Origin of the sequence: Bacillus proteolyticus (assembly GCF_001884065.1) — a bacterium.
GTDB lineage: Bacteria > Bacillota > Bacilli > Bacillales > Bacillaceae_G > Bacillus_A > Bacillus_A proteolyticus.
This window is the reverse complement of the sequence record NZ_MACH01000003.1, coordinates 1-57,671: the sequence shown is the minus strand read 5'-3', so window position 1 is coordinate 57,671 and position 57,671 is coordinate 1. Positions and strand designations below refer to the sequence as shown.

General features: G+C 33.2%; 49 protein-coding genes and 4 pseudogenes (1 of these 53 running past the window's edge). 1 reads left to right on the top strand and 52 read right to left on the bottom strand.

Translation table 11 applies throughout. The features are described 5' to 3' along the window. From tagU to BAQ49_RS01055, 47 genes and pseudogenes are all read right to left on the bottom strand, one after another. On the bottom strand, window positions 1–392 hold the 5' end (the start) of the coding sequence (tagU, locus tag BAQ49_RS01280) for a polyisoprenyl-teichoic acid--peptidoglycan teichoic acid transferase TagU (protein WP_071743894.1). 514 nt of this gene lie to the left of the window's left edge; 392 of the gene's 906 nt are visible here — the first part of the coding sequence; it begins with the start codon at window positions 390–392; its stop codon lies off the left edge, out of view. A 171-nt stretch (window positions 393–563) separates the two neighbouring features. After that, complete coding sequence (locus BAQ49_RS01275; protein WP_071743893.1) at window positions 564–1,589, bottom strand: GDP-mannose 4,6-dehydratase; 1,026 nt, start codon at window positions 1,587–1,589, stop codon at window positions 564–566. Next, window positions 1,567–2,940, bottom strand: coding sequence for a UDP-glucose dehydrogenase family protein (locus BAQ49_RS01270; protein WP_071743892.1), 1,374 nt, complete (start codon window positions 2,938–2,940; stop codon window positions 1,567–1,569). Before BAQ49_RS01270 ends, BAQ49_RS01275 begins: the two co-directional genes overlap by 23 nt. A 213-nt stretch (window positions 2,941–3,153) precedes the next feature. Next, window positions 3,154–4,611, bottom strand: a complete 1,458-nt coding sequence (locus BAQ49_RS01265) for a lipopolysaccharide biosynthesis protein (protein ID WP_071743891.1) — start codon at window positions 4,609–4,611, stop codon at window positions 3,154–3,156. Window positions 4,612–4,708: 97 nt separating this feature from the next. Continuing rightward, entirely contained in the window at window positions 4,709–5,617 is a 909-nt protein-coding gene (locus BAQ49_RS01260; protein ID WP_002191228.1) for an ATP-grasp fold amidoligase family protein, read from the bottom strand. 39 nt (window positions 5,618–5,656) lie between these two features. Beyond that, on the bottom strand, window positions 5,657–7,087 hold the full coding sequence (locus tag BAQ49_RS01255; RefSeq protein WP_071743890.1) for a hypothetical protein: 1,431 nt from the start codon (window positions 7,085–7,087) through the stop codon (window positions 5,657–5,659). 32 nt (window positions 7,088–7,119) lie between these two features. Further along, on the bottom strand, window positions 7,120–8,301 hold the full coding sequence (locus BAQ49_RS01250) for a glycosyltransferase family 4 protein (RefSeq protein WP_071743889.1): 1,182 nt from the start codon (window positions 8,299–8,301) through the stop codon (window positions 7,120–7,122). A 13-nt stretch (window positions 8,302–8,314) separates the two neighbouring features. After that, window positions 8,315–9,109 carry an ATP-grasp fold amidoligase family protein gene (locus tag BAQ49_RS01245; protein ID WP_244159059.1) on the bottom strand — a complete coding sequence of 265 codons (795 nt, stop codon included), beginning with the start codon at window positions 9,107–9,109 and terminating at the stop codon, window positions 8,315–8,317. 114 nt (window positions 9,110–9,223) lie between these two features. Continuing rightward, complete coding sequence (locus BAQ49_RS01240; RefSeq protein WP_071743888.1) at window positions 9,224–10,315, bottom strand: glycosyltransferase family 4 protein; 1,092 nt, start codon at window positions 10,313–10,315, stop codon at window positions 9,224–9,226. After that, a pseudogene (locus tag BAQ49_RS01235) lies at window positions 10,287–10,906 on the bottom strand (acetyltransferase). Before BAQ49_RS01235 ends, BAQ49_RS01240 begins: the two are co-directional and overlap by 29 nt. Window positions 10,907–10,921: 15 nt before the next feature. Then, a complete protein-coding gene (locus BAQ49_RS01230; protein ID WP_071743887.1) occupies window positions 10,922–11,566 on the bottom strand; it encodes a sugar transferase in 645 nt (214 codons plus the stop codon). Continuing rightward, a complete protein-coding gene (locus tag BAQ49_RS01225) occupies window positions 11,566–12,681 on the bottom strand; it encodes a DegT/DnrJ/EryC1/StrS family aminotransferase (protein WP_071743886.1) in 1,116 nt (371 codons plus the stop codon). Before BAQ49_RS01225 ends, BAQ49_RS01230 begins: the two co-directional genes overlap by 1 nt. A 23-nt stretch (window positions 12,682–12,704) precedes the next feature. Beyond that, complete coding sequence (locus BAQ49_RS01220) at window positions 12,705–14,516, bottom strand: polysaccharide biosynthesis protein (RefSeq protein ID WP_071743885.1); 1,812 nt, start codon at window positions 14,514–14,516, stop codon at window positions 12,705–12,707. A 60-nt stretch (window positions 14,517–14,576) separates the two neighbouring features. After that, window positions 14,577–15,458 (bottom strand): UTP--glucose-1-phosphate uridylyltransferase GalU, encoded by an 882-nt coding sequence (gene galU / locus BAQ49_RS01215; RefSeq protein ID WP_071743884.1) that lies wholly within the window; start codon window positions 15,456–15,458, stop codon window positions 14,577–14,579. 243 nt (window positions 15,459–15,701) lie between these two features. Further along, window positions 15,702–16,469 carry a tyrosine-protein phosphatase gene (locus BAQ49_RS01210; protein ID WP_071743883.1) on the bottom strand — a complete coding sequence of 256 codons (768 nt, stop codon included), beginning with the start codon at window positions 16,467–16,469 and terminating at the stop codon, window positions 15,702–15,704. Between the two features lie 83 nt (window positions 16,470–16,552). Next, window positions 16,553–17,242 carry a CpsD/CapB family tyrosine-protein kinase gene (locus BAQ49_RS01205; RefSeq protein WP_071743882.1) on the bottom strand — a complete coding sequence of 230 codons (690 nt, stop codon included), beginning with the start codon at window positions 17,240–17,242 and terminating at the stop codon, window positions 16,553–16,555. Continuing rightward, a complete protein-coding gene (locus BAQ49_RS01200) occupies window positions 17,232–17,969 on the bottom strand; it encodes a YveK family protein (RefSeq protein ID WP_071743881.1) in 738 nt (245 codons plus the stop codon). The genes BAQ49_RS01205 and BAQ49_RS01200 overlap by 11 nt, the downstream gene beginning before the upstream one ends. Window positions 17,970–18,568: 599 nt before the next feature. Then, the gene (fabZ, locus tag BAQ49_RS01195; protein WP_002184592.1) at window positions 18,569–19,003 is read right to left on the bottom strand and encodes a 3-hydroxyacyl-ACP dehydratase FabZ; all 435 of its coding nucleotides are present in this window, start codon (window positions 19,001–19,003) and stop codon (window positions 18,569–18,571) included. A gap of 1,195 nt (window positions 19,004–20,198) precedes the next feature. Then, on the bottom strand, window positions 20,199–22,001 hold the full coding sequence (locus BAQ49_RS01190; RefSeq protein WP_071743880.1) for an ABC transporter ATP-binding protein: 1,803 nt from the start codon (window positions 21,999–22,001) through the stop codon (window positions 20,199–20,201). 2 nt (window positions 22,002–22,003) lie between these two features. Then, complete coding sequence (locus tag BAQ49_RS01185; RefSeq protein WP_071743879.1) at window positions 22,004–23,191, bottom strand: nucleotidyltransferase domain-containing protein; 1,188 nt, start codon at window positions 23,189–23,191, stop codon at window positions 22,004–22,006. Between the two features lie 22 nt (window positions 23,192–23,213). Then, on the bottom strand, window positions 23,214–23,666 hold the full coding sequence (locus tag BAQ49_RS01180) for a lasso peptide biosynthesis B2 protein (RefSeq protein WP_071743878.1): 453 nt from the start codon (window positions 23,664–23,666) through the stop codon (window positions 23,214–23,216). Between the two features lie 45 nt (window positions 23,667–23,711). After that, window positions 23,712–24,011, bottom strand: coding sequence for a lasso peptide biosynthesis PqqD family chaperone (locus BAQ49_RS01175; RefSeq protein WP_002191248.1), 300 nt, complete (start codon window positions 24,009–24,011; stop codon window positions 23,712–23,714). Beyond that, window positions 24,011–24,940 carry an aldolase gene (locus BAQ49_RS01170; RefSeq protein ID WP_071743877.1) on the bottom strand — a complete coding sequence of 310 codons (930 nt, stop codon included), beginning with the start codon at window positions 24,938–24,940 and terminating at the stop codon, window positions 24,011–24,013. The genes BAQ49_RS01175 and BAQ49_RS01170 overlap by 1 nt, the downstream gene beginning before the upstream one ends. A gap of 107 nt (window positions 24,941–25,047) precedes the next feature. Then, window positions 25,048–25,179, bottom strand: a complete 132-nt coding sequence (locus BAQ49_RS31980; RefSeq protein ID WP_026591919.1) for a paeninodin family lasso peptide — start codon at window positions 25,177–25,179, stop codon at window positions 25,048–25,050. Between the two features lie 14 nt (window positions 25,180–25,193). Next, entirely contained in the window at window positions 25,194–27,131 is a 1,938-nt protein-coding gene (locus tag BAQ49_RS01165; protein WP_071743876.1) for an asparagine synthase-related protein, read from the bottom strand. Between the two features lie 1,031 nt (window positions 27,132–28,162). Next, window positions 28,163–29,332, bottom strand: coding sequence for a DegT/DnrJ/EryC1/StrS family aminotransferase (locus BAQ49_RS01160; protein ID WP_071743875.1), 1,170 nt, complete (start codon window positions 29,330–29,332; stop codon window positions 28,163–28,165). A 13-nt stretch (window positions 29,333–29,345) separates the two neighbouring features. Next, entirely contained in the window at window positions 29,346–29,978 is a 633-nt protein-coding gene (locus tag BAQ49_RS01155) for an acetyltransferase (RefSeq protein WP_016130935.1), read from the bottom strand. Window positions 29,979–29,991: 13 nt separating this feature from the next. Next, the gene (locus BAQ49_RS01150) at window positions 29,992–30,588 is read right to left on the bottom strand and encodes a sugar transferase (RefSeq protein ID WP_070146104.1); all 597 of its coding nucleotides are present in this window, start codon (window positions 30,586–30,588) and stop codon (window positions 29,992–29,994) included. Window positions 30,589–30,934: 346 nt separating this feature from the next. Continuing rightward, window positions 30,935–32,482 (bottom strand): lipopolysaccharide biosynthesis protein, encoded by a 1,548-nt coding sequence (locus tag BAQ49_RS01145; protein ID WP_001264123.1) that lies wholly within the window; start codon window positions 32,480–32,482, stop codon window positions 30,935–30,937. A gap of 48 nt (window positions 32,483–32,530) precedes the next feature. Beyond that, entirely contained in the window at window positions 32,531–33,538 is a 1,008-nt protein-coding gene (locus tag BAQ49_RS01140) for a glycosyltransferase (RefSeq protein WP_071743874.1), read from the bottom strand. Between the two features lie 43 nt (window positions 33,539–33,581). Then, complete coding sequence (locus BAQ49_RS01135) at window positions 33,582–34,508, bottom strand: SP_1767 family glycosyltransferase (RefSeq protein ID WP_071743873.1); 927 nt, start codon at window positions 34,506–34,508, stop codon at window positions 33,582–33,584. A gap of 128 nt (window positions 34,509–34,636) precedes the next feature. After that, window positions 34,637–35,803 carry an acyltransferase family protein gene (locus BAQ49_RS01130; RefSeq protein ID WP_071743872.1) on the bottom strand — a complete coding sequence of 389 codons (1,167 nt, stop codon included), beginning with the start codon at window positions 35,801–35,803 and terminating at the stop codon, window positions 34,637–34,639. A 72-nt stretch (window positions 35,804–35,875) separates the two neighbouring features. Then, a complete protein-coding gene (locus tag BAQ49_RS01125) occupies window positions 35,876–37,057 on the bottom strand; it encodes a glycoside hydrolase family 88 protein (protein ID WP_071743871.1) in 1,182 nt (393 codons plus the stop codon). A gap of 20 nt (window positions 37,058–37,077) precedes the next feature. Continuing rightward, a pseudogene (locus BAQ49_RS01120) lies at window positions 37,078–38,233 on the bottom strand (glycosyltransferase). A 12-nt stretch (window positions 38,234–38,245) separates the two neighbouring features. Then, window positions 38,246–39,436: a glycosyltransferase gene (locus BAQ49_RS01115; protein WP_016130943.1), complete on the bottom strand. Its 1,191-nt coding sequence runs from the start codon at window positions 39,434–39,436 to the stop codon at window positions 38,246–38,248. Window positions 39,437–39,449: 13 nt separating this feature from the next. Continuing rightward, window positions 39,450–40,610 carry a polysaccharide pyruvyl transferase family protein gene (locus BAQ49_RS01110; RefSeq protein WP_000671003.1) on the bottom strand — a complete coding sequence of 387 codons (1,161 nt, stop codon included), beginning with the start codon at window positions 40,608–40,610 and terminating at the stop codon, window positions 39,450–39,452. Between the two features lie 17 nt (window positions 40,611–40,627). Then, window positions 40,628–41,659, bottom strand: coding sequence for a glycosyltransferase (locus BAQ49_RS01105; RefSeq protein WP_001081477.1), 1,032 nt, complete (start codon window positions 41,657–41,659; stop codon window positions 40,628–40,630). 84 nt (window positions 41,660–41,743) lie between these two features. After that, window positions 41,744–42,940 (bottom strand): glycosyltransferase, encoded by a 1,197-nt coding sequence (locus BAQ49_RS01100; RefSeq protein ID WP_000651828.1) that lies wholly within the window; start codon window positions 42,938–42,940, stop codon window positions 41,744–41,746. 9 nt (window positions 42,941–42,949) lie between these two features. Further along, window positions 42,950–43,690: a glycosyltransferase family 32 protein gene (locus tag BAQ49_RS01095; protein WP_071743870.1), complete on the bottom strand. Its 741-nt coding sequence runs from the start codon at window positions 43,688–43,690 to the stop codon at window positions 42,950–42,952. A gap of 103 nt (window positions 43,691–43,793) precedes the next feature. After that, entirely contained in the window at window positions 43,794–44,867 is a 1,074-nt protein-coding gene (locus tag BAQ49_RS01090) for an EpsG family protein (RefSeq protein WP_000469601.1), read from the bottom strand. A 150-nt stretch (window positions 44,868–45,017) separates the two neighbouring features. Further along, complete coding sequence (locus tag BAQ49_RS01085) at window positions 45,018–45,920, bottom strand: glycosyltransferase family A protein (RefSeq protein ID WP_070145562.1); 903 nt, start codon at window positions 45,918–45,920, stop codon at window positions 45,018–45,020. 30 nt (window positions 45,921–45,950) lie between these two features. Further along, on the bottom strand, window positions 45,951–47,042 hold the full coding sequence (locus BAQ49_RS01080; RefSeq protein WP_070145563.1) for a hypothetical protein: 1,092 nt from the start codon (window positions 47,040–47,042) through the stop codon (window positions 45,951–45,953). Window positions 47,043–47,099: 57 nt separating this feature from the next. Continuing rightward, complete coding sequence (locus BAQ49_RS01075; RefSeq protein ID WP_084667300.1) at window positions 47,100–48,200, bottom strand: glycosyltransferase family 1 protein; 1,101 nt, start codon at window positions 48,198–48,200, stop codon at window positions 47,100–47,102. Next, window positions 48,185–49,339, bottom strand: coding sequence for a glycosyltransferase family 4 protein (locus tag BAQ49_RS01070; protein WP_071743869.1), 1,155 nt, complete (start codon window positions 49,337–49,339; stop codon window positions 48,185–48,187). Before BAQ49_RS01070 ends, BAQ49_RS01075 begins: the two co-directional genes overlap by 16 nt. A gap of 115 nt (window positions 49,340–49,454) precedes the next feature. Then, window positions 49,455–51,269, bottom strand: a complete 1,815-nt coding sequence (locus BAQ49_RS01065; RefSeq protein WP_071743868.1) for a polysaccharide biosynthesis protein — start codon at window positions 51,267–51,269, stop codon at window positions 49,455–49,457. Window positions 51,270–51,710: 441 nt separating this feature from the next. Then, complete coding sequence (locus BAQ49_RS01060; protein ID WP_071743867.1) at window positions 51,711–52,370, bottom strand: CpsD/CapB family tyrosine-protein kinase; 660 nt, start codon at window positions 52,368–52,370, stop codon at window positions 51,711–51,713. After that, window positions 52,360–53,058 (bottom strand): YveK family protein, encoded by a 699-nt coding sequence (locus BAQ49_RS01055; protein ID WP_000409967.1) that lies wholly within the window; start codon window positions 53,056–53,058, stop codon window positions 52,360–52,362. The genes BAQ49_RS01060 and BAQ49_RS01055 overlap by 11 nt, the downstream gene beginning before the upstream one ends. 370 nt (window positions 53,059–53,428) lie before the next feature. Here BAQ49_RS01055 and BAQ49_RS31975 point away from each other — a divergent pair. Next, window positions 53,429–53,544, top strand: a pseudogene (locus BAQ49_RS31975) (transposase); the annotation flags it as partial. A gap of 192 nt (window positions 53,545–53,736) precedes the next feature. Here the strand turns inward: BAQ49_RS31975 and galU (BAQ49_RS01050) are convergent. The 5 genes and pseudogenes from galU (BAQ49_RS01050) to spoIIID all read right to left on the bottom strand — a co-directional run bounded on the left by galU (BAQ49_RS01050) (window position 53,737) and on the right by spoIIID (window position 57,421). After that, a complete protein-coding gene (gene galU / locus BAQ49_RS01050; protein WP_000757802.1) occupies window positions 53,737–54,618 on the bottom strand; it encodes a UTP--glucose-1-phosphate uridylyltransferase GalU in 882 nt (293 codons plus the stop codon). Between the two features lie 236 nt (window positions 54,619–54,854). Further along, window positions 54,855–55,136 (bottom strand): annotated as a pseudogene (locus BAQ49_RS31970) (glycosyltransferase); the annotation flags it as partial. A gap of 144 nt (window positions 55,137–55,280) precedes the next feature. Then, the gene (locus BAQ49_RS31965) at window positions 55,281–55,526 is read right to left on the bottom strand and encodes a glycosyltransferase family protein (protein ID WP_002094341.1); all 246 of its coding nucleotides are present in this window, start codon (window positions 55,524–55,526) and stop codon (window positions 55,281–55,283) included. 459 nt (window positions 55,527–55,985) lie between these two features. Continuing rightward, window positions 55,986–56,987 carry a rod shape-determining protein gene (gene mreB, locus BAQ49_RS01035; RefSeq protein ID WP_000457994.1) on the bottom strand — a complete coding sequence of 334 codons (1,002 nt, stop codon included), beginning with the start codon at window positions 56,985–56,987 and terminating at the stop codon, window positions 55,986–55,988. Window positions 56,988–57,148: 161 nt separating this feature from the next. Then, window positions 57,149–57,421 (bottom strand): sporulation transcriptional regulator SpoIIID, encoded by a 273-nt coding sequence (gene spoIIID, locus BAQ49_RS01030; protein ID WP_000544010.1) that lies wholly within the window; start codon window positions 57,419–57,421, stop codon window positions 57,149–57,151. Window positions 57,422–57,671 lie beyond the last annotated feature (250 nt).

The following is a 57,671-nucleotide window of genomic DNA, read 5'->3' as shown; positions in this document are numbered from 1 at the left end:
TCGACCGTTGCGACAGACATATCTACTCCACCAAACGCATAAGCGTGGTTAATTTTATCACTTTTTCCTTTACCGACAATTTCCGTATACGTATCACGAGGGATACTTAACGTCTTCATAGAATTGTTCTTCGGGTTTAAAGTAATAACCATTAAAGAGTCAGAACGTCCTTTATCTTCACCGCGTTCATCTGCACCTAGTAATAGGATTGAAACAGGTTCAGATTTATTGATTTTTTCTTCTTGTTTATTATTTTGATCACGCTTTAAAGGTTTATGAACTTCATCTAATGTTTTTGAAACAGAAGAATATATATTATAAGCGTAGACTCCTCCACCTATAATTAATACTCCTATGATTCCTAATATCCATAGTAGGATTTTCTTTTTCATTATTATAGACCTCTTCTTTCCATCATTCTGAATAAATATCCAGATAATAAAAGTATCCATTTAGTCTCTTATACTAAGAATGACATTCTATAGCCAGTATATCAAAGTATATTCTATCTTAAGTAACCTAAACCGTTGATGGATTTTTCTTTCCCAAAAGCATAATCAATATTATTTCACTTTATAATACTCTACATACCAATTGGCGAACTCCTGTAAGCCTTTTTCTATAGAAGTTTCAGGTTTAAAATCTACAGCCTTCTGTAATAAATCAGTTGATGCGTAAGTAGCTGGTACATCTCCTGGTTTGATAGGCTCAAATACCTTTTCAAATGCAACTTCTCTTCCTAAAGCTTTACCTAGTGCTTTCTCTAATGTTTCGATAAACACCATTAGTTTTTCAGGATTATTATTTCCAATATTGAATACTTTATGTTCAACATCACCTTTAGGTGGATTACTCAAAAGACGTTGGATTCCTTCAATGATATCATCTATATAAGTAAAATCACGATATAGGTCATTTTCAAAATCACCGTTATTAAATATTTTGATTGAATCACCAGCAAAATACTTATCAGTAAAACCAAAGTAAGCCATATCTGGACGTCCCATTGGACCATACACCGTAAAGAAGCGAAGCCCAGTAGCAGGAATCTTATACAAATGACTATACGTATGGGCCATTAGTTCATTTGATTTCTTAGTAGATGCGTAAAGTGATACTGGGTTATCTACAAAATCTGTTTCCTCAAAAGGAACCTTTTTATTTGCTCCATACACAGAACTAGATGATGCATATACAAGATGATCAACTAGGTAATGTCTACATGCTTCGAGAACATTATAAAAACCAATAATATTACTTTGAATATATACATCTGGATTTTCAATTGAATATCTCACACCAGCTTGTGCAGCTAAATTCACTACAATATTTGGCTTGTACTCTTCAAAGATCTTAGTAATCATATCCTTATCAGAAATATCCCCTTTAATGAAGGTAAATTTCTCATATGGCTTAAGTTGCTCCAAACGAGCATATTTAAGATTCACATCATAATAATCATTTATATTATCAACACCTATTACTTTGCAATCTTGCTCTAGTAATTTTTTAGATAAGAAGTATCCTACAAAACCAGCGGCTCCAGTAATAAGGTATATTTTATTTTTATCTAGAGGCTTGTAAATCACTGTTATTCAACTCCTTCATGCGATCTCTACTTGTTGATTTTCTACCAATAGAATGATATTCTATGCCTGCTTCCTGCATTGCTTGCACATCATAAATGTTTCTACCATCATAAATTAGAGGTGTTCGCATTAATGTTTTATAAATTTCTGGAGTTAATGCCTTCACTTCTTCCCATTCTGTGAAAATAAAGCAGACGTTTGCACCTTCTAAAGCTTGTTCAATATCCGTAGCGTATGTGATATTACCGTTCTTATTTTTCCCCTCTGGATACACTTTAGCAAAGTTATTCGCACCTACTGGATCAAATGCATAAATATCTGCGCCTTGCTCTAACAGTAGAGGAATATTTTCAAGAGATGCAGCTTCTCTTAAGTCATCTGTACCTGGTTTAAATGTCAACCCTAACACCGCTACTTTAAGACCGTTAAAAGTAATTAACCTTTGGCTCGCCTTTTTGTATAATAAAGTCTTTTGATCATTATTTACATCGATAGCGGCTTTTACCGTTTTTAATTCGTAACCATTTTGTCTCGCTAAATACTCTAATGCTTTAGTATCTTTAGGGAAGCATGATCCGCCAAATCCAATACCTGCATTTAAGAACTTACTTCCAATACGCTCATCAAAGCTCATACCTTTTGCAACATCTTGAATATCTGCCCCGACCAACTCACAAAGATTTGCAATATCATTCATGTAAGAAATTTTAAGAGCAAGAAAATCATTAGAGGCATACTTAATCATTTCAGCTGATCTTCTATTCACTGAAACGATGGGTAAGTGAAACGGCTTATAAATATTCATTAATACTTCCTCAGCCCATTTACTTTCTGTACCAATAATTATTCTCTCTGCATATAACGTATCGTGAACAGCCGAACCTTGAGCTAAAAACTCTGGGTTGGATGCTACTTCTACTTTTACATCATTAACTAAAAAGTCCTGAATAAACTGTTCAACTTTATCATTTGTCCCAATTGGAACAGTTGATTTTACAACAACAAGACAATCTTTTTCTACACTTTCAGCAATTTGTTTTGCAACAGTTGCAATATATGAAAGGTTTGCAGAACCATCTGCTTGTTCTGGAGTCCCTACCCCAATAAAAATTGCATCAGCATCTTTGTACGCTGACTGGTAATCTGTTGTATAATTAATTCTCCCAGCTGCATAATTTTTCTGCATTAGCTCCTCTAAATCAGCTTCATAAATTGGTGAAACTCCAGATTTCATTAATTCTACTTTTTTTTCATCGATATCAACGCAAGTTACTTGATGTCCGACTTCTGCAAAACATACACCTGCTACTAGACCAACATATCCTGTTCCTGCTACCGCTATTTTAAACATACTCGATACTCCTTCTACTTTTTTTAATGCTCGAATCGTAAAATATAACTTTTTATATCATATACACATAAAAACAAATAGTTTATATACCCAGAACCAATTAACATGATTTTCATTTTCAGCATATTCTCAACTTCTAAGTCCCTAAAGTTTCTATTAAACAACATTCTATTCTAAAAATCGCAAAGTATATTTTATAAAAACTACGTCCTTCTATGATTTAAGCTTAAACATCTTTAATATATACATCATATCTTTTTTCATGTTCGGAAGTATATAAAGCAGGCCAAAATAGAACACTATACAAATAAAAATCGTTATAACATCCCATGTTATACCATCGTTTAATAGTTGAAGTACATACCCTAGCAGACCCATGATTATCGCTGAGGTTAAAGTAGGTAAGACATTATTTATCATTCTCATTACCGGAAAACCTACAAAAAACTTCAGCACTAAGAAATGTACTGCAATTGCCTCTATTCTAATTAATGATCTAGCATACACAAATGCCCAAAATCCATATTTTCCACTTATAATACATACTGGAACGAGTACTATTAAATGAAAAATTTGAGCTAAAAATGATAATTTAGGCCTTCCTTTCGCTCTATATATTTCACTGCAATAATGTCCAAGCACTATTTGTATTGCACTTGTTAATGCCCAAATAGCAATTATTTTACTAGCATCAATCCATTGATTTCCTAAAAGGATTTTTACTGCTAAATCACTAAATAGATATACACCTATCCCTAAAGGAAAAACTAAAATTGAAATCGCTCGCTGCATCTTAAAAAATGTTCGATTAAATCTATCGTTATCATCCTGTAAGCGCGATAAAGTAGAAAAAAGTATAGGAGTAGTAGCAGATGTAATTACAGCCAGAAAAGCACTAACCATCGTTGTAGACGTTTTATATAGACCAAGTAAATATTCATTAAATAAACTTCCTACTATAAATGCATCTATCCAGATTGTAAGCCAAATTGAAATAGCTTCTATTAACGACCAAATACTAAAAGACAGCATGACTTTTAATACTTTAATGTCGTAAAAAAGCTGCGGCCTCCATTTTGATTTAATATTCAATATAAGCGCATTTACAATTTGACCACAAATTGTTCCAATAATTAGTGACCAGTAACTCATTCCAATTAAAGCAAGTGGGATAGTAACAACAAAAGGAACACTAACTGACATCAAACGTACATAAAATAAGGTCTTAAAATCAAATTCACGTCTAAATAAAGCCATCTGTATACTAGAAAATGAAGATATCGGCAACTGAACGCATGCAATAGCTATTACCAGTCCTAATCCAGGGTTTCCAACTAAAATTGCAATTTGATCTGAAGAAATTCCAATTATGCCCCAAAGAATAAGCGATATTCCAAAATTTGTCCAAAATGCCACGTTAGCACTTTTGTATTTTTCCTTATCGTTCTTGAATTCATATTGGACTAGATATTTTTGAAAACCCGCATCAGTAAACATATCTGCAAAACTTATAATCATAGTGATAGTTGCTATAACACCAAAAGCTTCTGGAGAAAGAATTCTAGCCAAAATTAAATTAGTAACAGGAATAACTATTTTAGCAGCTATTTCAGTAATAGATGCCCATCGAGTCGCTTTTAAAACCTTACCTCTTAGATTCTCTTGCTCCATCTTATGACTCCTTTTTATCTCAAAAAAATTACTTTGAACGAACTAATATCATTATGTTCTATGGAATTTTATATATTTATTGTTTTTTAACCATTCTTTATTTATCAGTCGGCAATTGCAACCAACTGCCCATCTTATAACCAAATTCCTCGGGTTCAAACTTTTCGTATCCACTACCATGATAGAAAGTCATTTCGCCAAAATATATCTTATCTTTAATAGAATAAAAATCCACTCTAACATGATAGTATTCTTTTGATAACATTCTAGCTAATTGAAGCATTTCTTCTAATTTCTCTGGTTTTTCAATTAACCTTGCAGGATCTGTTGGATGTTTAATAGATGATGATACGTAATTCCAATCAACATCATATAAATTTCTTTTATGACCCTCGAAGCGATTATAATCTACCTGTATTATTTTGGGTTCTCCTAAAAAACAAAATATTTTATAGTCCTTTAATTCGATTCCCGATTCATCTACCATAAACTTTTCACAAATAATGCGAGGCTTTACATTCTTATACGGCCATTCTCTACCATGATAATAAAAGTTTCTTTTTAAGCTTCTGTTAATTTTCTTTTTGGCCCTTTTTAAGTTTAAAGCACCCTTATCTTCACACACAATTAACCCACCCGAATCATGCGTACACTTTAGTACAAATTGATCAGGTAACAGATTAAAATCAATGTCCTCAAACTTATCCCACTCTCCTAATAATGGAATAAGGTACTCCTTTCCTATAGTTTTCTCTATATATTTTCTGACTTCCAACTTATCCACAAGTTGTGTATATTCTGGATTCCTATCATAAAGTTTTAACCATTGCAATTTTTCATTAAATGTCATTGGTTTTTTTAAATCTAATTTTTTTCCCGTTCTTAGCCAAAATTTAGTCTCCAAAAATTTATCATCCGGGTAATTATTGAACATTTTTAAGTTCATTAAACGGGAAATAATCATTTGGGGATTTTTCGCTATTTTACATATCTTTTTAAATGCCATTACCATTCATTCCTTACATTAGATTCTCTTCTTTTTAAATTATTTGTGGTATCCTTTAGAATTATATTTCTTTATACTTGCATACGCTATATATACCACTGGCATGTATATAGCTAACCTAAAGGACAACATATTTAATATGATTGTTGAATTTAAGATCATACCTTGTGCCAAATAAAATGAAACAATTGAAGCTATGAAAACTATTTCTATCTTCTTACTTTTAGAATATAATGAATCAAAAAATATGCCTAACCTGACTGTCATTACTGATATAATAGGGGCTAAAATCAAGCCGAATAACATATATCCTTCTCCAATCATTGGCAAAATTTGATCTCCTCTCCATCCATTTAAGCCCATAGACATTCTTGTATCAAACAAATCAGCAACTGTAGAAAAATCAATGTTCTTTACAACAGCTCCAATTCCAAATAGCGGTCTGAGGAATCCAAATAAGTATGTCTTTATATCCAGTGCACTAGGAAAATAATTTACTGCTTCAATTGCAATTGCAACATTATATTGACCAAGAAAATATGTCTGTAAAAAATCCAAATCAAAATATTCGACAAAAAAGCCATTTACCGAATCATGTAACCCACGAGATACAGTTGTAATGACAACAAGCATAACTCCAATAGAAGTAATAGCAAAAATAGTAGTTCTTTTATATTTAGGGAATAAATTCCACAAGAATAACAAAATAGCAAAAGTATCAGCGAGCAATTTTTTCCTATTAGTTCCTATTCTAATACTAATAACAACCATAGATATTACTAAAATAAACAGATAAGAAAACAGGCTATTTTTTGAAAAGCCACCTTTGAATTTCCTTTGTAAAAATATAACAAATGCAAAAAGGATAAAATATTTCGCATTAATCAAGCATTCTCTAATTCCTAAAATAATTGGTGAGCCGATCTCATCATTTAATGCTCTATTAATCTCTCCAAAGAAACTTAGCCCCTGTCGAGCTTGTGGAAATAAAACAATTAATATAACCGATACTAAGGCAAAGATTAAATAAATTAATGGATTAGCCTGTGATTCAAGAACTTTTTTCTGTTTCTTATAATTATCCGGTATTGTTTTTTTGGACCAATAGAAAATTAATATTGAGGTTATTAATAGCTCCCAACACATCAGTATACCTGCCAAATTCAGACTTTCTGAAGATGGCGGTACTTTTGATAGTCCCCAATATGTTCCATTTAAAATTGTTACTATGGACAAAACGACATACCTTATAAATGCAACACCTGAAAATAACACTATAAAAGGTGTTCTTTTTTTTATAAGCGGTTCCCATAAAAACAAATAAAAACATAACAGGAAAACTAATGGTAATAGGACGGTAATCCGATATCCATCTTCTAATGAATCAAAATTGATAAACGGGATAAAAATCAGATACACTGTCACACTAATTATTGCACAGATATACTTTATAATTTTATTTCGATTCAAATATCAATTCCCTCACATTCTTTCTCATTTTCCTAAAAACGATATGAGCCATCTTTAAATTCTTTAAAAAACTTACCTCTTCTTTCTTCTATATTTTTCTTATCATATTTTTTGGACTCAATATAATTACGCATTGCTTGTTTTCTCATTATTTTTTTATCAAATTTTTTCAAAATCATACAAATTTCTTGGATGTTCTTTCTCGAGTTACAAAAAATAAAATCTGATTCTATCAGCTCAGGTATCCCAGCTGTTTTAGCTCCAAAAGCAGGTAATCCTCTGCTCATTGCCTCAATTAATGCCCTTGGTAGCCCTTCTTGTCTACTGGGTTGTACATATATATCAATAGCCTTTAGCCATTTAAAAACTCTATCGTGTGGCATAGGACCTAGAAATCTCACCTGATCGATGACATCGTATTTTTGAGCCATAGTTTTTAGGTAACTCTGGTCCCCTCCACCTACCAGTTGATATTCAAAATTACTTATACCCTGCTTTTTCAATTTACCTAGGGCTTCAATTACATACTGTTGTCCTTTATATCTAACATCAACAGCTGCAGTAGTACCCAAAATTATTTTATCTTCGTTGTTAATTTTTTCAATTTTATCCAATCTCTCTTTAAGGATTTCATCATCAAATTCCTTAAGAGCCACATTAGAGCAATTTGCACTTTTCCCCTTAGTTGGATACCTCTTTTGTAAAAATTCATTAGTTACATAAATTGCATGACTAGCAGATTTAACGCGCTTTTTTGTAGCATAATACATAAATGGCGCTACTAGTTTCCCTTTTAAACTATGATTCCAGAAAGCATCCCACGGACATGCAACCACTTCAATCAAATATGGTTTTTGAAGTTTTCTTGCAATATCAACAGCAATAGACCCAATAATGCTAGGCAGACGAACAACTACATAATCTGACTTTATAATCTCTCCCTCTATAATTTTCTCAGCCATTTTTTTGCCCGATAACATTCCTTTTGAACTAGATAAATTAGGACATTCCACAACCTCAAAAGGTGATACTGTAATTTTCGATAGATTTTTCTCCGCTTCGCTTTTAGGTGTTTCATTTACTCTAATTACTACAGCAAGCTCATCAGCTATTGTGTAGTAACGCCTAAAAGTTTCATCATTATGTGCTACTCCATAATAGTTATTATATTCATCTATTCTTAATGGTCCATCATGACAAAAAAGTACTCTCATAATTGTAATTACCTCATCTCATTTTTCGTGGTTCGGGCAAAATGAATTCCTCACCTAATTTTAAATCAAATTTGTCAGGAGTAAATTGAACATACCCAGTCCAAGGATAAAATGTTAATTCACCAAAATACACCTTGTTATTAACCCAATACAAATCTACCCGAACAAACGGAAAATCCGCTGCAAGAATATTAGCAACCCTTAGCATTTCTTCAAGTCCATCTGGCTTAGAAACATTATCACCAAAATTTGGATAGTCCGTACTAACATCAATAAAACTCCAATTTTCATCGTAAATATTCCTCTTATGGTCTACATGCCTGTCGACATCCAATATAATGTACCGTACTCTTCCATTAAAACAAATAAACTTATAGTCATTAATTCCATCAAATGAATTTGTATCATCTTCTAAGTATTGCTCTACTATTATTTTTGGCACAATATCTTTATACGACCACTCGCGACCGACCGAATAGTTATCCCTTTTCATCCAGTCCTGTAAAGATGTTTTGATTTCATCCAATTTTAATTGTGACTTATCCTTACATAAAATATTTGTACCACTACCATTTGTTGTCTTCATAACAAACTTCTTCGGTAACAAGTCTAAATTTAGTTGATCCACATTATCATAAACCGCGTGTAATTTATTTAATATATGTCCTAGATTTTTGGACTTAATATACTCATGCACCTCATATTTATCTGCACATTGGGTCATAATAGGCGTTCTATAGTACATCTTGTACCACTGTAACTTTTCTGTCCAACGTTGCGGATTTTTCAAGTTTAACTTCCTACCCATTTTTATTCTATACTGTAACTTAAGCATCCATGAATCTGGAATAAATTTCATAAAATGCAATATTTTAAAACGCATTTCTTTATTTTTAATAAATTTTCTATAATCCACTCTTTGTCACCCCAAAATCTTCCCTATTTCTTCTATATAAGAATTTACTACTATCTCCCTATCAAATTCATTCGCAGCCCTATTCCTTCCTATTATCCCCATTTTTCTTTTAGATTCATAATCAAGCCTTAAGAATCTCTCAATTTTCTCTATCAAATCTTGACTATTCCGTTGCTCCACAATATAACCATTTTCTCCGTGATCAACTATCTCTCTACACCCACTTCTATTAGTTGTAATTATCGGTCTACCGCAAGCAGCGCTTTCTAATAAAACATTTGACATCCCTTCAGGATAATAAGTGGGGTGAATTGTACAATGTGAAATCTTATGGAATTCCTTAACCTCGCTTTGCATACCATGATATTCAATAACACCATTTTCCTGCATTTCTTTAAGAGTGCTTTCATAAGCCTCTTCACAAAAACCTAAAATATGAAATTTTGTATTCGAATATTTTTCTCTAATAAATTTTGCCGCATCTAAATATTGATCAATACCTTTTTCTTTCATTACACGAGCAATAAACAAAAAATTTACTGTTGTATCGGCTGGATAATCTAACAAGCGATATTGCTCAAGATTAACACCAGATCCTGGTATTAACCTATGGTCATTGCTAACAATTTTTTTCTTCACAAAGAATTCTCTATTCTCTTCATTTTGAAAGAATACACAACTCGCTTCTTTTAATGCTAACTTGTATAGAAATACAGTAATTTTTTGTAATAAACCACCATTTTCAACTGCGCTTCCTAAACCAGTTATATTTGATATATATGGGACACCACTCACCTTACACGCCAGACCACCATAAATATTTGGCTTTATCGTGTATGTTAATACTAAATCCGGTTTAACTTCTCCAATAATCTTCTTGTAATTTATCAATAATTTTAAATCTGTTATTGGATTGGTACCCCTTCTACTAATTGGTGTCTCAATAAAATTACATCCTAATTCTTTTAGATAAGGTATAAATTCACCATTAGGAAGTGATATATAAACTTTATAATCTCTTACCAATTCTTGTATTAATTCTTTTCTAAATTTATATAACCCTACATCATTATTTGCTAATATTAAAACCTTTTTCATCCTGCAATCTCCTAGCTGGAACCCCAACGTACGTCCCTAATTCCGTTATATCCTTAATAACAACCACATCCGCACCAATTTTACAATTACCAGCAATATTAACATTATTACTTATTACGCTACCAATACCTAACCAAGTACTTCGTCCAACTTTAACTGTTCCTACTAAATTTGCACCCGGTGATATATGAACATAATCCTCAATTATATTGTCATGATCTATTGTAGAAGCAGTATTAATAATGCACCCTTTACCAATTTTAGTACAACAATTAATGACTGTTCCTGCCATAACTACAGTTCCCGCTTTTAGATAAACCTCTTCTCCAATAATTGCACTTGGATAAATTAAGACTGGCATACTTGCGCCTTGCTCCTCAAGTTGGTCCTGGACTTTTTCACGTATAACATTATTACCAATACCAACAAAAAGATCATAATCCTTGATGTACTTTGAAACACTTGTTGATTTATCAATTATTTCTATTCCCATTGAAGTTTTTACATCACCATCAAAAAAGTAATATATTCCTATTTATTCATTTTTAATGCAATATCCACTATCATCTTTCCGTGTCCACCAGCACCTATTACGAGAAGTTTTTTTCATAACTCCATGTTTCCTTTTCTGCTTCCTTTAAATGGATCCATAGTAGCGGCAGTTTCTGAATTAATCCCTTCTCTAATAAAGACTTTCTTAATCGTTAAAAGAATGATTTTCCAATCTGTAATAAAACTTACATTCTCAACATACTCTACATCATAATTAAACTTTTCTTCCCAACTAATAGCATTCCTACCATTAACTTGTGCTAAACCCGATAATCCTGGTCTAACTTCATGACGTCGTTTTTGGTGTTCATTATATAATGGTAAATACTGAACTAATAAAGGTCTAGGCCCTATAATTGACATATCCCCTTTAAAAATATTAAACAGACCTGGCAACTCATCAAGTGATGTTGAGCGTAAAAATTTACCGAACTTAGTAAGCCTTACACTATCAGGTAACAGCTCACCATTTTTATTTTTTTCATCTGTCATGGTTCTAAATTTATACATTTTAAAAATAGTTCCATTTAATCCTGGTCGCTCTTGTTTAAATAATACTGGACTACCTAATTTTGTTTTTACAAGAAAAGCAACTATAAGGAATACTGGACTAAGCACTATAATAGCAATTAAAGACAGGATAAAATCCATTGGTCTTTTCATAAACCTTCTATAGATGCCATCTTTAGAACTCCTCATTATGCTAACCACAACCCTTTAATAATTTTCACGACTCTATCTAAATCTTCATCTGTCATTTTCGTATCACTTGGTAAGCAAACACCATTCTCAAATAGCTTCTCTGATACATCTGTCCCAACAAAATCATATTTTTCAAAGAATGGCTGTAAATGCATTGGCTTCCACACTGGTCTAGATTCAATATTTTCTTTTTCAAGAGCTTCCATCACATCAATCGGTCGAATCTTGCCGTTCAAAGTCATAGAACTTAACCAATAGTTTGGTTCATTCCATTCATTGCTAGGCATAAACTCAATACCTTCAAGATTTCCTAATTCTCTCTTATAAAACTCGAATATGTATCTTTTCTTCTGAACTCTTTGATCTAATACTTTAAGCTGTCCTCTACCGATTCCGGCAACTACATTACTCATACGATAGTTAAAACCTAATTCACTATGTTGATAATGTCTTGCTTGATCTCTACTTTGAGTAGCCCAAAATCTTGCTTTTGAAATTCTTTCCTCATCATTAGAAACGAGCATTCCACCACCAGAAGTAGTGATAATCTTATTTCCATTAAAAGAGAAAATACCATAATCGCCAAAGCTTCCCGTATGTTTACCTTTATAGTATGTTCCTAAAGACTCCGCAGCATCTTCAATTAAAGTAACGCCATACTTTTTACAAAGTTCAACAATCTTATCCATATCTGCGGAAAGCCCATAAAGGTGAACTACTATAACTGCCTTTACATTTGGATATTTTTTAAAAGCCTCTTCTAATGCTTTAGGGCACATATTCCAAGTTTCATAATCGCTATCTATAAAAACAGGAATAGCATTTTGATAAATAATAGGATTTGCAGTAGCTGAGAATGTAAGTGTTTGACAAAAAACAACATCCCCCTCCCCTACTCCCGCTGCTTTTAATGCCATATGAATTGCAGCTGTTCCAGAAGATAGCGCTGCCGCTGCCTTAGATCCCACTTTCATAGCTAATTCTTTTTCGAATCCATTCACATTTTCCCCAAGTGGTGCAATCCAATTTGTATCGAAAGCTTCCTTAACATAATGCATTTCATAACCTTCATCACTCATATGTGGTGATGAAAGAAATATTCTGTTTCCCATTTAAAAAACTTCCTTCCCTTAAATTAATGTTTAAAATTAACTTTATTATTGGCAATTTCTAATAATCGTTCTCTTATTTCCTCTTTACTGATTTCTTCAAAATCATTCATAAACTGTCTTAAAACCTCTTGATCCATTAAAACAGCTTTTCCTATATGAATCTTAGGGAATATTTGCTCCGGATGAATTTCACCTTCATTTAATAGCTCTTCATACATTTTTTCACCTGGTCTTAATCCAGTAAATTCAATTCCAATTTCCTCAATTGAATACCCTGAAAGAGTAATTAAATTTTTAGCTAAATCAACAATCTTTACTGGGTCTCCCATATCTAGTACGAACAATTCTCCACCTCTAGCTAGTGTTCCAGCCTGAATAACTAATCTTGAAGCTTCCGGTATTGTCATAAAGTAACGAATCATATCAGGGTGAGTAACTGTTACAGGTCCACCTTTTTGAATTTGTTTCTTGAATAATGGGATTACACTTCCTCTACTTCCAAGAACATTACCGAATCTAACTGCAACAAAACGTGTACCAGTACTAATGGATGCCATATGTTGGACAATCATTTCCGCAAATCGTTTTGTAGCTCCCATTACATTCGTCGGATTTACCGCTTTATCTGTAGAAACCATTACGAACGTATTTACTTTAAATGTATCAGCCGCTTCTGCAACATTTTTCGTACCAAAAATATTATTTTTTACAGCCTCTTCAGGATTACGTTCCATTAAAGGTACATGCTTATGTGCAGCTGCATGATATACGATATATGGTTGATGTTTGTTCATTATTTCAAAGATTTTATGTCGATCTTGAATATCAGCAATTTCTGTCGTAATTTCCACTGCATCTTTATAAGTAACTCGCATTTCCATTTCAATAGTATAAATGCTATTTTCACCATGTCCTAAAAGAACAATTTTTGCAGGATTATACTTCATCACTTGACGACAAATTTCTGATCCAATTGATCCGCCCGCACCCGTTACTAAAATCGTTTTACCTGCAATCTTTTCCCCGATGCCCGCGTCATCTAATTGAATTGGCTCCCTACCTAATAAATCTTCCACTTGTACATCTCGAAATTCATTAACAGAAACTTTGCCATCTAAAAGATCTTCAAGCATTGGTACAATTTGCGTTTTTGCTTTCGTTTTTGTACACTTCTCAAAAATTTCGTTTATTTGATTTCTATTTAAAGATGGAATAGCAATAATGATATACTCTATATCATTATCTTCCACAATCTCTTGAATATGATTTGTTGTACCAACAACCGGCACATTATAAATCTCCAATTTTTGTTTATTTCTATCATCATCAACAAACGCAATTGGATATAGATCCGCTTCTTTATTATGTTGCAATTGTCTTACTACCATAGTTCCCGCTGAACCAGCACCGATAATCAATGTTCGTTTTTTATCTGTAGCTTTCGTAATATATGTATCGCGAAACATACGCCATACAAAGCGAGAACCACCAATTAATAATAAATGTAACATCCATGCGATTGCTAAAATTCGAACATAAATATCATGATTTATAATTTGTTGAACAATTGCTGTTACAATAATAGAAAGTGTAATTGCTTTAAATATTTGTATTAATTCTCCAACACTTGCATATTCCCACGCCTTGTTATAAAGCTTATAAATAGCCGCAAAAATATGATGACTACACAATAATGTAATAGAGCTAATAATTACTGTCGCAGGGATTTTGTTTAATACGTTCGGATGTATGAACCAATAACTTAAATATACGGCGGTTAATACAATAAATGAATCTAATAAAATTAATAATGAGAGCCGTTTTCGATAACTCAATATACCTGTTCCCTTCTTTATATAATTCGCATCTTATTGATAATAAAAAAGGACATTCTCTTATGAATGTACCTCTTCTTTTTTTACAAGTTCTTTTATATACTTCATCAAGTCTAATTTCAATTCTTCGTTTTGAAGTGCCATCTCAATCGTTGTTTTAATAAATCCGAATTTTTCCCCAACATCATATCTAGTACCTTCAAAATCATATGCAAACACATGTTGAATTTCATTTAAACGTTGAATCGCATCTGTTAATTGAATTTCTCCACCTGCACCTGTTTGTTGGTCTTCAAGGAACATGAAGATTTCTGGTGTTAATACGTAACGCCCCATAATTGCTAAATTAGATGGTGCTGTTCCCTGTGCTGGTTTTTCAACAAATCGGCGCACCTGATATTGACGACCATTTTGCGTGATTGGATCAATAATTCCATAACGATGCGTTTCATTTTCCGGTACTGTTTGCACACCAATTACAGACGAATGTGTTGCCTCGTACTCATTCATCAACTGACGTAAACATGGCGTATCAGCTTGTACGATATCATCACCAAGTAATACTGCAAATGGCTCATTCCCAATAAATTTACGAGCACGCCATACTGCGTGACCTAATCCTTTTGGTTCTTTTTGTCTTATGTAATGAATATTAATCTTTGAAGATGCTTGTACTTTTTCAAGCATTTCATATTTACCTTTTTCTAAAAGGTTTTGTTCCAGTTCAAAAGAATGATCAAAATGATCTTCAATTGCACGTTTTCCTTTTCCAGTTACAATAATAATATCTTCAATGCCAGATTCAATTGCTTCTTCTACAATGTACTGAATCGTCGGTTTATCAACGATAGGTAACATCTCTTTCGGCATCGCTTTCGTCGCTGGTAAAAATCTTGTTCCCAGTCCAGCAGCTGGAATAATTGCCTTCCTTACTTTTTTCAAATCAGTACCCCCAAATTTATATATATATATATATATAATAATAATAAAAAAACCTACCTATAGAGTCATATTTATAACTCCATAGGTAGAGTTTCTATCATAAATAAATTATGGGCATCTAACCCAGCCTCACACCATGCTTTTGACAACAAACGCGTCTAAGGTAGAAATTTACTCTACCCACAGCACGACCGAGTGCCCCCATTGATAACGGTTAGGAGGCATCACCAAGTGGTTTTCTCTTTAAAAGAGACCGAATATTTTTCTTTGTCTTATTTTCTCGGGCTCTTCTCGATAAATCATTTTTCCACTTATTAGTTCATATGTATTTTCCTTGAAGTCGTACAATGTAGAACTCCCAAATGTTTTCTCTACAGTTTCATACGCAGCTTGCAAGTGAAAGGAGCGCGTTGTTGTGTTATGAGCATCTGATGATATGACATGTGTTAAATGATGCTCAATAAGTTGCAATGAAAACTTCTTGATTTTCTTTCCGAACTTTCCTGTGACGCTTCCTGCGGTAATTTGTGTTAGTGCCCCTTGATTGACGAGCTTATACAACACATCGGGGCGTTCAATAATTTCCATATTCCGTTCTGGATGAACAATAACCGGCGTGATCCCTTTCACACGTAATTCATATAACATTTTTTCTGCATAGCGCGGGACATGGTTTGTTGGAAATTCAATTAATATATATTTATCCGTACGATTCAATGTAACAATACGCCCCGAATCATAGTCTTCTAATAACTCTCCGTACAACCTGATTTCTTGACCAGGTAAAATGGTTAAATTGATATCCTCTTCTTTTAATCTTTCATTTAACTGCTTTACCTGATGAAGAATGCTTTCTGCTAGATTCATATAAACCCCATTTTGGTGATGAGGAGTAGCAACGATTGTATGAATTCCTTCTTCGCATGCTGCCTTTGCCATTGCAATGCTGTCTTCGATTGATTGTGCTCCATCATCGACATTAGGCAAGATATGACAATGTAAATCAATCATTCTATTTCATCCTCTCTCAACGTATTCTTCACATACTGAATATAAGAAGAAAAGATGAATGTTCACCTTTCCTTCTTTTGTATTTAGTTAGAACCGTAATAGTAATATTCGGATCCATTTTGTTCTTTATCGTTTAAGATAACGCCAAGTAATGTACCTTTTGCGCTATCTAATGATTGTTTTGCTTTAAGTGCCGCCTCTTTTTCTGTTACACCACTTCGAATAACAAGTACAGAAGCATCACATTGATTTGCCATAATTTGTGCATCTGTAACTGGTAAGATTGGTGATGTGTCAAAAATGACAAGGTCATACGTGCCAAAAGCTTCTGAAAGTAAATCTTTCATCGAGCTTGCACCCAGTAATTCCGCTGGATTTGGTGGGATTGGACCACATGGTAAAAATGTTAAATTACCGATTTTCGTTTGTGTCACACATGTTTCTAGTGTATTACTACGTGTTAATACACTTGTTAAGCCAAATATATTATCCACTTGCATCATTTGATGTAATGCTGGTTTACGTAAGTCTGCATCGATAAGTAATACTTTCTTACCTTGTTGTGCGAAAACAATTGCAATATTAGCAGCCGTTGTTGTCTTTCCTTCACTTTGATTCGCAGATGTTACGATAAGAGAACGAATCTTCTTATCAACAGATGCAAATTCAATATTTGTTCGTATATTTCGGTATTGCTCTGACACAGATGATTTTGGTTGTTCATATGCAATCAGCTGACGGCGAGCACGTAATATTTTTTTCTTAAGAACCAATTGTATGACCCCCTACTCTCTTCGTTGCTGATAAACTACCGCTCTTTGTGCCAACTTCCTCCATATGAGAAACGACGCCAAGAACTGGTATACCAAGTTGTTTTTCAATATCTTCTTCTTTTTTCATCGTGTTATCTAAGTACTCTAGTAAGAAGGCAATTCCAACAGAAGCCATTAATCCAACAACAAATGCAATTGCTACGTTCAGCATCTTATTTGGTTTAATTGGTGACTGTCCTTCTGTTACTTCTGCTTTTGATAAGATTGTTACGTTATCAACACTCATGATTTTTGCAATTTCACTCTTGAATACTTCCGCTGTTGTGTTTGCGATATCACGAGCTAGCTTTGCATCTTTATCTTGTACAGTAACAGCGATCACTTGTGAATCTTTCTCGTTTGCGACGTTAATTTTGCTATTTAAAGCCCCAGTTGACATGTTAAGCTTTAACTTTTCTTTCACTTGATCTAAAATAACTGGGCTTTTCACAATAACTTTATATGTATTTGTTAATTGAAGACTTGTTTGTACTTCACCAGGTTGAAAAACACCTTCTTGCTTCTTTTGATTAACAAGAATTTGCGTCGAAGTCTGATAAATCGGCGTTATAAAGTAAAAACTTACGATCGCACTTACAAGTGCTGCACCAATCGTAATTACAAGGATCATAACTAATCGTTTCCTTAAAATAGAAAATAACTCTTTCAAACTTATTGTTTCTTCCATGCCTTCCTCCAGCTTTCAATAATTTGTCATAAAAACTTCTAAAAAAAAATAAATTGTTGGATTTTAATCTTACAACAAACATCTGTTATCTAGTCCTAAAGTTGTTTAGTGATAGACAACTATTTAATATATTACAGAACTTATATTAGCATAGCAAGAATGGTTGAGAAAATTGTTGGAGAAATTGACAAATACTATACTACCGAATCTGACGAATTTCGACACAGTTTTTAATGTATAGATTTTCATTTGCTATATACTGTCGATATATGGTTATTATTAGTATTACTAGTGAATATATCATTGATTGATCTGTGCATTTATACTATCCTGTTTATAAAAATATTAACATTGTTGATTTTTATTTTATTTTTTCTTAATCTTTCGATATCTTTTTCAGACTTTAGTTGATAAACTTTTTTTCGAAAGTCCCCAATTTTTTTAATCAAACGTTTGTTTAAAAGTAAGAGAACTTACCTATCGACAAATCCTCTTACCTTTCGTCCATTTCTTCATAATTCGCTTCAATAACAATAAAAAAGATGAATGACCATACTCTCTTCATTCATCTTCCAACGTAAAGTTATGTTAACAAATCTTTATTCTTTCTTATCACCAATTGCAAATGTGATTTCAGCTTCACAAGCGATTTCACCATTTACAGTTGCTACTGCTTTTCCTTTTCCAATCGGTCCACGGACACGTGTCATTTCGACTTCTAGGCGAAGTTGATCACCTGGGCGAACTTGACGTTTGAAGCGGCAGTTATCAATGCCAGCAAAGAATGCAAGGCGACCGCGATTTTCTTCCTTCTTTAGTACCGCAACAGCACCCACCTGCGCTAATGCTTCTACAATTAGAACACCTGGCATCACAGGATAATCTGGAAAGTGTCCATTAAAGTATTCCTCATTTGCCGTTACATTTTTAATCCCAACCGCACGCTTTCCTTCTTCTACTTCTAAAATTTGATCGACTAGTAGAAATGGATAACGATGTGGAATAATTTCTTTAATCTGTTGAATATCTAGCATATCATTCTCTCCTTATATACCAAATTGGTCATACCACCAACGTACTGTCCTTATTATCCCATTCTCCATTGTTTTTGTCACGAAAAACAAGAAATGCTTTCTACCCAAAATATCTATTAGGACTATTCATACAAAAAAGATACACCCTTTTCCCTTCGCTAATCGGCATAACAAAATAATAGCAATTAACACGGAGGTTGGAAAAAGGTGTATATCAAAGTTAGGGAGAGGAAATATACATTATTTCCCTCGTATGTCGTATTCATAGCTCATTATAAAGGACAAAAATAAGAAAGAAAAATTTAATATTTACTCCTTTTTACCATTATCCCCTTAATTTTCTACAAATTTCTACAAATTTCTTCATTTTTCTTATATTATCTTAAATAGCATATCTAGAAATTAAGATTCGTAATCCAGAACACTATGCTTTATAAAAAATAAATCTTCGTGGATTAGCCTTTAATAAAAATCCTATAAAATATCATCACAAAAGATACATTTATATTTTACATAAATATCCAATATTACATGTGGATTCTTTTAAATCTATTTAACAATACATAAGAATAAAGTATAACTAATGAGAAATTGTTTCTTTTCCTTGTTTATCTGTTAAATAAGGCATTCCGGAGTATTTGAGAGAAAAACTCAAATGAAATAAAAAGAAATACTTATATAATATTCTTCACTATCTCTCTTTCATCTCCTCAAATCGTTTCTCTTCTTAATTACTTATATAAAATTAGTAGCAATTCAAAATACCAACAATTCATTATGCACTACCTCTCATTAATCACTGACCATAAAAATGTCTACAAGGTGCCTCAAAATATATTATCACAACTACACTAATAAACCTTTATATACAAAAAGCAGCGAGACCTCTAGTCCTAAAGACAAGGGGTCTCGCTGCTTTTTTGTTATATGGTATAAATAAAATCAGGTTCCATGTTAAATTATAACACAGATATTTATATATGCATATAGATGGTATATTAATAAGCCACAAAAAGTATTTCTAATTTTTTTACTGGTCACACAATTAAATTAAGCTCATATTTCCATAAAAAGACCAGTACACAAATACCAATTATCCCCCGAACCATAAATAATCAAATTGTGTTACCGGCCCGAAAGAAATAAAGGCAGTGTATTCCTTAAATTTATAAAAAATAATTGTGACTAGTCATATTTAAATGTTCACCTTAGCCTGTTGTCCAAGTAGACTACTAAATAAACCACTTTCATCTTTTGCCAGTTGTGCGAAACTACCGTGTTGAATAATTTGTCCTTGATCCATTACAATTACTTGGTCAGCTTTACGTATAGTAGATAGTCTATGTGCAATGACAATAATTGTCATGCTCCCTTTTAATCTTTCCAATGCTTCTTGTATTTTCGCTTCATTTTCAGCATCTAACGCACTTGTTGCCTCATCTAACACTAAAATAGAAGGCTTTCGAAGTATCGCTCTAGCCAGAACAAGACGTTGTCGTTCTCCCCCTGAAAGTTTGACTCCCCTATCGCCAATCAGTGTATCCAATCCTTGCGAGAGCCTGCTAACAAACTCAGCGGAAGCAGAAAATTTCAAAGCTTCCCAAAGCTGCTCCTCACTTGCATTTGGTTCAACCATTCTCAAATTGTCTCTTATACTAGCATTGAATAGAAATGGATCTTGAGAAACATAGCTAATAGATTTCCTCAATGATAATAGGTCCTTACTTGTCAACAGTTTGTTATCTATTAATAACTGACCGCTCTCCGGCTGCATAAGTCCCATTATGATATCAATTAATGTACTCTTTCCAGCACCGGAACGCCCTGAGATAGCTGTCATACAATTTGCAGGAATACGTAAATTAATATCTTTAAGTGAGTACACAGCATTTTCTTTATTGTAGCGGAAAGAGATATTTTGACACTCAATAGATTGTTCTATCTGCATAGGATTTATACAATCATAATCCTGCTCTATATCTTGCAATTCTATACTTTTCTTACACTCTTCCTGTAATTGCAGCAAATCTTTAAAAGCGGGAAGATTCGCTGCAATTTGTTCCATGTTTGATTGTATACCTGCAAATCGTGGCCACAAACGAGAAAATATAAGAATAATTAATAATAATTGCTCCGTTTTCGTCTGAAACAGCTTAACAGATAGAAAGATAAGAATAGCAATGAAAACAGCTGATGCAATTTTATAAAAGAGTTGAGAATTATTTCTCACCTTAATATATGCAAACTGTTCACGTTCCACATCTTCTGCCCAATTACGTAACCACATATATCGAGATCGTTCTAGTGTATTGCTCTTAATATCCTTAATTCCATTAAAATGATCAGTTATACCTGCAAGATACGCTTTTGAATTCTCTGAGGTTCGACCACCTAATCTTTTTGATTTTTTAATAAATCGTCGTGAAAGAAAGGCAAGTACCACAGCGCAACATAGTACAAAAATTGTTATATCTGCCGCTAACCAAAAAGCGAAACCAATCTGTATAAATGTAAACATTAAAGAAGTGAGCAACTGTAAAAATAAATTAGTGCCTGCGCTAACACGCCCTAATTCCGTTGTCAAAGAATTGATAAGATCTGATTTTCTCTTTTTCACAAAGAAACTCCAGTTGGCCTGCAACAATCCACGATAAGTTTCCAATCTCAAATGATTAATAAAACGTATCTGGATTTTCGCATTACGAACTGTTATATTCCTTTGCAAAAGCGCTTGTCCCACGACCAATATAATATATATTCCTAATACAAGTGGTAATCCTAAAGTAGTTGGAATCTCACCTAGGAATCCAAGAACCCCTGAAAGAGGACTTGTCTGTTCATTCATCTTCGCAATACCGCTAATACTCATCATAGGAATTAATAATAAAATGCCGATTCCTTCTACAAGACTGACCAATACCATTCCCATGAGATTAACAATGAGAATGCTTCCAGTAAAAGAGTATAACCGCTTTGTAAAATATAAAATATTTCTCATTTTCACTTCTCCTTACGGTACCTCATTTCCCTCCAAATCCATAAAGCCGGCCGCAAAGGGAAATATAAAACATGCAGTTGTTTTGGCAGTGGTAAAGTTTCCACATCCTGAGGATAAGGATACAACCAACTAAGATGAAACAGTAGCTTTTGAGAGCTTGTCTTTAACAAATATAAATATCGCTCATGATATTTTGAAACTTCTTCTGGGACAGGATCTGTATGCAAGTTAATCATATTTTCCAAGTAATATATAGCAAGCTGCGCTAATTGCGTTACCTTTCTCCCTGACATTAATACTTTTGCCTCTTCCGCTATTATAAGAGTATCTAAAAGCTCAGAAGATAAAATAAGCGCCTGACCTACCAGTTGTTTGCATCCATATCTTTCCAACATAACAGTGAGTTCTTCCCAATCTATTTCTTGCCTTACCATACGGTCAATGTCCGTTAACCATCGAAGCCTGGACCAACCATGCCTAGTTCCATGAGTCACAAGAAACATAAACAAATCCTCTCTACCTAAAAAATAGACAGGATAATTTGTGACAGGACTCGTCCTCTTTCGCCCCCATAACTCATCGAAGTGTGGTTCCTTTCCCGGTCCTGGGTGTAGTCGCCAATGAATCTCCAATTTCACCTTACTTATCGGATGCATGTAAGTTGTATGGTGGCGTCTCCACTTCCATTCATTCATAACCGTCGGAAAATCATCCTCTTTGACATAACCATTCTTTACAAGTAATTCGTTCACTTTTCCAAGATCATCTATAGGAACAAGGGCATCCAGATCCCCTGATGTTCGAAGGGAAACATCTCCATATAGGTCTGCGCCAAGAATAGGACCCTTCAAAAATAGAAGTTGAAGTTGGTTTTCAGCAAATAATTTACTTACTTTTCCCATTTCTCCACTTAAATGAAGCATATGGAATGTATTCCTTTTAAAATATGTACTTAATACTTGCACAACATTTGATGGAACTAACTGTTTATCAATAGATTTCATTTTGGGGTAAATGAACGCGTACATGCGATGATGCAGCGCCAGTTTCAAAAATTTGTTCCAATCAATATTTATGAACCAGTCTCCCGGGATTTCTTGTATCTCTTTATCTTCCTTCTTTATAATTTCAAGTAACAATTTTAGTTCTTTAGGTAAATGACTCAAATCAAGATTACAACCGGTATACATCTCATTCTCCTTCAAGATTTTTTTACCCTATCCTTTTTGCAAATATACCAACAACGGTAAATCTCTTCATTTCTTCTACGCCAGTAATATAAAAGGGCCCGCTACGTAACCACGCATGGGCAATCATATTTCCCGTCTCATCTTTCGCGGTCCCTAAGTAAAGGGTACTTTCAATTTGACGCTTCTCCAACATTTTCATTGCAGCAATAGCTTTAACGAGACACTGGCTTTCCCAAAATGTATAACGGCTCATCATATGCACTGCTTGAGAAATTTTCCTTAACGTAATCTTTTCCGATTCATCATAGCTTAAAGACGTTTCTGCCATATGAATTCCTAATATAGGAGCAGCTTTAGAAAACGGTATACTTTTCAGAATACGAGCCCAGCCTAAATAAAAGAAAGCTTCTATAAGTAATAATTTTGTTCCCATATCGAACGACAAGAAAGCTTTGGCTTTATTTATGATATTCATCGATCCTACTCCTAATCTATTAAATCTGGAACATTCAATTAAAAATCAAAGTTTTTCATCAACCGAGATTAACCCTTCTGCATACAAATGATTTAAGAAAGAGAGTACTTGTCCCTTACATTCTGCCTCTTCAATCATATATCGAGACAATAATATATCGATCACTTGATTGACAGATATTAATTCATTAATTAAACTCCAAATTTCACCACCTATACCTCCTAAGTTATAGTATTTCCCATTATGGATGCTCATCATCACTTTCTCTCCATCCATATCGCTCACTACATTTTCCTGACCTTGTACAACAAAACTGTGTAATGAAATTGTTTGTTTACTACTCATTATTTTTCCTCCTCTTTTAAAGACTCTAGAATTTTGGATACTAAATCATGTGCCGTAAACTTTGAAATAGGACGTCTCAATTGACACATATCTATTTTGTTGACGATATTTGTTGAATGCATAAAATGCCATTCCATCATCCCCAATCGTGGGATTAATGAATTCCTATATGTATGACGTAGCAATGTGCGTAGTCTCTCCAGTCCTTCAATCTGCTGAAGTTCAACATCCCCATTTTCTACTTTCACTAATTCGAATACACCTGCCAATGGTAATGGTTCCTCGAAAAAGTTAGCTGTAACGGGGACAGCATATTTAGTTTCCCTTTCAAATAATGGCTGATAATGCGCTGTCTCCATTCCAAACTGATCAAGACTCTCTTTCCATAACTTTTGTTGCGGGTAAGATGGTGTAACAAAAGGAATATTATCCTCAGAAAGAGACACAGCAATTACATCATCGCTTAAAAGCTTATAGCCTTTGCTTAAAAGGGCTGATGCAAGAGTTGATTTTCCAGCTCCTGATCTTCCTACAAAAGCATACGCCTTTCCATTGATGGCTATTACACTTCCATGCAGAGGGAGTATTTTTCTCTGCATCAACAATGCCCCCATACAAGTCCCAAGAATATAAAGCCGAATCTTATCTTGATCAGACCCTTTCATAGGTGAAACAATGATTTTTTCTCCATTTTGAATACAAAACGTAGCAGTTTCGGGGATTTGAAACATAATTAATTCTTCTTCAACTACAAACACTGACTTCGGGGAAGATAACTCTCCCCATAATTGAGACAAATCTGCAGTTTCTATTTTTACATCTACTTCATTTTCGTAATTACTTACTTGAGGCAATTCCGGCAGGGGAATCTCACTTAATAGGGCTAATCCGAAGGCTTTGTAAATCTCTTTCTTTACAGTATGTATCATCTTTCTCACTCCAAATAGTTGAAAAATTGATTAAAAAAAACCCTTATACCGTAATTAAACTATATAAGGGCTGTAAAGCATATAAATCTCATTTAAATATTAGTGCATTAGCTGTGGCTAAGTGTGCCTTGCTCATCCTCATCTTCAAACACTTGGTCAACAATTCGTTTTCCCGGTCCAGCCATTGTCATGTTGATATCAAGCACTTCTAATACTGGTGATTGCCATTCTTGTTTCATAGTTTCACCTCCCTTCAAATAAATTTCTTGATAAATCGATAAACGATAAGACTGCGCATTAAGATTCTAAAATCAGGATCGAACACGTTTTCTACTTTTGGTTCCCCCTGAATTTTCAAAATCGCACTCTTAATGATTTCCATATTAAAAAAATTAGAAGACACGGGATCTGTACTAAGCTGCTGGAGTTCCGCGATAAACATTTTCCATGAAGGAATCATGCGATGAATCACATCAGCTGCCTGTATTCCCCGCACACGCTGATTCAACCTTACCTCATCAGGAAGAAATCCTTTTGTGGACCTCCGGACAAGTGCACGATTTAAGCCACCTTGAACAAATTGTTCGAGTGGTAGCGATAAACAAAATCGAATTACCCGTAAGTCATTCGTCGGATCATGTCCCTGCAAGCCATAGCGTAAGGAAAGTTTTGTTCCACTTGTACCAGTGGTATTCCATAAATTTACCTGTTCAAAATGTTTCTGCCTTATTTCATATATGTTAGGTATAGAAGCCCCCGTTACTTTAAAACCATGTTCCTCAAGTTTGTTGAATACATCAGTACGCTTTGCAAGTTCTGGATTGACTAACGTCGGCAACTCATATTGCTGTTGTGGAGAGAACATGTTACTTATAGATGGGTATGCCTTCTTTCCTACGACTTTCAGTATTCGTGACTTTTTGACTCCAATATTTTTACCGTATAAGCCGATTTCATGATAAAGTTGAAACCATTTGAACCTTTTAAGTAAAACTGCATAATAATCTAAAGCTGGTCCCCAAGAGATGGTAAAATTTCCTCTCGCCCCATTTAAGAGCACTCCAACTCCTTGTTGCTGGGCTTTTTCATAAATTCCCTTTACCCAAATAGAGTTTTCAAAGAATTTATAGGGCATTTCCATAATATCAAGCCAATCATCAATTTCAGAGAATGAATTTCTCCCTGGGAAATTCAAATAATGATCCGTAATATTTCCTACATGCTGTACTGTAGATTGGATAAACGGCTTCTCATCTGCAACCATATGACTACGAGTCCAATCAATAAATCCTTCTGCAGGTACAGAGCTGTATGTATATAATTTTTTATTTTCCTTTTGCAAGGCTCTTGCAGCAAAGCTAGCAACAGCGCCTGAATCTAATCCCCCACTTAAATGAGAACCAACATTACGGTGAGTACGCAACCTTGATGTCACTGCACCTTCAAATACGTCCCGGAATGCCTCTTCATACTCTTGATTTGATTTGAGATGCAACTTCTCTCCTACAAATAACACGTCATATTTTGAAATACTAACTTTTCCATCGACTACAGAAATAGTATGAGAAGGAGGTACTTGTTCTATATTTTTATGGACTGTAGAAAATGCATCTATTGTATCCAGCATATTAGGTATCGCTAAATATTCAGCTAACCACTGCTCATTTAAATCCTTCCCGACGTAAGGTAAGGAAAGTAGTGGCCCTATGCTGGTACAAAAGGCGAATTGATTCTGATTACGGAAAAAGTAAAACGTTCGGCTTCCGGAAAAATCACGCGCACCGAAAAGTAAGCGTTTTCTCCCATCCCAAATCATAAAAGCAAAATCGCCAATCAAATATTTCGGCGCATCTTCTCCCCACTTTTGATAAGCTAATAAAATCAACTTACTGTCAGACATCTCTCTTCTAAATGCCTGTTCCACTTGTAATCTATCAAATAATTCATCACGATTATCAATAATTGCATCAGCAGTTATAACCAACTGTGTTTCATAATCATAGTAGGGTAATTGTTCATTGATAGATTCAGATGTTATCCATTTTGCATGGGAGCCAAAAAAAATATTTTCCTTGTGCCATATATCGGTATTGTCACCTGGATAACGAGATAAATCCTTCATGATTCCAATCCTATGTTCGGGCGGTATCGGTTCTCCGTTTAAATGATAAATTCCGGTTATTGCACTCATTTTTTTCCTCCCACTACGAGACAATTAAGGGTAAACCCGATGGATAAGTGAATTACCAGATATATCAAAAAAATGTTATTAATATACCAGAAAACCCTTTCCTCAAACTACCTCGTTTTACGCATAACAGATTTTAAAACCCAATTTTATAGCCTTAAATCTTTTTTCAGTTGAAGTATTCAAGCCTTCAGGCTACCTATCCTATTGTAAACCCTAGCATTTTAATTTCCTCAAAAAAATGAACAAAGGTGTGATTTTCTTAATTCGAATCGAGATATTACCATCTGAATTTTATATGAATAAAAATCATTGAATTTAATATACCAATAAAACGTTTATATTCTTTATAAAGAATATAAATTCAGATTACCATTTCACTATTACATTGTCAAGTATCTATATACTCAAAAAAATGAATATTTATGTATCTTTTTTAGTAACTGTAAGAAAAAATAATACAGTAAAACATTAATCCGTAGGAGGCTTTACATCCCTACCGACTATTAATCTCATCAATCGAGCTTTTACGAACATTCCATCTATCTTCTAAGTTTCCCGAAAGTCTTAAGGTAGTGCTCTTAATGCTCATAAATAGCAGGATAAACGTTATATCTTACAAATACACAGGAGAATTTTCATCTTTTTATATTTTTAAAATTTCTGTGCTATGATATTTTATATAATTTATTATTAACCCACTAATTAAAGTTGATTTCACGTGTTATGTTCTCTATTACTTTATTCTCCTGCTTCTTTAATCGAAACAGGAGAATAACCTTTTTATATTTATACCATTTTCACAAAGGGGATGATATAATATGCGTTTACCACTAATAAAAAATACCATTCGCATTTACCACAAGATTATGTACGCTTACTATTTCACTCTTTATAGGGATTGCCGTGACTTTCATTCAAAGAAAATTTTTTTCAGTAAAATGAGATTTCACAAAAACAGCACTGAATGAGATATTAAATCCTCCTAGTTCATTAACACCTTTCTTAATTAAAGCTGTTTCTATTTTTTATCTTTACATGCCAGCACTTACCATCAATATATTCTTAATACATGTAATAACTCTTGTCTGATCTTTTTCTGTCATACCTGATCCAGACGGAAGGCATACGCCTGTTGCAAATAATTTTCTAGAAACATCCTCACTCTCACTATGCGGATAATACATTACATCTTCAAATAAAGGTTGCATATGAAGAGGCTTCCAAACAGGACGCGCCTCAATGTTTTCATTTTCCAGTTGTTTCAGTAATGCCTGAATCGGTACTCCTGTTTTTTCTTCATCTACAGTAAGAACTGTAAGCCACCGGTTTGAATAAGTATCCTCTAACTCAGGCATAAACTGTATCCCTGGAATATGAGATAATTCTTGATAATATCTATCAAATATTCGTCTTCTTGCATGTACTCTCTCTTGTAAGACCTGCAGCTGTGCTCTACCTACACCTGCTAAAATATTACTCATACGATAATTATATCCAACCTCACTATGTTGGTAGTGTGGAGCCGGATCTCTTGCTTGAGTAGCTAAAAATCTTGCTTTTCTCAATGCCTCGACATCATTTGAAACAAGCATGCCTCCACCTGAAGTTGTAATGATTTTATTGCCGTTAAACGAATAAATACCAAATTTTCCGAATGTCCCGCTTTCTTTACCTTTATAGGAAGAACCGAGCGATTCTGCCGCATCTTCTATCACTGGGACATCATATTCATTACATAACGAAAGAATTTCATCCATTTTAGCGCTTTGTCCATATAAATTTACAACAATGACAGCTTTCGGAAGTATTCCTTTCTCATTTGCATCACGTAATGCACGTTCTAAAGCTTGTGGCGACATATTCCACGTTTCAAGCTCAGAATCAATAAATACTGGTTTAGCCCCTAAATATAAAATTGGATTTGCGCTCGCTATAAAAGTAAGACTTGAACAAAACACCGTATCTCCATCATTTACATCCAGTAAGCGAAGTGCCAAATGGATAGCAGAGGTTCCTGAACTAACTGCAGCCGCATCAAGAACTCCAACATGGGATGAAAGTTCACTTTCAAACGCATCTACATTTGGACCAAGTGGAGCAATCCAATTCATATCAAATGCTTCCCCTATATATTTTTGTTCATTACCGCTCATATGTGGAGCGGAGAGATAGATTCTTGTTTTTTCCTGTGAGTATACCACTTTAAACACTCTCCTATAATTCTTTGTTTATTACTCTAGCTGGAATACCAACTGCCTTACAATTCGCTACAATGTCACGGATCACTGTTGCTCCGGCACCGATAACGGACCAATCGCCAATTGTAATATTTGGAATCACATTAACTCCTGCTCCTATATGTACTCCTATTCCTACAGTAACGGATCCTGTAAGCACTGCATTTGGGGAAATATGTGCAAAATCATTTATCTTATTATCATGTTCAATAATAGCGCCTGAATTGACAATAACGTGATTCCCAATTTCAACATCTGCATTAACAATTGCACCTGGCATAATAACCGTACCAGTTCCAATCTTTGCACTTAAACTAACAATAGATTGTTTATGTATAAGCGTCGCATAGCGATGACTGGGAATCTCTAACTGCTCCATAATTATCTTTCTTGTTCTGTTATTCCCTATAGCTATCACGAACTTTGTATCTACATGCTCATCCATTAACTTTACAGCTGCAGAAATAGGTCCAAAATAGACACCATCCTCAATTTTTAACTCTTTATACACATCATCTAATTGCGCAATGATTTCATAATTTCCATACGATAGGATAATATCTCGGATTACTTTACTATGACCACCTGCCCCAATCATAATTATTCGCATCCATCTCACCTCCTCAAGAATTCTTTGTACCATTAAATTTTTCCACAGTTACATGCCCAACCTGATTGATTCCTTCTGACTTAAATACTTTCTTTACCGTTAACAACAAAATTTTCATATCAAGCCAAAAAGTCCGTTTTTTTGCATACCATACATCAAAATCAAATTTTTCCTCCCAAGAAATCGCGTTTCTTCCATTTACTTGGGCCCATCCCGTAATCCCTGGTCTGACATTATGCCGCTTGGCCTGCTCTTCTGTGTATAGTTCCAAATACTCCATCAATAATGGTCTTGGACCTACCAAACTTAAGTCCCCTTTTATAACATTAAACAACTGTGGCAATTCATCTAAACTATATTTTCTCAGAAACCCTCCGAAACGGGTAAACCTTACATCATCGGGCAACGCATTCCCCTCACTATCCTTCTCGTCAGTCATAGTTCTAAACTTATAAAGAAAAAAAGGGACACCATGCAATCCCGGGCGTTGCTGCTTAAATATGATAGGGGAACCCAACTTAATTCTAACTAAAACAGCCACTATTATAATAAGAGGTAAAAGAAACACCAATAATGACAAAGAAACGAACAAATCGAAAAGTCTTTTCATATATAATCATACTCCTAATTTGGTTTATGTATTAACCTCTACTCCATAACTGCCTAAAACTTCTATCTTCATAAAAAGCAGCCCCATTCATAGTTGAAAAATAACGAATTGATTTACTTTTTTATTTAAGGACATGTCATGCAAAATACTTAATTAAAATACTCAGTAATAAGAACACCACCATATTCAACAGAGCATAGTGGTGTTTCATTTCTAAAAGATTCTTAATACTTTCCTTTTATTTACTTGCTCTTACTTTAAGCATTATAATTTTGTGTCAATTCATTAGGCGCTGGTGCTCGATGGATTGGGTCAGTAACGGGATTATAGAAATGTAGATTTCAAATTAAAAAGTGCCCTTTTTGTGTGACTGAATTTTCACCCTCAGGTTTCCAATTATACTTTTAACAACTCCAAATAAATACTTAAATTCATCTGTCTTATAAAAAACAAATACATAAATAGCATTTGGAATTATTAAACAAATCATCCCTCTTAATATTAATTCTAGTAATCCATTATACGGAATAAGACCACATATTAAACTTGTGATAACACAAGCTCCTAACCCTATCATCACATAGTAAGTATATTTTAAAAAATAATCTCTAACCGGTTTACGGAATACTTTCTTATATACTAAATAAGGAGCAATCCAAAATGGAACCACTAGTGTACTTATAAGTGTTCCAATAAAAACACCTGTTATGCCCATATATTGCACCAAGACAATAGAAGCCACCAGATTCACGGCAGCCTCTAAAAAGGGCGCATACCTATCTTCATGAAAAATCCCTGATGTTGTTTTGACCATAGATATAGAACGTCTCATTCCTGATACATAAAAATTTATCATTAATATAATTAATACACTTATATCCATAATAAATTTTGAACCAATCCATAAAGTAATAAAGGGTTGCATTATAATATATAAAAATATGGAAAAAAATGAGTATATCCAAAAATTACAAAGCATAGTAATCTTAAATATGCTATAAATTTTTTCATCGCTTTCTTTTGCAACCAAATTCCCTACACTATGATTTATATTATCAAAGATTTGATTTATAAAAGTTCTACAAATGTTAATTAACATATAATAATTTGAATACAATCCAACAGCTGTAACACTGACAAAAGACGCAATTAACATGTTATCAGTACCAAAGACAATATATCCGCCTATATTATGTAGCACTAAAGCCTTTACATTTTTAACAATATTACTTTTGGTTTCACTATCTAATTTGCTTGCTGCTTTATTTTTTAAAAATGGGTACATCTTATCTACCAATATAGCCAAGAACGCAGAGGTACTGATTGTTATAATAATATCGATTATTAGATATAAAATATAACTATGCGTAAAGTATAAAATTCCTATTTTAATGCAAGTAGATATAATAGATGAGATAGAATAAATCCCTGTAACAATATATCCCTTTTGACAAACATTTAAAAATGAGGTTTTATAAGAAAATAGATAAGATGAAGCTGTATTAATTAAAAATATAATATAAATAAAATGAATATTGTCTACCTTTGCATCTTTAGCGATATATCCAAGAAAAGGTAACAAAAGTAATCCTAGTAACAATACTATTAAAGCTATTGCCATATATGCCTTTCTATAAAAATTCATAAGCATATTGATTCTATCCTGATTATTTTCTGCCACTGGTTTATATAGATTATATATGATAGCAGATCCTATTCCTGCTTCAGCTAAAGATAACATTCCTAATATATTAGTAAATAATCCATTTACCCCCAGATACTCAACACCTAAATAAGTAATAAATATGGTTCTGGAAGCAAAACTTAGTAACGTAATAATAACTTGACTGCCTATACCGGCTGATATATTAATTATTGAATTTTTAACTCTCATTTTTCCTCCCACTTCAGAAAGTATGAAAACACTTTCAACCCCAGAGCATTACCTGATTTCTCTTTTATATGCTGCAACTATTAAAGGATACACTTTAAACTTTATTGCTAAATAATATATATACTCCTTAAAGTTATTGCATCGATATGAAAAACCAATTCCTTTTACACTATCTGAGAACATTTCATAATTCACTATTCTACGAAAAGCATTATTAACATCCACATTAGGGTCGCTTTTTAAATTATTAATCAAGAGTCTATATATGTGATTTATATAATAATTAGCCATATCTTTTTTAAATTGCTTATCGTGTAGTAAACCAAATTCTTGTGAAAGTTGTCTTCTCATTTGATATTGTAAAACTAAACTGTTCTCTAAATTTGGTTTATACGGAACCCTCATTAAGCTATTTGGATTATTAATAGTATAAAAATAAAGAACTTCTGAGACTGCACATACCCTTTGTGAGTGCAATAAAAACTCTAAATTAAAAATAACATCTTCTCCAATAAACACTTGTTCATTAAATCTGATGTTTTTTTCTTTTATAATGCTTAAATTGTATATATACCTCCATGCAAAGCATAGATCATTCTTGGAATGAACATTTGGAGAGCTCAGTACAAAATCTCTCCCGTTCATAACAGTATCTAATTTGAAGTTAGGAATAATACTATTATTATTTGGAACAGTTTTGTATCCGCATATTACAGCATCACACTTTTTATCTTCCGCAATACCATATAACCTAGTAAAATAGTTTTCGCTTACCTCATCATCGGGATCTATAAACACTATATACTTCCCTGTAGCAGCCTCGATCCCTGCATTCCTTGCGCTACTCACTCCTCCATTTTCTTTATAGATTACTTTAATTCTATTATCCTTTTCTAAATATTCTTCACATATTTCACCACATTTATCTGTTGAACCATCATTGACTAGAACTAATTCAATATTGACGAAAGGCTGTTTTAAAACACTTTCAATACATCTAGCTAACCATTTTTCCACATTATATATGGGAACAATAACACTTATTAATTCATGCAATCCTTTCACCTCTACATTACTTACATAAGTTAAACCCTCATGCCTATCTTATTACAGCTTTAATTTCACTTAAATATTTCTCATCTTGAATATCGCCCACATTTTGTCCAGCACCCGCTTCACATACGTACTTATTTTCAATTTTGATTTTAGTTTTTGCTTGTCTTAAAAACCATTCGTATTCAATATCCACATGCCCTATATCAATTGCTTGATATCCCTCTTTATACAAATCATATGCTAATATAGTAGCAGTAGGCCCTATTGCTAATAGAATCAATTTAGATTTATTATTTTTTTTTGCTGCTGTTAAGATGTTATTGTAATGTAAGAATGCGTGCTCCTCTGGTACTAAAATCCTTTCAATTGATTTAGCATTTTCAAACAGATCATTTCCAATACCTAATCTACTCTTACTACCCTCTATTAAAACTATATCCCTATCTTTCCATATTAATTTTAATAATATAAACCATTCTTTACATTTTGACTTATCTCGAAAGGGATAATAGAATCTCGATATAAAGGAATTATAATATACTTTTCCCTTCTTTAAGTCTTTATACCACTTTAATCTATATTTTGCAGTATGAAGACTCCAATAATCCTTTGGTTCATCTGCATATTTTGATAAATCTTGAAAAACATCCGGCAAACAAACTAAGAACTTCTCATCTTCACTTAGCAATATTTCTTTTAATCTTTTGGATAACAAATGATCAGCCCGTTGAAATGTTATATCTAGATTATGAATTAATTTAAATTCACCATCACCATACCTGGCTACGGAAGCTTTATCATGAATAATTTTTTTTAAAGTTTCATCTATAGATTGAATTCTAGGGGGCTTGAAAAAGCACTTCGTGAATCGATCTTTTATGATAGTTAATCGATTCAAACTCTGAATTTTGATATCGATCAATTTATTCCAAATAAAAACTAACATACTTTTTATTTTTATTTGCACCATACCAATCTCCTTTCTAATACTTTTCTCGATAGAGCATTAGATTATCTTTCCTCTTTTTCTTAAGAAAATTACTCTTATCCCTCTATTCACATCTTACATACTATTTATTCTTATTATTTTCCAATTTTTCAACTAGCCTTTTTTCTCAACGGAACATCGCCTCTAGAATTTTTAGTGGCAAGTTTCCGGCCTATTTTTATTGATGGAATTTCAATAAATTTATAACATAAGACCGACACAACCATAGTAAATAAGAAAGAAATTAATAAAATTAAAGGCACTGATATCTTCCCATAGGAAATATGAACTGTTGTTAATAGAACAATTGGATGTACTAAATAAAGACTATATGATATTTCCCCTATAAATTGTACTGGTTTAATCAGTAATAATTTAGAAAATAGTTTTGAACTTAGAGCGGATAGAATAATTAAAACTGCACCAAAGCATATATACCAATCGATGATAATAAGATACAAATCATAATCAATTTCACCAATTAGTTTGGAAAGTAACATAAATGGGATACGTGGATAGCTAAAAAATAAAAGACCTAAAGGCAATAATATATATTTTACTTTTGAATTAATAATTTTACTCACTAAATATTCTCTGTTTTTGGCTAGTAGTGCACCAATAATAAACATTGAGCTATAATGTAATGTGATAAAGTAATTGGTGGATACTGGCATATTAAATTCGCTTGGAATGTTCTTCATTAATAAATAACCAATAACTGATAAAAACATCGCTATCCCAATACTTACTTTCCAGTTTACTCTAAGTAAAAGAAAAATAATTAAAGGAAACACTATGGAAATTCGCATCTCGTGAACTAATGACCAAATCACCATAATAAACGCATCAGAATTAAATTCTCTCAAGAATAAAATATGATCCATTACTCTATTCAAAGAAACTTCTATGTTCCATGAACCCCATTGTACCAAACCAGGAATGGTACCAATTTTAGAATGAATCCCCAATTTAATTCCTATTGCAATAAAAAGAATCACAATATAAGGAATGTAAATCCTACAAACTCTTTTAATAAGATACTTTAAATAATTAAATTCCGTCCCTTTATAAAAAGGCAAGGATAGAACAAATCCACTTAACACAAAAAATATAATAACAGCCGAATGACCTTGCCATAATATAGAAAAATAGGCCCCAAATGTTGAATACATTACCTTTTTACCTAATATCGGAAATAATGCTAAGAAGTGTCCTAATAGAACAATGATTGCAGCAATACCCCGAAGGGAATCCAATTCTTTATAACGTCTCGTCATAATTCTTCCCTCTGTTCTAAAATAAAATTTATTAATCTGGCTATTAAAATTTAGTCATCCTTATAAGGATGACTAAATTTTATAATTATTACGTAAATTAATTAATCTAATACAAAACCCTTGTGTGAATGGCAATATATCGAATAACGTAGAATATACACCTATATCCTTCGTATCACCTTGAGAGAAGTCGACCGCTCCGTTTCTTCTTGTCACTCCCATCAAATAACCGATAGCTTTATCTGCACTTTCCAAACATTCCTTTGAAATATCTTCTATCTTTGCTGCATTTAACATAAACCACCCCAGTGTGGATGTAGCGGAAGAATCTGGTCCGCATTCGTTCCTGGTTACAGTCCAATTCCAATTGCCTTGTTGTTGAAATTTCATCGTAGCTTTTGCAAATTTACGTACACTTTCTTCTAATACAGGTTTATAGCTGTTGTTTTCTGGTAATTCATTCCACGTATCTATAAGACCTATAGCAAACCATCCAAGACCTCTTCCCCAGCCATATAAACCTAGAGGAACTTTATCTTCTAATCTATAAGCATGACATGGTATATGACTTAAGTTTAACATTCCATATGTTTCATATTCTTTAATCTGCTTTACAGCCAAATCTATACACTCACTTTTGTTATACCTAATGCCGTAAGTCACTAAGAATGGACATATGAAACCAATGGTATCTACGTATCGATACCCCTTCATAAACTTTCTATATTCTATCGTACCATCCTCACCTATATGCTCTTGTATCATTTCCCAAGTAGCATCCAAAGCTTTTTTATATTTATCTATCTCCTCAAAATCCAGCTTCATAATGGCATAAGCAAGTATTGCTCCATCTACATAATGAGGTTTGTGTACCCACTGACCATTAGAATCAAATTTGGAGTTCAAAAACTTTGTGATTTCATGTTTTACTGCTCTGTCATCATTATATTTCAGGTATTCAGACAACCCTAATATTAAAGATGCTTCTTGCCAATGCTGTATAGCACTTTTCGTATAATTTCCTTTCAACATATCAATTGCTATTAATCTTGTGTTATCAGTTACCTTAATCTTTGGTGTTTTATTTAGCCACTTAACACCTATATGAGTGATTGACTGATTCCATAAGCTTTTATCCGTATATCTTCCTATTTTTATTCTTCCCAACCAATTCTTTCCTATAGGAATGAAATCAATCACTACAATAATTGCGATTACAGCAAGTAACACAAAGCACGCTGCCTGTATAACCATATAATTATGTCCTTTCTATACTACTCAAATAATGTATATAATTTTTTTATCTCCGACTCGGTTCCTAGCTCTTCATCTGATAAGTTCTTTATTAACTTATTTCTTAATTCCCTCCGAAAGTGAGTGAGCATCCATGTCTATAATCAGCCCATTTTCTTCATTTTTAATTTGGTCTTTAGCTGTACTGAAATTTGTTACCACTATTGGTTTATGCAGTATTTTTGCTTCGTCTATTGCGATAGACTTTCCTTCGAACCTGGATGGTTGTACATATATATCTGCTTCTCTTATATACGGATAGGGATTTTCTTTCAGTCCTAACAGTAAAAAATGATCTTGAAGGTGATTTTCTTCTATCATTTTTTCTAACTTACCTCGCCCTTCCCCTTCTCCAATGATATACCACTTTATTTCATATCCATCTCCAACCAGATTCTTACAGGCTTCTATAGCCAAATCAAATCCCTTTTCATGACTTAACCTTCCTACAGAAACAAGCTTTACCCCTTTACGCTCTAGATCTACCTTTTCCTGTGACATTTTATTTATCGTACTTGGAGATACGATGTTATGAATAACACCTATTTTGTCGTTATATATAGAAAATCTTTGTTTTAAAACATTGGCACATTCCTCAGACACCGTCACTATATGATCCAATGAACGAAAATAACCCCTATCAATGTTAGGATCCATTCCTAATTTGTCATAATCAGTGTGTATAAAACCAATTTTCTTATTCGCATTTACTTTGTCTATACAAAAGTAAACTGGGTTCTTTTCTAAGTACCCAATCGCTACATCATACTTTTTACTTATATTCTGTAAAGATTTTGATAGATATCGCCATACTCTCTGTTCACAACGAGCCTTGTTTTTTTCACTTTTAAATATGTAACCTGCACAAACCCTTGATAAGGCTATATCTAGTCTTCCTTGTCGCAAGCATTTCATGATAGCTGCTTTTATCGGCATATCAAACAACTGATACTCAGGAGGTTCTTCTAATACATTCACTTGTTTAGGAATTTTATTAAGGAATAAACCTTCATGCTTAAATAAAAATAAATCCACATTATAGCGAGAGTAATCCATCGTATTCAACAGAGAGATTAATGACTTCTCAGCCCCACCGCAGTTCAAATTATTGATAACAAATAATACGTCTTTTTTCATAATAATCACCTTTTAAAGAATTCCGTAGAGCTTATTTATTTCTTTTTCGGTTCCTAACTTTTCTGTAGATAAATTATTTACGATTCTTTCCCTTAATTCTATATCTTTGATAAGCCTTTCAATTTCAGTTGCTATTCCTTCTTCAGACATCTCAGCAATAATTCCGTTTATTCCATGATTTATTTGATCTTTTGCAGTTTCAAAGTTAGTCACCACTATCGGTTTATGCAATATTTTTGCTTCATCAATTGCTATAGACTTACCTTCATACCTAGATGGTTGCACATATATATCTGCTTTTCGTATATAAGGATAGGGATTTTCTCGAACCCCCAAAATTGTAAAATGGTTTGATAGATGATGATCTTCTATTAAACGTTCTAATGCATCTTTTTCATTTCCATCCCCTAATACGTACCAATTTATCTTGTATCCTTTTTCAAGAAGTAACTTACAAGATTTCACTGCTAAATCTAAACCCTTTTCATGACTTAATCTGGCGACAGTAATAATATTGGTATAATGTCTATCAAACAAACTGTCATCTTCTATATCTTCTTTAGATAAATCATATATAACGCCAGGAGCTACTATATTATATATAATCGTAACTTTATTTTTTAGTTGTGGAAAATTTTCTTGTAACGATTTTGCACACTCTTCTGAAACCGTTATTAGATTATCTAGTTGTTCAAAATATGAGTTATCGAACTGGCAATCCATACCTGAATTCGAGTAGTTTGTATGTATCCATCCAGCCTTTTTTTTGGCATTGACCTTATCAACTACGAAGTATATTGAAGACTTTTCAAGATAGCCTATCGCTGCATCATACTCTTTTTCTAACACTTCAAATGACTTACTTTGATATTCCCATGTATACTGTTCTGAAATTGCAGCTTCCTTTATCAATCTATTTTTAATAGTGAACATCAATCTTGAATATGCTAAATCAATTTGTCCATTCTTTAAAAAGCCCATTATTGAATTTTTAAGGCTAGATGCAAATATTTTATAATCACTTGGCAGATCTAATATATTTACCTCTCTTGGTATCGAATTTATGAATATTCCTGTTTTATTAAACAAAAATAAATCTACATCATATAAACTGTAATCTATCTGAGATAGTAAATTTATCAAGCTTTTTTCTCCACCACCAGCAGATAAACTAGGCATAACAAATAGTAGTTTTTTTTTCATAATGTACCCCAAATTACTTAGACAATTCTTTCAAATATTCTACTGCTTTGTAAGACATTTTCTTTATATTAGGTATAGATTGTCGTAGCTTTTGCCTTATCTCCTCTTCCTCTCGTACCATCTCATCAAATCTTGCTTTTAATTTATTACTATCAGATATCTCCTCTATATCTAAAACTAATTTTTCTTCCCCAAATATATCTTTAGATATCCCTTTGGACTTTACACTATATCCCAATACCATAGTCGGAATAAAACTAGAGTAAGCAGCTATAGTTGCATGCGTTCGAGCTCCTATAAAGAAACGCATTCTAGCTATATACCCCTTATACTGTATTGCATTTAAGTTATCTGGTAACAGAATCACTCTGCCTGTGTCCTTAAATTCTTTGTAATATTTGTAGAGAACTTCGTAATCATTGTTCCCATCTTCAATAACGTGAGGTGTAAGAGCAATCGTCATATCTGTCGTATTTAATATATGATTAATTAACTCTCTTACCGCAACTTGAGAATTCTCATTTCTATTCCATACAAGCGGGCTAAAATTAAGACCCATTGTATTTCCTTCCTGCCATCCATTAGGCAACTCCAATTCTTCTTTTTCCATTGTAAATGCAGCATCAGCACACAATTGAACGTTATTTAATCCTTGTTTTTTTAACATATTATAGGTAAGACTTTCGCGTGCTAATATTAAATCAAAGAGCTTTAGATCTTCCAACTTTCTTTCAGACATATCCTCTTCTCCTATAGAACATCCCCATAGTACTAGCTTTTTCCCCTGCATTTTTACTCTTCTATCAATCTCATACCACCCAGGTTGCTCTCCATAGCAATAATTATCCCCCCCGATAGATAAACATACATCGGAACTTTTTATATGCTTTATTATGTTATGATGAATTTTCCCTAATGCATAAGACTCATCGTTAAAGAGTTTTACTTTAACTGAGGACAATAACCAATCATATGAATATTTTTTCAGACTGCGGCTAGAACCATCATATATATAATCTAACTTATTGATTACCTTATCTGTTTCAGGTCTATCTGATGCCAAACATACTTTTGCTCCATCTATTTTTTCTTTTATAATATTTGTAGAAGCTCGAACTATCGCTTCGCACCCTCTATTTAAACTGCCCCCATGGGCAAACATCATAAACTTCACACTAAATTCCTCCAGTTTTATTTATTTCTAAGCCTGCTGTAAGAGACTGCGAAGTATAACCCCACAGTAGATTTTCTTTTAATCATATTTATTAAAAATTTCTCATATCTACCAAGCTTGCTATAAGTTACTTCACAATATAGCGGCAATGCCTCTCTAACATATTTATTGCATATCATATTTTTTATGTATTCATATCTCTCACTAAACCGTATTTCCTTAGACGGTTCAAAATAAATATATACGTAGGAAATTACACTATTTATAAACTTTCTTGATTTCAATTCACGTATCTTTGCCTTATCGACCTTTTCGATGTAAATTTTCGGTAGTTCCATATTATATACTTCCACAGCTCGCTTGAAATAATCTTTTTTTGAGATATCCCGAGTTGCGCTACCCGCTACATCCCTATAATAATATCCCGTATAATCTATATATTTCATATTAGTTGCATTACTAAAAAATTGAATATTAAACATTCCATCTTCTCCTAATGCGACCTTCTCTGGAAACTTCACATTATTTTTCGTTATTATGCTATTTTTATAAATTTTGTTTACAGCAGTATTTAAATTATCGCTTTTAAGAAAATAGGTTAATATCTCCTTATTTATATATTCTTTTTTTAGAACGATATTAGTTGGAAATGGATATTCAATTGTTACCTTATGCCCTTCAATCTCACTTCTTAAATTTGATATAATTACATCACAATTGCTTTGTTTTGCTGAATTATACAGAGTTTCATACATATCCGCTTCTACATAATCATCAGCATCAACAAATCCAATATATTCACCATTAGCTATAAGAAGTCCTTGATTCCTTGCAATACTCACACCTTGATTTTTTTGATTTATAAGTATAATCCTGTCATCTAGTGCCCTATACTTTTCAATAATCTCTACGCTATTGTCCGTTGAACCATCATTAATAAAGATAAATTCGCAGTTATGAAGCACCTGATTTAACAGTGATTCTATACACCGAGTAATATATTTACCAGCATTATAAACCGGTATAATTACACTGACATTTCTATTCATGGGCAAATCACCCCTTTGCTTTGAATCCCTTATACTTTCATTTTTAAAAATTTTTGTAGTTGTACCAATACACTTAATAAACTTTTAAGCCTCTATAATTTCATACAACTTATTTAATTCATATTTATTACTATAATCAGTATTACTACAATTGTTAGCTAACTGCTTTCTTACGGTAGCATCCTTATACAATTTTTCTATTCCATCTGCTATTCCTTCAACGGATAATTCCGTAATATATCCGTCAACCCCATTTTTCACTTGACTGTTTGCGGTTGTATAATTTGTAATTAGGACTGGTTTTGCAAGTATCTGAGCCTCTCCTACTGTAACAGCTTTTCCCTCATATCTAGATGGTTGGACATATAAATCAGCTTCTTTTATATATGGATATGGATTGATTTGCTTTCCTAGCAACACAAAGCTATTTTCTAATTTCAAATCCCTTATTAGATTTTTAATCATTGTTTCGTCTCCACCATATCCAACTACATACCAGGCTATATTCTCATAGCCTTTATCTTTCAATATCCTTAAAGCCCTAACAGCATTATCGATTCCTTTTGCATGAGATAGTCTAGCCACAGTTATAACTTTAAAACGGTTATCAAGAAGCATAGGGGTATCTATTTCTTCATTCGCCATATCTCTAATAAACTGCGGGGAGGTTATATTTTCCATTACTATAACCTTATTTTTTAATGCACTATATTTTTTTAAAAATGAATTTTTGCATGCCTCTGATACAGCTACAATACAATCAAATTTATTCCATACTTTTAAATCCATCTCTATATCTGTCTCAATTGTAGAATAATCTGTATGAATCCATGCTATTTTTTTCTTAGCCTTGACCTTATCTGCTACAAAATAATGTGGCCACAAATAACTAATTGCAACATCATACTCTTTATCTAGTTTAGGTAAAAATGGAATAGCATATTTCCACATTAATTGCATTTGATAATATCCTGTCTCTACTATTCCTTTAGCTTTTCCTGCAAAACGAGTATTTATCTTAGATAAAATTCTAGAAAATCCAATGCCATACTCTTTATCCTTTAATGTTTCTCCGATTGACTTCCTAAAGGTGGTGTATTGTGGAATTTCTTCTAATAAATTTACCTTGTTACAAACTAATTCCATAAAATCCCCTTGATGCCTATACAGCATTAAATCAACAGCGTATTTTTTGTAATCAAAACCCTCAAGCATACTTATAAGGCTTCTTTCTACTCCTCCAACTTCCATATCAAATGAGGCCACCAGTATATCCTTCATATATGCCTCCTAATTTTTTGTAACAAATTTTCTTATCCGCGCTATATTTTCTCCACCTATAACCTTAGATGCTAACAGTTTTAAACCACTCTTCAATCTTGCTTTAGGTGGTAACCAACTTTTATAAAAATGATGCATTGCATATGTATTTGGAGTAATAAATTTTCTACAGTTAATATAATCATATGGAGAAAAATATGTTTGAGGATAGAAGGCTCCTATCCCACTTATTTCTTGATATTTTCCATTCAACTGTAATCCTTTATTTTTTAGTATCTCGCTTATAATGGCCACATTGGTTAAACTGTCATACTTTCCGTCCTCTTTAATAAAACTTTTTTCTTCGTATGAATCTAGAAACATTCTTATTAACACATTTCCTTTAGTCGCTCCTATTGTACTTGTAGCTATATAGTTCTCTTGTTCAAATCCCCAAAATGAATCATGATGTAGCATATCATCAAAAGATTTGAATACCTCCACATCCGTATCTAAGTAAATTCCTCCAAATTTATAAAGAGCGTATACTCTTACATAATCACTTACAAATGCAAATTTTTTGCATTCATAGGCTTCCTTGACATATAAATTACAATTTATATCAAAATTATCTTCATTCCACTCAATTATTTCATAACCAGCTAAATTCTCTTTCCAGCTATCTATACATTTTTTTACTATTATAGGTTTTTCTCCTTTACCAAACCAACAATAGTGAATGGTGCGTGGAATCTTTTCTGTAAATGCCAACTCAGTATCCCCTTTCTAAGCTATATAGAATAATATACCTATACACCTAAATTTCCATATTTCATTGATCAACTAGTCATTAACATATTTCACTTTAAAAAACTTAGAAATTTAAAAAATTACTTTTATAAATAATGTTTAATGTTATTACATTCTCGTATGCATAGAAAATAAAATAAAATACTAATATTGCATAATAAACTAGTTTTTGGTCTTTATCAGTAAATAATTTTATAATCCATGAAATTAAAATTAATTGGTATAATCCAAAATATATAGAAAATCTTGCAAAAATCCAATTTTGTGTTGAAATTATCATGAATACAAGTCCTAATATAGACATATTTACTACATAGTCACTTTTAGGAAATATTTCCCTAAGTTTCTCTCTTCCAATGTAAGCAATAATAATTGGAGGAATATTAACTCCAACTCTAAGTATATTTGCTCCGCCCTCAGAAAAGTTCTTGTAATCCCCATACTGACTATCTCCTATGACTGAGAATAACGTATCTAAAAATTGATTAAACCCTATAACTATGAATACAGAGCAAAAAAGGGTTACATACGTTTCCCATGACCATGCTTTTCTCCTAATCATAAAATATATTGGAATAAGGATAAGTGCAGTTTGATGTATTGTTGATGCAAATAGAATAATTAGAATATACTTTTTCCAGTTACCTTCAAATATATATTTTGTTGCAGCAAAAATAATTGCTGCTGCAAGAAATTGCCTTATCCCATTCATTGATATTAAATACATTCCACCTGTTATATATACATATAAACTTAATTCGAACATTCTTGTATATTTATATAAGACCAACACAATAAGTACATTTGTTATTAGTGCCGTTACAAAAATCAATATTTGAGGGTCATTAGAGAACTGTTTTAAAATCATCTGAAGCACATTAAAACCCATATCTTTTCCTTCTTTTATATGTTCCCAATCAAACGTATCTTTTTTATAAGAATACATATAAAAAAAAGTATCCCCGATATTATTACGGAGACCAGACACCATTACAAGAATAACTATTGTTAAAAATACTAACAGCTTATTTGGCTTTGATTGAACAATGTGTGGTCCCATTATTACAGGAGTAGAAAAATATCTTGCTAAAAAAGAAAGAATATAAACTAAGACCAGCGTAACCCAAAATATAAACATTTTTAAATTCCTTTCATATTATAGATTGTAAATATAAAACTCTTTGCTATTCTTTAACCAAATAATTCAATAATATAGCCTATCAGTCCTATATTTCTCTTACAATCTAAATACATGTGACAATAAAATACATAGTTAATTAAAGACCTACTATTTATTTTTCAAAACAGTAGCTTTACTCGTCTTTTGAATATAAAAATGAAGCATAATCCCAAAAGGTGTAGCCACCAAAGTAATAAGCTTACATGGGGACTCAATAAGAAATTTATAGTTTTTGATCATCAAGTTGCTAGATACATAATGTATAGATTCTCGAAATTTTTCTTTTAATGTAGGAGCATATTTCATAGCAACTTTTCTAAAGAATGAGAACCCTTGGGGGTTTTTTCTATATTGCTTAATAATGTTCATGCTAGATCCATCTGCTAAATACTCAACATGACAAAGAACTTTATTCATGATGAGTAAAGGCTGCTCTTGATCAATAAGAATATATTTATAACTTAAAGGACAGTACTTTTCGCCCGGAAATATTGGATATGGTGGGGTTTTTCGTGTTAACTCTGATCGATAAACTAACTTTTTATCACCTGTGACTTTATATTTCGCATGCAAATCTGTCAGTTTAGATTCCTTCACATGTTCCGGCATCATCGTTCCAATAACTTTTCCATTTGGATTAGCGTCTAATCCTATTATGCCAGCGTAATCATTACTTCCATACTCCTTCCAAAAACGAGTGATATTTTCAACGGCATCATCCGCCATATAATCATCAGAATCAATACAAACATTAAGTTCCGTATCAATTAATTCGTAAGCAGTATTATGTGCCCCGTGCATTCCCTGATTCTCTTGATAATGATACTGAATTGAGATACTGCCTTGGGAAATCCAATTTTCTATTAACTCTCTTGTGTCATCTGTAGATCCATCATCAATAATTAACCAAACAAAATCCTTACTTGTCTGTCGCTTTAAACTTTCATAACATAAATGCAGCGTGTAAGCACGGTTAAATGTAGGTGTAAAAATTGTAAGAGTAGGTTTCAATTTACATCTCTCCATCAATCATCTAATCTATTAAAATTCATCCCCTAATATTGTTAATATACTATTTAATACTAATCTATCAGGTCTTACATATTCATGGTAATATCTATAATTGTTAATCATCATTTGATATCTATAATTTTCATCATTTGATAAAGTATATATTTGATTTATACATTCTTCTGGTGTTTTAAAAACAAGATAATTTTGACCATCACGAAAATCACCTGGGACTTCATAATGTAATTCTTCTGTTACTATAGCCTTGCTTGCTGCAACATACTCTGCAAATTTCCAACCAATAGATTGATGTAATCCCATAGTTGCAATACAAATTGCAGATTCTTTTACCTTTCTTAGGTAATTATTCCGTTCAGTAGCTTTTCCGTCTTCTATAACAATATCTGCATAATTTTTATATGCAAATTCTGATGGTGCTACTCCCCCATAAAATTTATCTCCAAACTCTTTTCGACAAAGTCTAATGCATGTTGCTCGAAAATCATTAATATATGCACGTTCTTCCTTTTTATTCGAAGAAATTTGCCCTTCATAATCTCCATTTACATCCCATAACCTAGCCATAAAAAGAATTTTTGAATCTATTTCTTTATGAGGTATATCTTCAAAAGAATTAATACGATATAAACCATTGTAATATTGAGACAACGGAACCTTCCGTATTATTTTCTTAATTTTCTCCCTAAGTGGATCTTGAGGCATCGGTGAATGCGCAATATTTCCAGGTATTGTAACCATATAATTTAATCCAAGAGGATAAATTTTTTCCTTATGCCTTAACTTTGAATTATAAAAACTATTAAAACTTCGCTTAAAGTAAAAGTCGTATTTTTCTAACAACACATTCATAAACTCAACATAATCCTGATTTTGCTTAAGCAAATTATCATAACCATCATTAACATCATATAACACTCGAGTTTTCCCGTTGATTATAACTTCCATCATATTATAAGGTAATTGATCTTGATGATTCTTACTAAGTTTCTCTATCCTCAAGTCTATTACTCCTTGTTGAGCAAGTAGAACAAAACCTGCAGTTATATTATAGAGATGCAGCGGAACTTCTCCTAGCCTAAGACAACATGAAACTCTTGACATCATTGTGCTCCTTTTTAATCCTTTAGACATTATTTAAAATATAGAAGTTACTATTAATTAAAGCGCTTGAAGATAAAAATTCTCAAGCCAAGTAGCCGATTCACTTATATCATATCCTTCTTTCTTGATATATCCTTCTACATCTTGCATACGTTTATTGACATCCAATATATCCTGCGCCCATATTTCGGGAGAGGTATTTATGCTTTCAAAACTCACTAGACCTGCTCCCATGTCTACTTCTTTAGTTATCGCATCCGAGATTACACAAGATAACCCAGCTCCTTGCGCTTCTATAAGAGTAACAGGCAATCCTTCATGAATGGATGGGAATGCAAATACATCAAAAGCTTGAAGTAAATGGTCGATATCGCTCCTTATGCCAAGAAACTTTACATTAGCCCCTAAATTTAATTCTTCCACTTTTTGTTCAATCTTTAACCGTAACGGACCATCCCCCACCAAAACAAGAACGGAATCTCTTCTAAGTTTAACTAACTGAGCAAACACTTCTATAAGGAATCCATGATTTTTTTGATGCGCAAACCTTCCTACATGCCCTACTACAAAGTTATCAACTGTAAGATTTAGTTCCTCTCGTATCTGTTTTCTAATTTCGGGGGAAAATGAAAACTTTTCAGGCTCAATTCCATTTTTTAAAATCGTGGCAGTATCTGTTTTACCTGCAAATAACCAGCGAGATGCTGCATCCGAACATGCTAAAAGATGTGTTGCACTTCGTAATATATACTTCCCTGCATACCACTTATATACTTTCGCAGCAGCTCCACCTTCACTGCTAGTATTGTGACTATGTGCGATACGAACTGGTATACCGGCTTTCTTAGCTGCACGTAACACAAATCCACTCATCTTATCCATGTGTGAGTGTACAATCATATATTCTTGATGAGATTCAAAAAAATTATCTAAAGACTTTATGTATTCGTTATGACCACCATCAGTAATATATGGAATCCTGTGCACTTTCCCACCTAATTCTGATATTTCTGTATCGAAAACACCTTCCTTACAAGTAAGAAAATCAAACTGCACTTTATTTCGATCTATATTCCGGTACAAGTTCATAATAAGGGTTTCTGCACCACCACGGTTCATATTGACTACAACATGTAAGATTCTTAATGGACAATCCAATCTAACGCCTCCGTTCTACTCATAAACATGGTGTAAATATAGCTCTTTTCTTCTAATACTTTATTGACGGCATAATTATTTTTAATAATCTCACGACCAGACTCTCCGAATATGCCTTGTAAGCTACTATTTTCAGCAAGATATTTTATCTTTTCTGCCATTGTCTGTATGTCTTCACGACCTACTGTCCAACCATTTACACCATTTTGAATTAACTCTTTATGGCCCCTGTTCTCACTGGCTATAACAGGCAATCCGCAAGCCATCGCTTCCATAATATTAACTGGTAACCCCTCACGTAGACTGGATGCAACAGAAATATCACAAATAGGTAAAATTTTTGCAATATCATTCCTATAACCAAGGAAATCTATCATTTCAAATACACCCATTTGTTTAGCTAAATTTTTGCAATCATTTATCAAAGGACCATTCCCAGCCAATAGAAGCCTCGCATTGGGAACATGATCTTTTATTAAGGCCAATGAACGAATCAAAAACTGCTGATTTTTATTTTTATTAAACTCAGCCGCATAAAACATTAAAAAATCATCCGGTTTATAACCCATCTCAATCCTTAGACAATTCTTTTGAGGCTCACTAACTGGTTTAAAATATTCTGTGTCCACTCCCACCCCATGAATTTGTTCAATCTTAGGTACTTTAAACTTTCGCTGAACAGCCAAGTTATAATCTTCTTGGTTAATTGTAATGAGGCAATCTGTATAATTTGCTAGCATTTTTTCAATTGGATAATATAACAGCCAATTTGCAAGCGGGGCACCTTTACAAAAATGAAATCCATGCGCAGTATATAAAACTTTTGTTCCATGCTTTCTAGACTTTCTTGCTGCCAAACGTGCAACGGCTCCCCCCATCGGGGTATGGCAATGAATAATTTTATATTGATTTTCATCAATAATATCTTTCAGCTCTTTATAAGCCTTAATATTCTTAAATTGCAAAGGTGACCTTTGAATAGAAATGTCATACTTCTTATCCACATATGGAAGTTCCATGTTGCCAGCAGCAGCAACATGGACTTCCCAGCCTTGTTCTTTAAACCATTTCATATACGGCAAATGAAATGCTTTAAAGTGAAAGTCTACCGTCGCACAAAATAATACTTTATTTTCCATATATATCACCCTACAATTGTTATATTGTAACTAACCACCTGTTCATACTTCATTCTCATTTCTCTACATAGTAAAACATAAGTCTAAGCATATATATGCAGATCAAAATCTATATTTACACCCTATTTTGTGGAGTTATATGACTATTTGCCAATGTCAATACACGTTTTCTTAATTCCGTCTTCTCCAGATTCTTATAAGTTTGGAGAACTGATTCAATTTCGTTTATACAAAGGTTCGATGTTTTACCTATATAAATTTTAGGATGAATTTGTTGTTCATGTATTTCTTCTTTTTTCAATAGTTCTTCAAAGAGCTTCTCTCCAGGTCTTATTCCAGTAAACTCTATTTGTATTTCTTCTAGCGAATTTCCTGATAATGTAATCATTTTTTTTGCAAGATCTACTATTTTCACAGGATCTCCCATATCTAATACAAATATTTCTCCACCTTTAGCTAATGCACCAGCCTGTATTACAAGCTTGGACGCCTCTGGAATTGTCATAAAGTAACGAATCATATCTGGATGTGTAACCGTAACTGGACCACCTTGCTTAATTTGTTTTTTAAACAACGGTATAACACTACCGCGACTTCCTAATACATTACCAAATCTTACAGCCACAAACTTTGTATTACTTGTTTTGTCCAAGTTTTGAATTACCATTTCAGCAAGCCTTTTTGTTGCTCCCATTACACTTGTCGGATTCACAGCTTTATCTGTAGAAATCATTACAAACGTCTCGACCCCATTCCAGCTTGCCGCTTTTGCCACGTTTGTTGTCCCAATTAAATTGTTTTTGATAGCTTCTTCGGGGTTACGTTCCATCAATGGTACATGCTTATGTGCAGCGGCATGATAAACAACTTGAGGCTGATATTGACTCATTACTGACATCATTTTCAGATCATCCTGTACATCAGCAATTTCTGTGGTAACGACAATATCTGTGTCACCGTATAGCTCTTTCAATTCCATTTCGATAGAATAAATACTATTTTCACCATGACCTAATAAAATCAATTGTTTTGGGTTGAATTTTGCAATTTGACGACAAATTTCAGATCCAATTGAACCACCAGCACCAGTTACTAAAATAATTTTATTAGTAATAAATTCTGAAATACTTTCAATATCCAATTCAACAGGATCACGTCCTAATAAATCGTCTACTTGGACATCACGAAATTCATTCACTGAAACTTTTCCAGTCACTAAATCCTCTAGCATTGGAAGAATTTGTGTTTTTATTTTTGTCTTGGAACATTCTTGAAAAATCATATTTAATGCTTTCTTGCTCAGTGAGGGAATTGCTATTATGATGCTATCGATATCTAATTGCTGAACAGCAAATTCAATACGATCAATTCCTCCAACTACCGGTATTCCAAGAATATCCAAACCTTGTTTCTTTATATTATCATCTATAAATACCACAGGCAGTAATTCAGTATCATTACTATTCAAAAGTTGCCTTACAACCATTGTACCTGCAGAACCCGCACCAATAATTAGTGTTCTTTTTTTGTCGTCCCCTTTTTGAATATAAGCATCTCTGAACATCCGCCATAGAAAACGTGATCCTCCAATCAGTAAAATATGAATCATCCAAGTTACAACAAGAAGACGGAAATAAATATCTTGAACCAATATTTGTTGTACTACTGCTGTTGTGATAACAGAAAGTGTGATTGCTTTTAAAATAATTAGCAATTCCCCTACACTTGCATACTCCCATGCTTTTTTATAAAGCTTATAAATAAACGAAAAAATATGATGGCTGAGTAGCAGCGTCATCGCACTCACTACGATGGGAAATGTTATGACATTGAAATCAGCACTTACTAAGAAGCGACTAAAGAAAACCGTAGTTAATACGATTAAGGAATCAATTAAAATTAATAAGGATAATCTCTGACGATATGTCATAATAGGCCCCCCTTTCTAAATTTTTTATATATAACAAAAGGAAATCCTCATAATTGTTATCTTAGAATTAAAAGATTTATATATTGAATATGTCTAGCTAAACATATAGACAAGGAAAATAATCAATAACCAACTAATACAAAGTTCCTATCTACAAAATCCTTTAGAAAGACTTTCTAGACAAGAACCTCAAATAAGTTTGGGCATCTAACCCTCCCTCACACCACACTCTTGACGACTAACGTCTAAGGTTCTTCAACCCACAGTATGATCGAGTGTCTCCATTGATAGTGGTAAGGAGACATCACCGTACCCTATAATTTTTTATAGGTGGTCTTTCATTCTCTACTATAAAACATATGAAAAGCTTCTCATCCTTACGTCACCCATTAGGAAAGCGCTGTATTATCATTTTATGTATAATCAATTCTAATAAATCTCTTATACTTTTTTATTTAGAATAGCCCCTACAAGCTTTCCTTTTGTTAAATCTAAGGCCCTATTCGCTTCAACAACTGCTTCACTAGCAGTTTGATAGCAACTTAGCACCAATAATACCCCATCACATTGACTAGCTAGTATATTTGCATCTATAACCTCAAGAAGGGGTGGAGAATCAAATAAAATAATGTCATACTGCTCTATTGCTTTGCTAATTAAATTTTGCATAGATGGTAAACTAAGCATCTCAGCTGGATTATTAATTTCGGGACCACTTGTCAATATATGTACATTTTTGATTTCTGTCTGCATTACCACTTTTTCTAATGCTGCTTTTCCCTCCAAAACATTTGTTAATCCAGATTTATTTTCCATTCCAAAAATCGCATGTAGTTCCGGAGTTCGCAAATCCGCATCAACAACTAAGACTTTTTCATCTCGCTGAGCCATAGAAACCGCCAAATTTGCCACAGTGGTGGTTTTACCTTCTCCATATCCAGGAGAAGTAATAATTATAGTTCTTGTTTTGTCCGTGCCAATTGCAAATTGAAGGTTAGTACGAATTGTTCGATATTCCTCAGCCATCTTCGATTTCGGAGCGATATGAGCAATTAAATGACTATTATCAAGGATACGGCTTTGCTTTTTATTATGAATCAAATGTTTTCCCCTCCACTATTACACTTTCTCTCTTACTTGTTTTATCTACTATATTATTTTTCTTCATTTGAGAAACACTTCCTAAAACGGGAACTGGTAATAATTTTTCAATGTTACGTTCCGATTTAATTGTTTCATCAAGAGAATCCAATACAAAGACTACTCCGATACTCAGTATAAGACCGGCAGCCAAGGCCATCTCAATCGCTTTTGCATGATTCAAGTTTATCGGTAAAGGATGCTCTTGTACTTTTGCTTCTGTTAAGATGCGGACATTCGAAAAATTTAGGATAGCATTGGCTTCTTCTTTATAAACATTTGCTGTAGCATTGGCAATTTTGACTGCCTGGGCTGGATTAGTATCCACAGCCGTAATAACAAAAACCTGTGACTCTTCAATCTTTCCAACACTGACCTGTCCGTTCAATGCATCTGCTGATTTTTGCGAATTTAATTGCTGGGCCACTTTCTCTAAAACAATAGGTTCCTTTATCATCACTTTAAGTGTAGCTATAGCATCGGCGTTAGCTGGAATGAGGATTCTTGCAGAAGACGCATATAAAGGCGTTTTCATGAAAATGCTATATATACCACCAATACATGCCGCTAATATCGTAATTACTGCAATAATCCAAAATTTTCTTTTTATAACATTAAATAATTTTTTTAAGTCTATTTCCTTTTCCATGTTTCCCCTCCATTACTGTCTATTTGATTAATAAAAAAGCAAATCGTAGGTAAATTAAATCGTATAACCTAAGTTAATTTTGATTATACCGAACATAACTTACTAAATCATAAACAGGATGAATTTTCCGAGTATATATTTTATTCAGAAAATATATACCTTTTTTTCATTAATCTTAATATACTCGATATTCATTTTAGTTCTTGATAATGAACCCGTCAATATAAATTTATACATCAAATCAATCGATTACCTTAGTATATTTAATTCAATTATCCTTATATAAATTCAAAAATAACGGAGTTAGTATAGTCATATGGACACAACTTAGTTAAGTCCTTACAATGGATTTCAAGGAGGCAGTGTCCGGATGACAAACAAGAAATTTAATGAAGAGTTTAAAAAATGGTGGTTGAATTATATCATTCGGGACAATCTGTAAAAGCATTAAGTAGCGAGTATGGCGTATCAGAAGTAACCATTTACAACTGAATTAAATAATGTTCTACAAGTATGATGACCGAAAAAAGAAATATCATTAAAAGGTTAATCCCCAAAACAGATTTACCTTAACTTTTTACCAAGTATATTGACTCTAATTCATAAAAATTTAGCATCCTTTTCTAAAAAAAGACTTCATTTCTAATGAAATAGAAGTCTTTTTTGTGTCGTTAAAACTTAATTATAAACCATTTCGCTTTCTACTAACTTTTTCATATAGTCTAATAGCTCTTTTCTTAGGTTTTCATGTTGCAGTGCCATTTCAACAGTTGTTTGAATAAATCCAAGCTTTTCTCCAACATCATAGCGTATCCCTTCAAAGTCATAAGCAAACACACGTTGGATTTCATTTAAACGCTGAATTGCATCTGTTAACTGAATTTCTCCACCTGCTCCAGTTTGTTGATCTTCTAGGAACATAAATATTTCTGGCGTTAATACGTACCGTCCCATAATTGCTAAATTAGATGGTGCTGTTCCTTTAGCAGGTTTTTCCACAAATTTACTCACTTGATAACTACGATCCTTTTTCTCTAATGGATCAATAATGCCATAACGGTGTGTTTCATTTTCTGGAACCGTTTGAACACCAATTACTGATGATTTTGTTACCTCATATTGATCCATTAATTGACGTAAGCATGGCGTTTCAGCTTGAACAATATCATCGCCAAGTAATACAGCAAATGGTTCATTCCCAATGAATTTACGTGCACACCATACAGCATGTCCTAGACCTTTAGGCTCCTTTTGACGAATATAATGAATATTGATTTTCGAAGACTCTTGTACCTTCTCAAGAATTTCATGCTTTCCTTTTGATAATAGGTTTTGTTCTAATTCAAAAGAATGATCAAAATGATCTTCAATTGCGCGTTTTCCTTTTCCCGTTACAATAATAATATCTTCAATTCCAGACTCAATTGCTTCTTCCACAATATACTGAATTGTTGGTTTATCAACAATTGGTAGCATTTCTTTCGGCATAGCCTTTGTCGCCGGTAAAAAACGAGTTCCTAATCCTGCAGCCGGAATAATGGCTTTTCTTACTTTTTTCAATGAAAATCCTCCTAGTAATCTAAAACGTATTTATATAAATCATAAATCTAACCACTAATAAAAAGAAATAGAGAATTTAATTACAATCCTATATAAAATAAATTATCTATATATTTTATATTTTTAATTTTATGATGTCTACCTATTCATATTTCACACGTTATTATTCTATGACTAAAGATATTACTAATACAACATCAATAAAATATTATATCGATATCTCTGTTAATGCCTTCTTATTCTGTTTTATTTTTTTGTACTTGCTCTTCTAAAATATTTTCCCACTTGTCACCAACGATATTAAAAGTATACCCCTCAACATTCTTTTTAGCCTTGTGACCATATTCTTTTCTTAATTCTTCAGATCCTATTAAAGTCATTAATGAATTAGCAAGATCATCAATATTTCCTTCTTCTACAAGCAATCCGTCTTCTTTATTTTTAATTATTTCAACAGGACCTGTACAAGCAAAACTTACACAAGGAACCCCTACTGACATGGCTTCAATGATACCCCTCCCAAAAGGTTCCTATCTGGAACTTAAAACATAAATTGATGAATTAAGCATCTCACCAATAATATCATTCGTCTTTGGCATTAGAAAAATATTATTATAAGCTTTATGATCAAAAATCTGTTGTCGAAGAAGTTGTTCATCTTCTCACGAACCAAACATTCCCAACTTCCAATCCGGATATTTCTCTATAACTTTAGAAAAAACAGGAACTAAAAGATCGAAATCTTTCTGAGGTACATATCTACCTGCAGCAATCACTACCTTTTTATCCAATCCAGCTGTTTTCTCAGGGATTGCTGTAGCATTTTCTGCTTTATATAACTTTACCCGAGTTCCTTCTAATAGTAATTGATAGTCATTAATTTCTGAATCTGTCAAACAAGTTAACAATCTAATTCCCCATGATATTGACTCAAATCCACATTATCACATTAAAAATTTCCCTTGTTATATTAAATATTGATTCCTTTAAATAAGATCAAATGTACCGTATGTAATTACCTTTTTCATACTTCATTGTCCCCTGTGAAATATTCCCTTTATAATTGGTTAAAGAAAGTAAATTAAAACAGAGATTTCCCCGCATCATGAAATCATAAAAGCCCCTGTAAACCTAAACAAATTTACATATAATTTACATCAGGTTCGCATAAAATTCACAATAGTGATTATCGCATACTTTTCATTTACAAACTATTACCATTAATATGCAGTTTTTGTCATACACACTCTAGGAAAGCGCTTTCTTAGTTAGTTCTACAAAGTTCTATTTATCTTCTTCAACTACAAAAAAATCAGGAAGAAAACATCCTCTTCCTGATTTTTACTACTTTTATACGTTTTTGAACCTTATCGTAATGCACGACGTGGTAATTTATCGATGTTTTCTAACATGATACCTGTACCAACAGCAACACATTGCATTGGGTTTTCAGCAATTAATACTGGTAATTTTAACTCTTCTGCTAGAAGCATGTCGATACCGTGTAATAAAGCTCCACCGCCTGTTAGAATAACACCACGGTCAATAATGTCCGCAGATAGTTCTGGTGGTGTGCGCTCTAGTACGCCTTTTGCAGCTTGTACAATGATAGCCGCGTCTTCTTTTAGTGCTTCTGTAATTTCTTCAGAGCATACTGTAATTGTACGTGGTAAACCAGTTACCATGTCACGTCCGCGAATTTCAAGCTCTTCACTACGTGCACCTGGGAATACTGTACCAATTTTAATTTTAATATTTTCTGAAGTACGTTCTCCAATCAATAGCTTATACTTACGTTTAACGTAGTTTAAGATCTCCATATCAAACTTATCGCCAGCCATTTTGATAGAGGAAGAGGTAACAATGTCACCCATAGAAAGTACGGCAATATCTGTTGTACCTCCACCAATATCAACAACCATGTTTCCGCTTGGCTGGAAAATTTCCATACCAGCACCAACTGCAGCTACTTTTGGTTCTTCTTCTAAAAATACTGTTTTACCACCTGAACGTTCAGCAGCCTCACGAATTGCTTTTTGTTCTACAGATGTGATATTTGTTGGGCAGCAAATTAAAATGCGAGGTTTTGAAAAGAAGCTCTTCACGTCCAATTTGTTAATGAAATACTTTAACATTGCTTCTGTAATTTCGAAATCTGCGATTACACCATCTTTAAGCGGACGAATTGCCACAATATTACCAGGTGTACGTCCCACCATACTTCTTGCTTCTTCACCTACTGCTAATACTTTTCCACTATTACGATCAATTGCCACAACAGATGGCTCATTTAATACAACACCCTTACCTTTAACATGAATTAATACGTTAGCCGTACCTAAGTCAATTCCGATATCTCGCGCAAACATTCCCGTCTTTTCCTCCTCGATATTCAAAATCAGGTTACACCCGAATTCTTTTACACCTAATTTCTGATTTTATCATAAATTTAACAGAAACGTAATATTCGCAAAAAGAATTTTTCTGAAAAACATTACCGAATCTGTAAGGAATGTTTGCTGTTTTGCATTTATTGACGTACAGGCTTTTCTATATCTTCTTTTCTATACTTCTGCTTCGTTGCTTCTCCCCCTCTTAAATGACGAATAGACTTATGATAATCAAGAATTTCTTTCACTTCATTTGCGAGCTCTGGATTAATTTCTGGCAAACGTTCTGTTAAATCTTTATGGACTGTACTCTTTGATACCCCAAACTCCTTTGCAATTACACGCACTGTCTTTCTTGTCTCCACGATATACTTGCCAATCTTGATAGTTCTCTCTTTGATGTAATCGTGCACACCACTCGCCTCCCTAAATTGGATGTGAGAAGTGTGAAATGAGACTCGCTGCATACGACTATGAAGTAAATGTGAGTGCTGTTTGTAAGCGTTAAACATTCTTGGATTTATAATGAAAGGATTCACGATTTCTCACCTCAAACACTCTCTTTGCATTGGTTTATACCATTGTATTGCCCGCACTACTGATATATGCTACATGTTCACTATTTTTGCGGACTAAGTTAAGAAAAATTACATTTTTTTGTGA

Coding starts and splice junctions, on each gene's coding strand:
- BAQ49_RS01270 (WP_071743892.1), bottom strand. CDS start 2,940: ATGTTTAAAATAGCGGTAGCAGGAACAGGATATGTTGGTCTAGTAGCA.
- BAQ49_RS01265 (WP_071743891.1), bottom strand. CDS start 4,611: ATGGAGCAAGAGAATCTAAGAGGTAAGGTTTTAAAAGCGACTCGATGG.
- BAQ49_RS01260 (WP_002191228.1), bottom strand. CDS start 5,617: ATGGCATTTAAAAAGATATGTAAAATAGCGAAAAATCCCCAAATGATT.
- BAQ49_RS01250 (WP_071743889.1), bottom strand. CDS start 8,301: ATGAGAGTACTTTTTTGTCATGATGGACCATTAAGAATAGATGAATAT.
- BAQ49_RS01245 (WP_244159059.1), bottom strand. CDS start 9,109: ATGGGTAGGAAGTTAAACTTGAAAAATCCGCAACGTTGGACAGAAAAG.
- BAQ49_RS01240 (WP_071743888.1), bottom strand. CDS start 10,315: ATGAAAAAGGTTTTAATATTAGCAAATAATGATGTAGGGTTATATAAA.
- BAQ49_RS01230 (WP_071743887.1), bottom strand. CDS start 11,566: ATGAGGAGTTCTAAAGATGGCATCTATAGAAGGTTTATGAAAAGACCA.
- BAQ49_RS01225 (WP_071743886.1), bottom strand. CDS start 12,681: ATGGGAAACAGAATATTTCTTTCATCACCACATATGAGTGATGAAGGT.
- BAQ49_RS01210 (WP_071743883.1), bottom strand. CDS start 16,469: ATGATTGATTTACATTGTCATATCTTGCCTAATGTCGATGATGGAGCA.
- BAQ49_RS01200 (WP_071743881.1), bottom strand. CDS start 17,969: ATGGAAGAAACAATAAGTTTGAAAGAGTTATTTTCTATTTTAAGGAAA.
- fabZ (WP_002184592.1), bottom strand. CDS start 19,003: ATGCTAGATATTCAACAGATTAAAGAAATTATTCCACATCGTTATCCA.
- BAQ49_RS01190 (WP_071743880.1), bottom strand. CDS start 22,001: ATGAGAAATATTTTATATTTTACAAAGCGGTTATACTCTTTTACTGGA.
- BAQ49_RS01185 (WP_071743879.1), bottom strand. CDS start 23,191: ATGTATACCGGTTGTAATCTTGATTTGAGTCATTTACCTAAAGAACTA.
- BAQ49_RS01180 (WP_071743878.1), bottom strand. CDS start 23,666: ATGAATATCATAAATAAAGCCAAAGCTTTCTTGTCGTTCGATATGGGA.
- BAQ49_RS01175 (WP_002191248.1), bottom strand. CDS start 24,011: ATGAGTAGTAAACAAACAATTTCATTACACAGTTTTGTTGTACAAGGT.
- BAQ49_RS01170 (WP_071743877.1), bottom strand. CDS start 24,940: ATGATACATACTGTAAAGAAAGAGATTTACAAAGCCTTCGGATTAGCC.
- BAQ49_RS31980 (WP_026591919.1), bottom strand. CDS start 25,179: ATGAAACAAGAATGGCAATCACCAGTATTAGAAGTGCTTGATATCAAC.
- BAQ49_RS01165 (WP_071743876.1), bottom strand. CDS start 27,131: ATGAGTGCAATAACCGGAATTTATCATTTAAACGGAGAACCGATACCG.
- BAQ49_RS01155 (WP_016130935.1), bottom strand. CDS start 29,978: ATGCGAATAATTATGATTGGGGCAGGTGGTCATAGTAAAGTAATCCGA.
- BAQ49_RS01150 (WP_070146104.1), bottom strand. CDS start 30,588: ATGAAAAGACTTTTCGATTTGTTCGTTTCTTTGTCATTATTGGTGTTT.
- BAQ49_RS01145 (WP_001264123.1), bottom strand. CDS start 32,482: ATGAGAGTTAAAAATTCAATAATTAATATATCAGCCGGTATAGGCAGT.
- BAQ49_RS01135 (WP_071743873.1), bottom strand. CDS start 34,508: ATGGTGCAAATAAAAATAAAAAGTATGTTAGTTTTTATTTGGAATAAA.
- BAQ49_RS01130 (WP_071743872.1), bottom strand. CDS start 35,803: ATGACGAGACGTTATAAAGAATTGGATTCCCTTCGGGGTATTGCTGCA.
- BAQ49_RS01125 (WP_071743871.1), bottom strand. CDS start 37,057: ATGGTTATACAGGCAGCGTGCTTTGTGTTACTTGCTGTAATCGCAATT.
- BAQ49_RS01115 (WP_016130943.1), bottom strand. CDS start 39,436: ATGAAAAAAAAACTACTATTTGTTATGCCTAGTTTATCTGCTGGTGGT.
- BAQ49_RS01105 (WP_001081477.1), bottom strand. CDS start 41,659: ATGAATAGAAATGTCAGTGTAATTATACCGGTTTATAATGCTGGTAAA.
- BAQ49_RS01100 (WP_000651828.1), bottom strand. CDS start 42,940: ATGAAGGATATACTGGTGGCCTCATTTGATATGGAAGTTGGAGGAGTA.
- BAQ49_RS01090 (WP_000469601.1), bottom strand. CDS start 44,867: ATGTTTATATTTTGGGTTACGCTGGTCTTAGTTTATATTCTTTCTTTT.
- BAQ49_RS01080 (WP_070145563.1), bottom strand. CDS start 47,042: ATGTCAAGAGTTTCATGTTGTCTTAGGCTAGGAGAAGTTCCGCTGCAT.
- BAQ49_RS01070 (WP_071743869.1), bottom strand. CDS start 49,339: ATGGAAAATAAAGTATTATTTTGTGCGACGGTAGACTTTCACTTTAAA.
- BAQ49_RS01065 (WP_071743868.1), bottom strand. CDS start 51,269: ATGACATATCGTCAGAGATTATCCTTATTAATTTTAATTGATTCCTTA.
- BAQ49_RS01055 (WP_000409967.1), bottom strand. CDS start 53,058: ATGGAAAAGGAAATAGACTTAAAAAAATTATTTAATGTTATAAAAAGA.
- mreB (WP_000457994.1), bottom strand. CDS start 56,987: ATGTTTGCGCGAGATATCGGAATTGACTTAGGTACGGCTAACGTATTA.